The organism is Bacillus sp. 5w2, assembly GCF_054353775.1.
On the sequence record NZ_JBTIWT010000011.1, the window covers coordinates 77776 to 134929 of the forward strand.

Below are 57154 nucleotides of genomic sequence, written 5' to 3' on the forward strand. Positions count from 1 at the left end.
AGAGAAATAGCAAAGGCTAAGGAAGAAGAGAAAGCAAGAGAAATAGCAAAGGCTAAGGAAGAAGAGAAAGCAAGAGAAATAGCAAAGGCTAAGGAAGAAGAGAAAGCAAGAGAAATAGCAAAGGCTAAGGAAGAAGAGAAAGCAAGAGAAATAGCCAAAGCTAAGGAAGAAGCAAAAGCAAAAGAAGAATCTAAAAATAACATACAGTCTGCTAAACGTGAATTAACGGTAGTAGCGACAGCATATACTGCTGATCCAAGTGAGAATGGTACATATGGTGGACGCGTTTTAACTGCGATGGGGCATGATTTAACGTCAAATCCGAATATGAGAATTATCGCAGTAGATCCGAAAGTAATTCCATTAGGATCTAAAGTATGGGTAGAAGGTTATGGAGAAGCTATAGCTGGTGATACTGGAAGCGCAATTAAAGGTAATCGTATTGATGTATTAATGGGTTCAAAAAGTAAAGCGATGAATTGGGGAAGACAAACTGTTAAAGTGAAAATTTTATAGTAACTATAATGATCCAAATAGAAGTCAGTTCTCTTTATTGAGGCTGGCTTTTATTTTTGGATCACAACATCAGTAAGAATCGCATCAAATATATCTTTTTGCGTGAAGTTATCTGTAAAAATAGCTTCTCTGGTAACTTCAATTGTATCGTGCGGATTATACCATTTTTCTAGGGAATCCTCACCAAATTCATTTCGTTTATCCCTTGTGTTATGTCGTCGAATCGTTTCTTTTAACGATAAATCAAAGTAATATGTATAGACGTTTCCTTCGAAAAAATGTATTAATTTTTTCAGCATATCACCGTATCTACGACTGTTTAAAATGCCTTCTAAAATAACAAATTTACATTTTCCTTTTCCGTACTTTGTAATTTCAAATAGTAAATCATGTGATAAATTCCCCATCGTATCGTGTACTCTAAGCATATCTCTACGTACAACATCCTGTGATACTAAAAGTGTACCTTGTCCGAAATGTTCTTGTAATTGCTTTGCGATTGTTGTTTTACCACTTGCGGAGTTGCCTCTAAGAATGATTAAAGTTGATTTAAGTATAGGATTAGACATAATGTATTCCCCCAGCGTGAATGAGTATATAGAAAATTTTAACAAATAAAGTGCGAAAAGTGTATAATTAATAGGATTGAAATAAAAAGGTGGGAGTTAGATGGAACATGAATTAAATAAGGCGCAGCCGATTTGGAAACGGACATGGTTTCGCTATCTAGGGGCATTTATAATTGTTCAATTACTATTTATTATTTGTGAGATTACAGGATGGGCACCAAATTTTAAGCCAAGTGGAGAGTTTTTAAATAGAATTTTACATTCTGAATTTTTCACGGAATGGTTCACTCCATATGAAATTCCTCATTTTAATTTGTTTACAGCATTTTTTGCGATTACATTGTTACCATACGCATTAATTGGTGCAATGAAAGATTTCACAACAAGGAAAAATACAAATAATTAAAAAGAGGTATTATATGCTATTTCAAAAAGATCATGTATCGGTACGGTACGTAAAAGAAGAGGATGCACAGGTCATTTCAAAATGGTTAACAGACCCAGAAGTCTTGCAGTATTACGAAGGAAGAGATAATCCGCAATCTGTAGAAATGGTACTGAATCATTTTATACATAATCCAAATAGTCATGAAAAAAGATGTTTAATAGAGTTTGATGCCGTTCCAATTGGTTACATACAAATGTACCCAATTGATTCTGAGTGGAAAACATTATATGGCTATGAAGAATCACAAAATGTATGGGGAATGGATCAATTTATCGGAGAGCCAATTTATTGGGGAAAAGGAATTGGAACAAAACTCGTTCAGGCCGCAATTACATATATTATGGAGAACGCGGGAGCAGAAGCAATCGCAATGGACCCGAAAGTAAATAATGAACGCGCGATAAAGTGTTATGAAAAATGTGGATTTAAAAAGGTGAAAATTTTAAAGGAACATGAACTACATGAGGGGAAGTTAGAAGATTGTTGGATGGTGGAATATAAACGTATAGAGGATAGGTGATAAAAATGAAGGCGCTACTTGTATTAGATATGCAGAAGGGGATTTTAGAGTGTAAAGATTTTTCTGTTGAAAAAGAGTTAATCGCAAATGTTTTAAAACAATTTAAAGCAGAGAAAGAACCTATTATTTTCTTAAAACACCGAGATGATAATCCAGAAAGTACGTTGTATTTTGAATCAACTGGAAGTGCATTAGTAGAAGAATATATCGAGTTTGCGGATTATATAGCCGAGAAGACAACACCTAGTGCGTTTAAAGATACAGGTGTTGAAGAAATATTAATGAAACATAAAGTTGATCATGTTGTTATCGTTGGATTTAATACGGAATTTTGTTGTTTATTTACAAGTATCGCTGCTTTTGAAAAAGGCTATAAAGTTACGCTCATTGAAGATGCGACAGGAACAGCTAACGATGAAGAAGTATACGAAATGCCTGGATTAGATATAAAGGACTTCATCGGATCAATCTTGAATTGGTCCAACGTAATTGAAGTACTATATTATGATGAATATGTAGAGGCCTATACAAATAAAGGGAGCTGCGCGATATGAAAAAGGCATTACTAGTAATTGATGTGCAAGCAGGTATGTATACAGCAGGAATGCGAGTACATAATGGGGAAAAGTTTTTAGAAATATTGCAAGAGCTTATTGGGGAATGTCGTTCAAATGATGTTCCAGTTATTTATGTACAACATAACGGGCCGAAAGATCATCCTTTGGAAAAAGGTACAGATGGTTGGAAAGTGCATGCGGCGATTGCTCCGCAAGATGGGGACAGTATCGTTGAAAAGACGGCGCCAGATTCATTCCATAAGACAAACTTAAACGAAGTGTTACACGAAAAAGGGATTGAGCATATTATCATTTCAGGTATGCAAACAGAGTACTGTGTGGATACGACAACGCGCAGAGCGTTTAGTGAAGGATATAAAGTAACATTAATAAGTGATGCACATAGCACATTTGATACAGATGTATTACGAGCTGAAGATATTGTAAAGCATCATAATGTTATATTTGGATCATTTGCGGATGTTATTGCGTTAAAAGATTTAAAAATAGAAGCGTAAGTGGGAAAGCGGCTGTCTCTAAAAGAGTGGCCGCTTTTTTTATTTGAAATCAAGTTGTCGAAGTGAGTCGATTAGTATATTTTTATCAGTTGGTGTATATATGTTGTATTTATTATTCTTGGATTTCAAATGAAATTTCTTTAGCTGCTTCTAAAGCTATTTTTTTAGCCTCTGTTTTAAAATAGGATGCTGCTATAACGTATCCATATCGATGTCCCATTGATGTAGGTGGTTTTAGAAAAGTTCCTTTTTTAGGTTTTATATAAACTTTCTCTACACCAGGACATTTAGAACTACGATTTTTCCCTGTAACTCGAATTAGTTTTCCTTTAGATTTAACTGTTAGGTAATGAGCATACACATATTTATGATGTTTTTTATTTAGTGAAGGTTTATTTCCTAACATTAATCGAATAGTTTCTTGTACTAAGTTGATTCCATGCCCAATTTCAATTATGTCATTCATTGCTCCACCTGATATTCTAGGGTTTATCTCAATTAATTTCCAAACATCTTTTATTCTCCGGAGTTCTAGATGACAAGCTCCATTTTTCATATTAAAAGCCTGAATAACAGAATTTACTGCATTGAAAAGACTATTGTATAGTCTTTTGTCTACCTGTCCTAATAAAGAATAACCAGTAACGATAAAGCGTTCAAATAGTGTGATTTCTTGTTCAATTACTGCTATAATATGGACTTTTCCATTTTGAACTAAAATTTCGAATAAGTACTGAGGTCCATCTATATATTCTTCAAGTAGAATTTCTTCATTAGGTAATTTCTTCAAAAGACTTTGTATAGATAAAATTAATTGATCTTTATCTTTTACTAATAATACATCTTTTGATCCTGTTGATTTAGGGGATTTCACAATAAGAGGGAAATTTATCTTATTAGTTTTTTTAAAAAAAGATGATAATGATTCTGTTGGTTTATAAATTAAATAGTTGAGTGAGATTGGTAAATCTTTAAGTACATTACGAGTTAATATTTTGTTTTCCATATGATGGATAGCATTAGTAGATACAATATTTGAGCAAAATTTTTCTGATAAACGTGCAGCCACATAAACATAAGGATCAATAAAACTAAAGATCCCTTTTATGTTTTTTCCTGATTTATTTAACTTTTCAATTGTTGTAATTATATTATCATAATCATTTATATCAGTGAAAATCATCTGATGTACATCAGGGAATATAGTGCGTTCATTAATAAATTTTGTTTTTTTAGTTAATAAAACAGTAAAGAAATTAAGTTTTTCAGCTGCTTTGATTGCTTCCCTACTTGATCCAGATTTATTTGTTTCAATGAAAACGATAGTATCCATTTTATGTCACCTTAACCTTTATCATTTATCATTTTATAAAACTTCAAATTTATTATTTCTATAGGTAGAGTATTAAAATGAGGTTAAGCTTGTTCCGGTTTTTTCGAAAAATGGTTGAATGAGGGAGAACATGAATATATATATAATGAATTGGATGTTTATTTTGAAAAAGACCTTTAGAAAGAAGGGAAGAAGAACTGACATGACTATAATTGGTATGCTTCATCATCGGAAAGATCCGAATGACGTAAAGAAAGCATATACTTACGCTGCTGTAGCTAAAGCTGAAGGTGTGGACTTTTTTTATTTTACTTTAGGGAAGGTAAATATAGAAACGGAGAAGATTTTAGGTAAAACTTATGAAAATGGTAATTGGGTTGAACAAGAATTTTCTTTTCCAGATGTTATTTATAATGCAAGTGTTCATATTAGTGATAAAAATCAGCAAATCTATGATTATCTACATGAAAAAGTTCCTTTTACAAGTCATTCAATTGGAAATAAATTAAGTGTATATAACAGAATAAATAGAGCAAAAAAATTTAAGCAATATATTATTCCTTTTTATGAATTAAATGATGTTAATAAGTTTTTTGACATGATTAATCGTTATGAAAAACTTATTATTAAACCCATTTCTGGACATCAAGGTAGTGGTATTGTTTTCATTGAAAAAAATGGGATGAATTATAGTATGAATGAGTCAGAACAAATTGCATCTATTAATAAAAAACAATTACGGAGCTTTATATCTGATAAGATTCAAGAGCAAGGATACATAGTTCAACAGTTTATTTCATGTCAAATGAAATCTGGTCATGTTTATGATTTTCGATTGCATGTTCAAAGAAATGGGGAAGGCAGGTGGGTTGTTACTTCTATATTCCCCAGAATAGGTCCATTAGGAAGTATTGTATCAAATATGGCTAAGGGTGGTTATAGTACTTATTTAGATGTTTTTTTAAAAGCGGAGTTTGATAACGATTGGTATAATATTAAAAGGTATTTAGAACGATTTGCAGTAACTTTTTCTAACCATTTTAATTCTTTATTTAAGGATGTATTATTTGATGAGTTAGGAATTGATGTAGGGATTGATAAAGATCAAAAATTGTGGTTATTTGAGGTGAATTGGAGACCGGGGGTACCTAATATATTTAATCTTGAATTAGATGTAGCTAGAAATTTAATTCACTATGCTAGATATTTGGCTGATAAATCTAAATAAGAAAAGGAAAGTAGAAAAATAAAATGGAACTTAGCAACCTTTATATACCAATGTTTCTACTAATCTCTCTTTCTATATCTTCTATAAGATTATTCTCTATGCATCCCAAAATTCGGCGGATGCTGGACTGTCGTCAAGTCGACGTACCTCATACGAGTAAAATACCGGAATCTGATAATACATCCTTCATTGTGGGCGGGGGCACATATTTATAAAAAAATACGCTTGTCCAATCCATTATCATTCTCCAGTCATTTAATATTACAAGGGGGGAAAACATGGAAAACAATGAAGAAATCACGTTTCGATTTGTAAAAAAAGATGGAGAAGAAATTAATTTGGGAAATCTTGCTGATAAACGAAAAATTGTCATTGTCATAAATAATCAGATTACATTTGCACCGAATACAACACAAATTGCCAGTGGGGCTGGACAAAACAGTGCGGCAGGAAGTAATGCAGCAATTGATTCATCGAATACCAGACAGCAACAAACAGTGGGCGCTGGAGGCAAAGCCATAAATAAGGGTATTAGTGGAGACCAGATTGAACCGCATAAAATGAAAAAAGAAACTTCGGATGGAGAGGAAGAACTTGTAATTATCATCAATAATCAAATTAATAAAACCCGTAAGGAACAGGCTAGTGCTACTCAAGTAGCAAGTGGTGGTGGAGATGACAGTGCAGCAGGAACCAACGCTGCTATCGAAAGTTCTAATACTAAACAGCAACATGCAGTGGGAGGCGGAACGGATAGTTCGGCAGAAAATGCAGGTGAAGAAGGCGACCAAATAGAAAAATGTGATTAAAGAAAAGGGCAGAATCTGTATCCGAAGATCCAGATTCTGCCCTTTTCTTTAAATGGTTATTACAGTTAAGATCGTTTACTCTTGATAAACACTTTTTACTTTTTTTGACGGGGTAGCACAACATGCTCATCAACTTAAGCGTTTTATTATACCCCAAAACAAAAAATGTACATTTTCTCTTGGAGATGTCAATTTATTCGTTTTGGGGTATTTGCTTTTTTTAGCTTAATGGCGATGGAGTTCCTTTATCAAAACATTACTTCTTCTTATCTTTATCCAATATATTCTGTTCTTCAGCAAATTCAGTACCATATGCAAAGCGGCGATTAATATGAATGTTATCATTGTTGTGCCGTGTGTGCGAGTTAGAAAAGCGATGAACAATTACTTCAGATAATGTAAAGACAGTAGCGGAAAGGAAACTGCCCCATGCAATTTGCATGTAATTGTCTAATAAAATATTACCGAAAATCCATACGCTTAAATAAGTTAGTAAGAAATCCGACATAATGGCACCAGTATTGCCTATTCGGTTTAATATAATTTTATCAACGAACATATAGGATACGATTGTAACAAAAAGACTGAATGAAATAATTTGGACGAACGTTGCAGGGAAAAATAAAGCGAGTCCAATACTAAATGCGATAATGCACGATATAAATTTGATAAGTACTACAGTAAAACCATTCAATATTTACACCTCCGATTTATACATAGTTTTACAATAAATTTAGGAGTTCATACATTGTAACGAATATATTTACATAAAACTTTTTCATGTTCGATATCTGTCTAAATATTAAAAAAACAAAGGAAAAATGTTATAGTAAAATGAGAGTATATGACATTTTTAGGTAAGGGGGAATCCAAGGTGTGGATTACTTCAGAAGTAGAAATTCCAGATGAGTTATTTGATCATCTTGAACAAGGAAAGTTAGTACTATTTGTTGGAGCGGGAGTTTCTATGAAAGGGAAATCAAACTTACCGAATTTTGATGATCTAGTTGATGAAATTGCGAAAACGTTATATGTAGAAACACGTGAAATTACAGAACCGCATGATTATTATCTTGGTAAAATTGCGAAAACAAAGGATGTACATCAAGTTGCAAGAGATTTAGTTCATATTGAAAAGTCAAAGCCAAATCCGCTTCATTATGCGATTCCGAGGTTGTTTCCTTTAGATACGGAAGTCCGCATTGTAACGACGAATTTTGATAGACATTTTACAACTGCGATGAAAGAAATGAATAGAGAATTAAACGTATATTACGCACCTGCTTTACCTACAGGTAGAGCGTTTAAAGGGCTCGCTTACATACATGGCAATATAGAACAGGAGAAAGAAGCATTAATTTTAACAGATGGTGATTTTGGAAGGGCTTACTTGACGGAAGGATGGGCGAGAAGGTTTTTAGTTGATTTATTTTCAAATTACACCGTTTTGTTCGTTGGATATAGTCATAATGACCCAGTAATGAAATATTTAGCAACTGGTTTACCACCAAGTACAAGGCGTTATGCATTTGTTGCACAAGGAGAAAATACGTACCACTGGGAGCATTTAGGAATAAGACCGATTGTGTATCCGAATAAAGGTAATAATCATCAGTCTCTTGTTAAAGCAGTGAAACGATGGGCGGAATTAATGGGTGATAATTATATTACAAAACGAATGCGAATTCGTGACATAGTAACAGTGCCACCGTCAGTAGAACAGGAACAATTATCATACATAAAACAATCAATAAAAAAAATTGAAACAGTCCGCTACTTTGTTGAATTTGCTCATGATTATGAATGGGTGGAATGGCTTGAAGCTGAAGGGAAATTACAAAATTTATTTTTAGTTACACCAAACTATAATGAGGTAGATGAATTACTTGCAGAATGGTTAGTGGAACAATTTCTTTTTACTCATCAAAAAGAATTATTTCAATTAATTTTTAAAAATCACTCTAAAATATCTCCGTTATTTTGGAGAACTATTTGTAGCTACTTAAACGAAACGAAAAGTAAAATGGACCCGTTGTTGTTTGCAAGATGGACACTCCTTTTATTAGAAACAGCTGAAAAAGATAGTAAATCAATTGAAACAATTTCTTACTTACTACAAAAATGTTCTTTTCCTGAGCATAAAGAGATTGCTTTATTGTTACTAACGTTTATTTTGGACGGGAAACTTAAATTGAAGCGGGAAAGAAAATGGGGAAATGATACGCAAGAATCGATAGAACTTGAGGAATCGAGTCGTTTACCAGTGTCTACATTTTCTTATGTGGAGCAAATTTGGAATGAGAAGATGAAACCGCATATTTCCTATTACGCCGTTCCAATTATGATGATAGGAATAGAGAAGATGCGAATGTTATCCCTAAGACAAACGGCACTGAAAAAAAAGGATAAGGGAAATGCGGAAAAAGACTTTCAGCAAAATGATCTTGCATTTTTAATTCAAATTGTAAAAGAGTGTTTAGCCTATTTATGTGAAAACAATGAGAAAAAAGCAAATTATTATATTACAGAAATGATAGAAGCAAACAGCATACTTCAAAATCGAATTGCAATTGATGCGATGAATAAAAATATATTTGTTAGCGCCGATGACAAAATGAAATGGTTGTTACAGGAAGAACTTTTTTTAGATGTCACGTATAAACGTGAAGTTTTTCAACTTATAAAAAATCATTTCGCACTCTCTTTAGAAAAAACGAAGGAAGAAGTCATTCAAATTGTACTGAAGGACCTTGCAGAGGAGCGGGCATTTGATGTTTGTTTCGTGTTAGATTTATTATTCACTTGTGATTCGAATAGTCCATCTACGGCAAAAGGTTATGAGTTAATGAAGCAAAAACATCCTCACTTTCATTCTGATCGATACAGTCTACAAAAGAAAGAGACCACAGAACAAAGTATTACTTGTAATGTAACTGCTGATGGATTATTGCAGCTGAAAGACGAAGAAATTATGAAACAAGTTCGCCAATTTTCTCAAGACGGTGTGTTTGAACAACGTCATTTTTTAGAGATGTTATCGAAAGCATGTAAATTGAATACAGAATGGAGCATTTCATTTGCTTATCAATTAGTTGGCATGCACGAAATAAGTAATGAAGTATGGTTTGTATGTATTAGAGAGTGGCGAAATAACCGAGGACTGACAAATGAACAAATCCAAAAAGTTATTCCGTTATTGCAGAAATTTGTTAGAAATACTGCTTTTCATTGGTTAATTAGTAGTTTTCTATATGAAATTAGTAATCGATTAGAAGAGTTAGAGGAAAATAGTATACGCAATTTGAAACGGTTTGCTTTTTCCGTATTCCCTCAAGTTATGAAAAGTGATACAGATTTTAAGCTGGGAAAACAAGATTTTTACAATGAATCAATCCAGCATCCTGTTGGGAAAATGACAGCTGTATTATTAAAACTGTTATCATATGATCATTTATACGATCGTAATGTGTATGAATATTTATTTTTATTTGAAGAACAAGTAAGAGTTAGTTCAGAACGGACAAATTTTATGCTAGCTCGTTTAGTAGCAGATATTACATTTCTTTATCATATAGAGAAGCAGTGGTGTCGAAAATATTTGTTACCGTATTTAGATTTAAAGAAGGAAAATGAAATTACGAAATATGCATGGGCAGGCTTGTGTTACACGCAAATAAATTTACCTTTATTTACAGAGATGAAGCGATTTATTAAGTATGCGGTAGAACATTTGGAAGTATTACATCCGCATACGAGGGAAGCTTTCTTGAAATGGCTTAGTTTTGTATTTATTAAATGTGTACTGTATTGGGAGCAAAAAACAGAATGGTTATACCCTTTACTTATACGAGAAAATGAAGAAAATAAAATTAAATTTATGCAATTTTTATGCTATTACGTCAAAACATTAAGTGCAAAAGAACAACAAAAATTTTGGACAGCTTGGCTCAGTGTATTTTTGCGAGAGCGACCGAAAATGGGTGAAATCACAGCTAGAGAATATGTAATGCTTTTACGTATTATTTTATTTATGGATGAAATAGTAGAAAGAGGGTTATCTATCATATGTAAAACATTTTTGTACGTGGGTCGAAAAGGAAATCAAACGGAGTTAAAACAGTTATTGAATGAAATACTTGAAAAGACAGAGAGCATAAAAATGTATAAAGAATTGTATGCAAATATATTTTTCACCTTACTGCAAACGCTTCAGGAAGCTGATATACTTGAAACTGAAATCATTCAAATAAAAGAAGTGTTAGTCCGGTATGGAGTAGAAAAATATGTATTAAATGCGATAGATAATGAGATAATTCGCATCGGAATTGTTATGGAGAATTTACAAAAAGAAATGTAGGACGAAAGTGGATTTTTAAAAAAATATATAAAAAGTTGTTGACAGTGTTTTGAAAAGCGTTCTATAATACGAATCATACTTATTCAATTTCAAAAACATTTGAATAAACAAAGTGCAATGAAGAGATCACAGTAGTGGTTAGTCTTACTGTAACAGAGAGCTGGTGGTTGGTGTGAACCAGTACAGGGATAATCATGAATTACAGTCTTGGAGCATCTTTTTCGTAGTAAAGATAGTATTGTCTTTATGAAGGAAAAGCGGTCAATTGATCGTTAACAGTGAAGAGAGGTAGACAGAAATTTAGTCTACAACTAGGGTGGTACCGCGATAAATATCGTCCCTACTGATTTATTCAGTAGGGACTTTTTGTATTTTAGTGGTCCAACTTGAAAATTAAATATTCATGCGTTGAAAGGAAAAGCAGTAGTTGTTGTTTCCCTGTAACAGAGAGCTGGTGGTTGGTGTGAACCAGTACAAAAACAAGAGCGAATTACAGTCCTAGAGCATCTTTTTCGTAGTAAAGATAGTATTGTCTTTATGAAGGGAAAGACGGTCAGATGATCGTTAACAATGAAGAGAGGTAGACGAAAGAAGTCTACAACTAGGGTGGTACCGCGATAAATATCGTCCCTACTGATTGGATCAGTAGGGCTTTTTTGTACAAAAAAAGTGGTTTTTTAGCTAGTAGATAGTGTCTTTGTACTAATTATTAGTTTAAAATAAGAAGAGGTATCGATTCCACTTTAAATTTGTATAATTGACCAGTTCAGAAAATAGAGAATTTTTCATTCTCTTACTATACTTTTAAAACATTAGAGGAGGATTTCCAAATGGCAAATCATGAATTAGATCAATTACGTAAACAGGTAGATGAAATTAACTTACAACTATTACACCTTTTAAACAAACGTGGTGAAATCGTTCAAAAAATTGGGGAACAAAAGCAAGTACAAGGTACGAAACGTTTTGATCCAGTACGTGAGCGTGAAGTGCTTGATATGATCGCAGAGAATAACGAAGGACCATTCGAAACGTCAACGGTTCAACATATTTTCAAAACAATCTTCAAAGCTAGCTTAGAATTACAAGAAGATGATAACCGTAAAGCATTATTAGTATCACGTAAAAAGAAACAAGAAAATACAATCGTTGATGTAAAAGGTGAATTGATTGGTAACGGCACACAAACATTCATCATGGGGCCTTGTGCAGTTGAAAGTTTAGAGCAAGTTCGTCAAGTAGGGCAAGCGATGAAAGACCAAGGCTTAAAATTAATGCGCGGTGGTGCATTCAAACCGAGAACATCTCCATACGATTTCCAAGGTTTAGGAGTAGAAGGACTTCAAATTTTACGTCAAGTAGCAGACGAGTTCGACTTAGCAATTATTAGTGAAATTTTAAATCCGAACGATGTTGAAATGGCATTAGACTACGTTGATGTAATTCAAGTTGGCGCACGTAACATGCAAAACTTCGATTTATTACGAGCTGTAGGTAAAGTTAACAAACCAGTATTATTAAAACGTGGATTAGCAGCAACAATTGATGAGTTTATTAACGCAGCGGAATACATCATTGCGCAAGGTAACGATCAAATTATTCTTTGTGAGCGCGGTATCCGCACATACGAAAGAGCAACACGTAACACATTAGACATTTCTGCAGTACCAATTTTAAAGAAAGAAACACATTTACCAGTTATCGTTGATGTAACACATTCAACTGGACGCAGAGATTTATTATTACCAACAGCGAAAGCGGCACTTGCAATTGGCGCAGATGCAGTAATGGCTGAAGTTCATCCAGATCCAGCAGTTGCATTGTCAGATTCTGCACAACAAATGGACATTCCAGAATTCCATAGATTCATGGATGAGTTAAAAGGATTCAAAAATAAATTATCTTAATTCCATATTATATATGCGCTGAAGAGGAAACAGTAGTGCTTATCTCACTGTTAAAGAGAGCTGATGGTCGGTGTGAATCAGTACAAAGGTAAGCATGAATTACAGCCTTGGAGCATCTTTCTCGCCATTTATGGAGGGGAAGACGGTCAAATGATCGTTAAAGAAGAAGAGAGGTAGACAGAAACTTAGTCTACAACTAGGGTGGTACCGCGATAAACATCGTCCCTACTGAGCGCTCAGTAGGGACTTTTTTGTACAAAAAAATAGTAAAGGGGCAAGAGAAATGAGATACATTACAGCTGGAGAATCACATGGGCCGCAGTTAACAGTTATTTTAGAAGGTGTACCAGCAGGTTTAACATTAACAGCGGAACATATTAATAAAGAATTATTAAGAAGACAAAAAGGGCACGGACGCGGAAGACGTATGCAAATTGAAACTGATACAGTTGAAATTGTAAGTGGTGTTCGTCATGGGATGACACTTGGCTCACCAATAACGTTAATCGTTAAAAATGATGATTTCAAACATTGGACGAAAGTAATGGGTGCAGAGCCAATTTCGGAAAAAGAAAGTAAAGATATGAAACGTACAATTACAAAACCACGTCCAGGACATGCGGATTTAAACGGAGCAATCAAATACGGTCATCGTGATATAAGAAACGTACTAGAACGCTCATCTGCAAGGGAAACGACAGTTCGTGTAGCTGCTGGTGCAGTTGCGAAGCAAATTTTAAAAGAGTTAGGCGTGGAAATTGCAGGACACGTTCTTGAAATTGGTGGTGTGCAAGCGAAGCATATTTCTAACTTATCAATAGAAGAAATTCAAACAATTACTGAAGATTCACCAGTTCGATGTTTAGATAAAGAAGTAGAACAAGAGATGATGGATGCGATAGATAACGCTAAAAGTAGTGGGGATTCAATCGGCGGTATTGTTGAAGTCATTGCAGAAGGTATGCCAATAGGTGTTGGTAGTTACGTTCATTACGATCGTAAATTAGATGCAAAACTTGCTGGTGCGATTATGAGTATTAATGCATTTAAAGGTGCTGAAATCGGCGTTGGTTTTGAAGCAGCAAGACAGCCAGGAAGTAAAGTACACGATGAAATTTTATGGGATGAGGAACAAGGATACACGAGAAAAACGAACAATGCTGGTGGTTTAGAAGGCGGTATGACAACAGGTATGCCGATCGTCGTAAGAGGTGTAATGAAGCCAATTCCTACATTATACAAACCGTTAGCAAGTGTTGACATTGATACGAAAGAAGCATTCCAAGCGAGTATTGAAAGATCTGATAGTTGTGCAGTACCAGCAGCAGGTGTAGTAGCTGAATCTGTTGTAGCATGGGAACTTGCACATGCGCTTGTCGAACAATTCGGAAAAGATCGTATGGATTTAATTCACCAAAATATTACACAACATAACAAATACGCAAAAGAATTTTAATAAAAAGGTGGTTTTAACATGCAAGTAAAAGATCAACTATCATCATTACAACCATATAAACCAGGTAAATCACCTGAACAAATGAAAGAAGTGTACGGAGATCATTCGTTTGTGAAATTAGCATCGAATGAAAATCCATTCGGCTGCTCACCACGTGTTTTAGGTGAGTTGCAAAAATCATGGTTAGAACATGCTTTATATCCTGACGGAGGTGCTACAACACTTCGTCAAACAATTGCAAATAAGTTACATGTACAAATAGAACAAGTACTTTGCGGTAGTGGTTTAGATGAAGTCATTCAAATGATAAGCCGTGCAGTACTTAAAGCAGGAGATAATATCGTAACGGCTGGTGCAACATTCCCGCAGTACCGTCATCATGCAATTATTGAAGGCTGTGAAGTGAAAGAAATTCCTTTAAATAACGGTGTATACGATTTAGACGAAATTTCGTCAGCGGTAAATAATAATACGAAAATCGTATGGATTTGTAATCCGAACAACCCGACAGGCACATATGTGAATGATCAAAAATTGACTCAATTTATTGAAGGTATTAGTGAAAATACGTTAATTGTCATTGATGAAGCGTATTATGAATACGTAACAGCAAAGGATTTCCCAGAGACATTACCGCTTTTAGAAAAACATAAAAATATTCTTGTACTTAGAACATTTTCTAAAGCGTACGGATTAGCTTCTTTCCGCGTTGGATATGCGATTGGACAGAAAGAGCTAATCGAGAAATTAAATGTCGTACGTTTGCCATTTAACGTATCTTCATTAGCGCAAAAAGCAGCGACGATTGCTTTTGGTGATGACGGGTTTATTCAAGAAATAGTTGGTGTGAATACAGAAGGATTACAACAATACGAGAGTTTTTGTAAGGAAAATGAAATACCATTTTATCCATCGCAAACAAATTTCATCTTCTTGCCAGTTGAAAATGCTGGAGAGATTTATGAAGCTTGTGCACATGCAGGGTTTATTATTCGTCCGTTCCCAAATGGTGTCCGTATTACAGTTGGAACAAGGGAGCAAAATGAAGGAGTGATTTCAGTGTTAAAACAACACTTTGAAAATAAAAAAAGAAAGTCTCGAGATGAGGACAATGCGTAAAAAAGTAGTTTTAATTGGAACTGGTTTAATAGGAGGCTCTCTCGCATTAGCAATTAAGAAAGAGCACGATGTAACGATAACAGGTTATGATATATTTCAAGAACAAGTAGAGCGTGCAAAAGAATTACATGTAGTAGATGAAGTAGCAGTAGATTTACAGCGTGCATGTGAAGAAGCGCATTTAATTGTATTTGCTTCTCCAGTTGAAGAAACGAAGAAGCTTTTACACAAATTAGTGTCATTTCGTTTACGAGAAGATGTTATTGTAACCGATGTTGGTAGTACAAAAGGGACGATTATGAATGAAGCGGAAGCTTTATTTTCAAAGGAAGTTTCTTTCATTGGTGGACATCCGATGGCAGGTTCTCATAAAACGGGCGTTGAAAGTGCAAAAGCACATTTATTTGAAAATGCATTCTATATTTTAACGCCGATGAATCATGTGCCAAATGAACATGTGGAAGAACTTAAAATATGGTTACAAGGAACAGGATCACATTTTCTCGTTTTAAATACGGAGGAACATGATTATGTAACAGGGATTGTTAGTCATTTTCCGCATCTTATCGCAGCTGGATTAGTAAAGCAAGTAGAGAAACATGCAGGAGATAATCCGCTCATTCATCAACTAGCTGCTGGAGGGTTTAAAGACATTACACGTATCGCATCAAGTAGCCCAAAAATGTGGAGTGATATTGTTAAGCAAAATCGTGAGCATTTAATGGTATTATTAAAAGAGTGGATCTCTGAAATGGAAGATTTATATGATACAGTTTCTACCGGAGATGCCGGCGAGATTCAAAACTATTTTGCAGACGCGAAAGAATACCGTGACTCTTTACCAGTACGAAAGAGAGGGGCAATTCCCGCCTATCACGACTTATACGTCGATGTTTTAGATAAAGTAGGGGCATTGGCTCATATTACGAGTATTTTAGCGCGCGAAGAAATTAGTATTACGAACTTGCAAATATTAGAAGCACGTGAAGGATTGCTTGGGGTATTACGTATTAGCTTCCAAAGAGAAGAAGATCGTATGAAAGCAAAGCTAGCGCTTGGAGAAGAAAAATACCAAACTTATGAAACAATTTAAATGAGAAGGTGAGAACGTGAAGGAAAGAACGATACAACCTGTTAATAACGGATTAAATGGCAACATTATAATTCCAGGAGATAAATCGATTTCACACCGCGCTGTCATGTTCGGCGCGATTGCAGAGGGAAAAACAAAAATAAAAGGTTTCTTGCCCGGTGCAGATTGTTTAAGTACGATTTCTTGCTTTAAAGAAATGGGAGTAGACATCGTCCAAAACGGTGATGAAGTCACTGTACTTGGTAAAGGATTAGAAGGTTTACAAGAACCGAAAGCTGTATTAGATGTTGGTAATTCTGGTACAACAATACGTTTAATGTCAGGGATTTTGGCAAATACACCATTTTTCTCTTGCGTACAAGGTGATGCATCTATCGCAAAAAGACCGATGAAACGTGTAACAAATCCATTAAAACAAATGGGTGCAAACATTGATGGCCGCGAAGAGGGAACCTTTACACCACTAACAATACGTGGCGGAAATTTAAAAGCAATCGAATATACTTCACCTGTAGCAAGCGCACAAGTAAAGTCAGCTATTTTACTTGCAGGGCTTCGTGCAGAAGGTGTAACAGCTGTTACAGAACCACATATTTCACGCGACCATACAGAAAGAATGCTTGAAGCATTTGGCGTCAAAGTAACTCGCGAAGGGAAAACTGTGAAACTTGCAGGTGGACAGAAGTTAACAGCGACAGAAGTTCAAGTGCCAGGTGACGTATCATCAGCTGCATTTTTCTTAGTGGCAGGTGCAATTATTCCTAATAGTAAACTAGTATTACAAAATGTAGGAATGAATCCAACTCGTACAGGTATTATTGATGTTTTAGAGAAAATGGGTGCTACGTTCACTGTAGAGCCAATTAACGAAGGAGCATCAGAACCAGCTGCAAACATTACAATTGAAACATCTTCATTAAAAGGAATCGAAATCGGCGGAGATATTATTCCTAGATTAATCGATGAAATTCCTGTTATCGCTTTAGCGGCAACGCAAGCAGAAGGAATTACAGTAATTAAAGATGCGCACGAATTAAAAGTTAAAGAAACGAACCGTATTGATACAGTTGTTGCGGAGTTAACGAAACTAGGAGCTCGCATAGAAGCAACTGATGACGGGATGATTATTTATGGGAAATCAGCACTAAAAGGCAACACAGTAAATAGTTACGGTGATCACCGCATCGGAATGATGCTTGCGATCGCAGGATGTATTGCAGAAGGAAAAACAACAATAGAAGACGCAGAAGCAGTAGGGGTATCATACCCTACATTCTTCGAAGAACTTCAAAAGTTAGCTAAATAAAGTAATGAGAAGCAGATACGGAATGTATCTGCTTTATTTGTTAAAACATCCTTATAATTTCACTTACCGAACAATAATAGTAAGAATTATGATACAATTCAAACAGGTAATGAGGGAATGGAGGATAATTATATGAATGTCATACAATTAAAAGAAGATAAGTTCAGAGAAGCATTACGTTTATCAGAATACGCTTTTCAATATAAAGTAGATGAGGAACGATTGCAGCAGCAACTTACAAAGATGAAGGAAAGTCATGAAATATACGGCATTATAGAAGGGGAAGACTTAGCAGCAAAACTACATCTCATTCCGTTTCATATTTACATAGGCAAAGAAAAATTTAAAATGGGTGGCGTTGCAGGGGTAGCGACGTATCCTGAGTATAGAAGAAGTGGGTATGTAAAAGAGCTACTTCAATATTCACTTCAAACGATGAAAAAAGATGGCTATACAGTCTCTATGTTACATCCATTTGCGGTTTCATTTTACCGTAAATACGGTTGGGAACTTTGTGCGAATCTACTCATATGTCATATGAATAAGAGTGATTTAGTGATGAAAAAACAAGTAAATGGAACTGTGAAACGTTTCAATAAAGAAAATCATCCAGAAGAGGTCGAAAAGCTCTATGAAGTATTTGCAGAACGTTTTTCAGGTATGTTAGTTCGAGAGAAGAACTGGTGGTTACAAGCAGTTTATGATGATTTAACATTAGCGATTTACTATGATGAAGATAAAACGGCAGCAGGTTACATGTTATACAAAATAGAAAACTATAAAATGACAGTAGAAGAATTTGTACCACTGCATAATGAAGCACGAAATGGTCTGTGGAACTTTATTTGCCAGCATGATTCTATGATTAAAGAACTTGAAATGACAGTAAGTGAAACCGAACCGTTGCTATATTCATTGCAAGAGCCACGCGTGAAGACAGAAATAAAACCATATTTTATGGGAAGAATTGTAGATGTAGAGCAGTTCTTAAAACAATATGAGTTGAGCTGGAACAATGTACAGCAAGAAGTGATTCTACACATTACAGACGCATTTGCTCCGTGGAATAACGTAACAGTGAGACTTGCAAATCATGAAATAACAATTGTAGAAGAAACAACGGAAAAAGGAATAAAACTGGATATAAATGCACTATCGGCAATAATGTTTGGTTATAAACGCCCATTAGAACTAAATGAACTTGAATTAATTAGTGGAAGTGACGAGGCGATACGGTCATTTGAGAATTTAGTACCAGTGCGTAAGCCATTTATTTATGATTTCTTTTAATTAATACACTGTGCAATGTGTCATTAAAAAAGTACTATAATGAAAAACAGTTATTATAGTACTTTTCAATTAATAGAATGAAAGCATTATTTTAGGAGGGGAAATAGAATGATTAGGCAAGCTGTAGGCGCAATCATATTCCAAAATAGTGAATTTTTATTGGTACATAAGGTAAAAATAAGCGATATAGAAGGAGAATACAATTTGTCAAAGGGGGAGTGGGATTTTCCTAAAGGCGGATTAAAACATACAGATAATGACTTAGAAAGTGCTATATTGAGAGAGCTTGAAGAAGAAACCGGTTCAAAAAAGTTTATAGTTATGAAACAAATGGAAGATAAAATTTGCTTTGAGTTTCCTGAAGAATTAAAAGTGAAAACTGGATTTGAAAAACAAGAAACAACTATGTTTTATGTAGAATATATAGGTGATAGAACAGATTTGAATCCAAAAGATAATGAAATAAGTCAAGTTCAATTTTTTAAGACACAAGATATATTGAGCATTTTAAGTCACGATGATACAAAGAATTTTTTTGAAGTGTTAATTCAAAAAATGCATTGAAATCTAAGTGAGTGTGTTATTTGAAAATGCTACATTTGCGTAGTCACACACTTGACTTTTAATCCATCTAATTTATAATTAAAAAAGGAATGAATTTTCATTCCTTAAAATTGAGGTGAGAAAAATGGCTAAAAATAAACAAGAAGACATTTTTGAAGCAGCTATACAACTATTCGCAGAGCGTGGTTACGATGGTACGACAATTCCGATGATCGCTGAAAAAGCAAATGTCGGCGCTGGTACGATTTATCGCTATTTTGAAAATAAAGAGGCACTCGTTAACTCATTATTTTCAAAAAGTATGTTGCAACTATCTGAAATGATAAAAACAGATTTTCCTGTTGAAGCAAATATTCGTGAACAGTTTAGTCATACATACAACCGTTTATTTGAATTTGCGAGAAACAATGTGGATGCTTTTCTTTTTACAAATTCTCACTGTGATAGTTATTTTCTTGATGAACAGAGTAAGAAAATATTTGACGATTTTATAGGCTTCTTTATGAATATTATAGAAGATGGAATCGCAAAAGGGTTTCTCCGTCCATTGCCTCCAGTTGCATTAATTATCATTGTATACCAACCGCTAGAAAAATTAACTAAAGTAATGGCGACAGGGCAATTAGAATACTCAAAAGAATTAGTAAAAGAATTGGAAGAAAGCTCTTGGAATGCTATTAGAATCATTTGATTCTATAGCTTTATAAGGACAGGAATGAACATTCATTCCGAAATGGATTTTTAAAATGAAATAGGGGATGATATATTTGTAGTACTAAGAGAATGAATATTCATTCCGTGAAAGGTAATTTAAAAGGGTTTTAAAAATAATTTAATAGAGTGATAGGAATGAACGTTCATTCCGAAATGATAGTTTTAAAAGGATAGAAATGAATGTTCATTCCTAGCTTAACATGACAAGCTAAAAATGGGAGATGATTCAAATGAGCAACCTAAAAAGTTGGAGAAGTTTATCTTTTCTATTATGGATCGTTATTACTATTACAATGGTCGTAACAATGCCTAATATGGATAAATTAGTGAAGGAAAAAGGGCACATTACGATTCCTAATACAGAACAAAGTAGTATTGCTGACATGATGATAAAAGAGATGGATAAAGACGGGACGGAAAAGTATGATATTATAGCTGTTTTTAATAGTGGAAGTAAAGCAGCTTTAACAACTGAACAAAAAGAGGAAATAATAAAAACAATCAATGCTTTACAAAATGAAAAAGAGCAATTAGGAATTAAGGAAGTTGTTTCACATTTAGATAATAAAGATTTGGAAAAACAGTTGATATCTAAAGACAATACGACCATTTTAACGCAAATTTCTGTAAATAAAAAAAATGGTGAAATATCAAAAGTTGCAAATGGGCTTCATAAAAAAGTGCAAACGAAAGGGGTAAAAACGTACTTAACAGGAAGTGATTTAATAGCGGGTGATTTTCTTACTTCCTCTCAAGAGGGAGTGAAGAAGACAGAAGTTATTTCTATCATTTTCATTCTAGTTGTATTAATCATTGTATTTCGTTCACCAATTGTTCCGATTGTTTCCCTTCTTACTGTTGGTGTATCATATTTAGTTTCAATGGGGATTATTGCCCATCTTGTAGATCAATTTAATTTTCCGTTTTCAAACTTTACACAAGTCTTCGTAGTAGTCGTTCTGTTTGGAGTGGGAACAGACTATAACATTTTATTATATACAAGATTTAAAGAAGAATTAAGTAAACAAGAAAATGCATTTTTGGCTACGAAAGAAACGTTTAAATCAGCAGGGAAAACCGTTTTATATAGCGGGATAGCAGTACTAATTGGTTTTGCATCTCTTGCTTTAGCGAGTTTTAAATTATATCAATCTACTTCAGCCGTAGCAATTGGTGTAGCAGTATTATTACTCGTATTAACTACGTTAAATCCATTTTTTATGGTGCTTTTAGGAAAAGGAATGTTTTATCCAGTTAAAACATTTAAAGGTCATGAGGATAGTCGCTTATGGGGATTTCTTGCGAAAAACTCAGTAGTAAGACCGTTCGCAGCTTTAATCATCGTATTTGTGATATCGATTCCTTTCGTAATGAAATACTCTAACACACTAAATTACAATGACTTATTTGAAGTAGACAATAAGTACGAATCAAAGATGGGGATTAACGTAATAGAAGATCATTTTCCGCCTGGTTTTTCTTCACCAAGTACGTTAGTGATTCAATCAAACAAAAAATTAGATGAAGGAACGTCTCTACAAACTTTAGACGAACTAACTAATAAGATTTTGAAAGTGAAAGGTGTTTCAGAAGTATATTCACCGACGCGTCCAACCGGTGAAAGGATAAAAGAACTATATATAAATAAACAAGCGGGAGAATTGAATACAGGTTTAGGAGATGCCAATGGTGGCATAAAAGAAATCAATGATGGTTTAACGGATGCTAAAAATAAAATGGGTGGTAATGAGTCAGACGGCCTCGCAAATGTTCAAAAGTTAATTGATGGAACAAACGAAGCAAAAAATGGTGTATCAGCATTAGGAACAGCTTTAAATCAACTATCAAATGGCATAAATGACGGAGCGAAAGGTGCACAGCAAATTGAGAATGGGTTAACGTCAGTAAATGAAAATATAAATGTTTTATCTCATGCAACTTCACAACTGCATGCCGGCTATGCACAGTTAGAAAAAGGTTTAAGTGCTTACGATCAATACTTCGGAAGTATATCTCAAGCGATTGACAGTGCAAAAAAAGGATACGAACAAATTGAAATATTAATGACCAATTTCATCCAAACGAAACCAGAATTAGCAAATGACCCGAACGTACTGCAAACGATAGGAATTGCTAAAGAAGCTCAAAAGCAATTAAGTGTATTATCGAAAGAATTAAATGAATTAGCGACGCAGCATAAAGCAGCAATGGGGTCATTTAATGAAGCGAATCAATCATTATTGAAAGTCGATAACGGCTTAAAAGAAATGAGCAATGGAGTTACTAAATTACAAAAAGGGGCAGCTGATCTTAAAAATGGATTAAATGAAGGGGCTTCAGGTTCAAAACAAATTGCGAACAAGTCATCAGAGTTACAAACCGGATTAACAAAAATAAATGATGGGCAAGGCCAGCTATTAACTGGGCTGAAAGACTTGCAAGAAAAGATGGGGCAATTACAATCAGGCTTATCTAAAAGTACAGAAGGGCTTGGAAAAGTAAGTAACGGCCTAAATGACGCACAGAAATATTTAGGCGAGCTAAATGAATCAAAAAGCTCTGAGAAGTTTTATATTCCAAAAGAGGTTTTAGAGGGAGAAGATTTCCAAAAAGCTTTGAATACGTACATGTCACACGATAGAAAAACTGCTAAAATGACAATCATTTTAGACGCGAATCCGTATTCAAAAGAAGCGATGCCAATTATTCAAGAAATCAATAATACGATAGATGGTACTTTGAAGGGGACTGAATTAAATGATGCGAAAACAGCAATCGGAGGAACAACAGCTAGAAACGTTGATTTAAAAGAAGTAACCGGGCAAGATTTCTTACGTACGGCTACAATTATGTTAATTGGAATTGCGATCGTATTAATCGTGATTACACGTTCATTATTAAACACAATCTTTATTATTGGATCATTAATATTAGCGTACTTTGCATCACTAGGTATAAGTGAGCAAATTAGTACGCATGTATTACATGTAGATTCATTAAGCTGGAATGTTCCATTCTTTAGTTTCATAATGATTGTCGCTTTAGGAGTGGATTATAGCATTTTTGTAATGATGCGTTATAACGAGATAGAAGGGGATTCGGTAACGAAAATTGTAAATGCATCTCGTCACATAGGAGGAGTTGTATTATCAGCGGCACTTATTTTAGGCGGAACATTTGCTGCATTAATCCCTTCAGGTGTATTGACGCTTATACAAGTAGCATCCGTTGTGGGCGTTGCACTATTGCTATTAGCTATCATTGTGATGCCAATATTGTTACCTGCTTTAATAGGGTTAACCAGTAAAATGAAGGATTATACAAAGAAATTAAGCAAAAGAAAATAAAAGAATCCCCTTTTAAAAGTATGCCATTTACCACGAAGGAAGGGAAAAAGTAAACAGTAAAAATACTAGCACAACGATTGGGGATTACTGACAAAGTGTTTGATTTAAAAGATATAATTTACTTTAGATAGTTCACTCAAATAAGGGTGGACTATATTTTTTTAAAAGATAAATGGAAAATTATGTTAAAATAATTATAGACATTGTGAAAAAATGTTCTTAAACTAATGGTCAGGTTGCTTTAAGAATGATTTTTCAAAGGAAATGATGAATATCATATTTTGAAGGGGTGATTGCAGTGGAGTAATTGATTTTTTTAATCTTGGCTAAATACTTTGAAGGAAGGGATTTATAACTATGAATACAAAACTAATAATAGTAGAAGGATTACCTGGATTTGGAAAATCAACCACTGCAAAGCTAATAAATGAAATTCTAAGCCAAAATAAAAGTGAAGTTGAACTATTTTTAGAGGGGAATTTGAACCACCCAGCCGACTATGATGGTGTATCTTGTTTTAATAAATTTGAATTCGATAGATTATTATATAACAGTGGAGATTTTAAAGAAGTGCTTCTTAAAAGAGTTTTAAAAAAAGGAAGCAATTATTTATTACCATACAGAAAGATAAAAAATGAGTTTGGTGACCAATTTTCGGACGAATTATTTCACGATATTTCCAAAAACGATATATATGAATTACCATTCGATAAAAATGTTGAATTAATTGCTGACAAATGGAATGACTTTGCTGAAATTGCTCTAGAAGACAATAAGGTTTATATCTTTGAATGTTGTTTCATACAAAATCCATTAACTATTGGGATGATTAAATATGGTGAACAAAAAGAAAAAATAATAAATTATGTAATGAAAGTTGCAAAAATCATAGAGAATTTAAATCCAATGTTATTGTATGTAGAACAAGATAATCTTGAATTTTCATTTAGGAAGGCATTAAAAGAAAGAACTCCAGAATGGTCCACAGGAATTGTCGACTATTACACTAACCAAGGCTATGGGAAAGAACATAACCATTCAGGTGTAGAAGGAGCAATAAAAGTTCTTGAAGCTAGAAGGAATTTAGAGTTAGAAATATTCGATATGTTAAAAATGAAAAAAGAAAAAATCAATAATACAAAATATGAAATTGACTCATATAGGTCAATGTTAAAAGATAAGTTAACAATACAAATGGTGAAATAGCTTTTTACTTTTTTCTCTTGTTTTGATTCAATAGGTGTTTTTGCATTGTTATTACTACTACATGCAGTTAAGGAAGCAATTGATAAACATAATGCTACAATTATAAATATTTTCTTCAAAATAAATCATCCTTAAAGTGTGAATGTAACTTTAATATAATTAAAAACAAATGTTTTATTCAATTTTGAAAAGGGATGAATAGCAATCAACCGTTGCTATTCATCCCTTTTCTACTATATAATAGCTATAGTCTACAATAATTGAGTCGTAATATGCGATTTTTTAAGACAATCGGTGAGAAAACGCTGAAATAAGCGGTATTAGTAGGAGGACACAAATGATTACAGTAAGTAACGTTAGTTTGCGTTTCGCGGATCGCAAATTGTTTGAAGATGTTAACATAAAATTCACGCCAGGTAACTGCTACGGTTTAATCGGAGCAAACGGTGCGGGTAAATCAACATTTCTAAAGATTTTATCTGGAGAAATCGAACAATCAACAGGTGATATACATATTACGCCAGGTGAGCGTCTAGCAGTATTAAAACAGAATCACTTCGAATATGAAGAGTTCCCAGTATTAGAAACAGTAATTATGGGGCACACGCAACTTTACAAAGTAATGCAAGAGAAAAATGCCATTTACATGAAAGAAGACTTTAGTGATGAAGATGGTATGCGTGCTGCTGAACTTGAAGGTGAGTTCGCTGAGCTTAACGGTTGGGAAGCAGAATCAGAAGCTGCAATCCTTCTTAAAGGTTTAGGTATTGGTGAAGATGTTCATGATAAGAAATTGTCAGAATTAACTGGGGCAGAGAAAGTAAAAGTATTACTTGCTCAAGCATTATTTGGTAAACCTGACATTCTATTACTAGATGAGCCTACCAACCACTTGGACTTAAAAGCGATTCAATGGTTAGAAAACTTCTTAATGAACTTTGAAAATACAGTAATCGTTGTATCCCATGACCGTCACTTCTTAAATAAAGTTTGTACGCACATGGCTGATCTTGATTTCGGTAAAATTCAACTTTATGTTGGTAATTATGACTTCTGGTATGAGTCAAGCCAATTAGCTTTAAAATTAACACAAGATGCTAATAAGAAAAAAGAAGAGAAAGTAAAAGAGTTACAAAACTTCATTGCACGCTTTAGCTCAAACGCATCTAAAGCGAAACAAGCAACTTCTCGTAAAAAATTATTAGATAAAATTACATTAGATGATATTCGACCATCATCACGTCGTTACCCATTTGTTGGCTTTACACCTGAGCGTGAAATAGGAAATGACTTATTAACTGTTGAAGGTCTTTCTAAAACAATTGATGGTGAAAAAGTGTTAGATAATGTGTACTTCACTTTAAATAAAGGTGATAAAGTTGCATTTATCGGTCGTAACGATATTGCGATGACAACATTATTTAAAATCCTTATGGGTGAAATGGAGCCAGATAGCGGTTCATTCAAATGGGGCGTTACAACATCTCAATCTTACTTCCCAAGAGATAACTCTAAATACTTTGAGAACAGTGACTCCAACTTAGTTGATTGGTTACGCCAATTCTCTCCACAAGATGAGTCAGAAAGCTTCTTACGTGGTTTCTTAGGCCGTATGTTATTCTCAGGTGAAGAAGTTAAGAAGAAGGTTTCTGTATTATCTGGAGGCGAAAAAGTTCGTTGTATGCTATCTAAAATGATGTTAAGTGGTGCGAACGTAATCACACTTGACGATCCAACGAACCACTTAGACCTTGAGTCTATTACTGCATTAAACAACGGTTTAATCGCATTTAAAGGTACAATGTTATTCACATCTCATGACCATCAGTTCGTACAAACAATTGCAAACCGCATTATCGAAGTAACGCCAAACGGTGTAATCGATAAAGAGGCTACTTACGATGAGTTCTTAGAAAATGAAGAACTTCAAAAACAAGTAGAAGCAATGTACAAAGGTCAATAATAAATGATGAAAAACCTCGCTCTCGTTATGAGAGCGAGGTTTTTTTATAATCAGTGTTTTTATGAATTGTGAATAATTATACAAAAATAACTTTAGAGGTTGAAAGATATTTTGATGATGCATATAAAGAAATGGCTGCAGCATGAATAAACTTGAATTACATGAAAGGATGTAATATACACCGAAAAAAACTAATGCTTTCTATTGTGAATTTCATTATATTACATTAATGTTCCAGAACTGGAGACATATTTATTTGCGAAGCAGTGAATAAAGGTTTATAGTATGTGGAGTCATAATTAGTGGATGAAACTTGGGAGAAAACAGAAAATGTTACAAAATTATTTTTTAAAATAGAAACCAAGGTCAAAATATTTGAAAAGAAATAGTTGAATAAATAAAAGCTACAAATTATAATTACTAATATTCTTCATATAGTAAAATAAATAAAATCTATTTGAAGATGAAAATTGAATAGAGAGACAGACTTATATCAAAATAAGCCTTGGATGATCAAAAGAGGTGGAGAAATGAAACAATTCTTATTAAAGAGCAAAAGTGTACTAAGTAATCATTTTGGATTCTTTCTGTTTGCCGTTATTTTATTTTGGCTCAAAACATATGCAGCTTATGTAACGGAATTTAATTTAGGAATTTCAAATACAATCCAAAAATTCTTGCTGTTTTTCAACCCGCTTAGTTCAGCAGTTCTATTTTTAGGGCTTGCATTATTCGCAAAGGGGAAACGTGCTTACATTTGGTTAATTGTTATTAATTTGTTAATGTCTATACTTTTATACGCAAACGTAGTATATTATCGTTTTTTCAGCGACTTTATTACGTTCCCGACATTAACACAAACGAATAACTTTGGAGATTTAGGCGGTAGTATTTTTGCATTACTACACGGATATGATCCATTATACTTCTTAGACACAATCATTTTAATTGTTTTAGTTGCAACAAAATTTGTAAATCCTAAACCGATGCGTGTTGCGAAACATAAATTATCACTAGTATTTGTAGCAGGTATTTTATTATTCAGCATTAACTTAGGTCTTGCAGAATCTGATCGTCCTGAATTATTAACAAGAACATTCGACCGTAATTATATTGTGAAATATTTAGGGGCATACAACTATACGATTTATGATGGTATTCAAAGTGCGAAAGCATCAACAGAACGGGCGTTAGCTGACGGAGATAATATGACAGAGGTTAGAAATTATCTCGCATCAACATATGCAAGTCCAAACCCTGAGTACTTTGGTAAAGGAAAAGGAATGAACGTAATTTATATTCATTTAGAGTCATTCCAAAACTTTTTAATTGATTATAAATTAAATGGGCAAGAAGTTACACCGTTCTTAAACTCATTTACAAAAGATGCGAATACGTTATACTTTGATAACTTCTTCCATCAAACAGGACAAGGTAAAACATCTGATGCAGAGTTCATGCTAGAAAACTCAATGTTTGGATTACCGCAAGGATCTGTTTTTACAAATAAAGCTCATAACACGTATCAATCAGCACCAGCTATTTTAGGGCAACAAGGATACACATCAGCAGTGTTCCACGGAAACTATAAAACATTCTGGAACCGTGATGATATTTATAAATCATTTGGTTTTAATAAATTCTTTGATGCGTCATACTACGATATGAACGAAAAAGATGTAGTAAACTATGGATTAAAAGATAAACCGTTCTTTAATGAATCAATTCCGTTATTACAAACATTGAAACAACCGTTCTATACGAAGTTCATTACGCTATCGAACCATTTCCCTTATCCGATTGATAAAGAGGAAGCGACGATTGAACCAGCTAAAACAGGTGATTCATCAGTAGATACGTATTTCCAAACAGCACGCTATTTAGATGAGTCTGTAAAAGGATTCATGGATTATTTGAAACAATCTGGTTTATACGATAACTCAATTATCGTTATGTACGGTGACCATTACGGTATTTCTGATAATCATGGTGCAGCAATGTCTCAAGTAATGGGTAAAGAAATGAACTCATTTGAAAATGCACAACTGCAACGTGTACCATTAATTATTCGTGTCCCAGGAATGAAGGGCGGCGTACAACATCAATACGGCGGAGAAATTGATGTTCTTCCAACGTTATTGCACTTACTAGGTACAGATACGAAAAATTATGTCCAGTTTGGATCAGATTTATTATCACCAGAGCATAAACAAGTTGTTCCATTCCGTAACGGTAACTACGTAAGTCCAACAGTTACTGCACTGAACGGAAAATACTATGATACAGCGACTGGTAACCCTGTTGAATTAACAGACGAAATAAAACAAAATGAACAAATGGTTCAAAAATCACTGAAATACTCTGACCAAGTCGTAAACGGTGACTTATTACGATTCTATACACCGGAAGGGTTTACGCCGGTAGATCGTTCGAAGTACAACTATAACCATCGTGATAAAAATAAAACGAAGGTAAAGACGACTGAAGACGGGGAAACGAAATAAATAATAAAGAGCGCTACTCATAGGAGTAGCGCTTTTGTTTGTACATATAACGTTGTCATTATATAGAAACATCTTTCGTTTTTTGTTTCATCTTACCAAAGAATACTACACCGGCAATGATAATAATGATAAAGGCCCATTTTATGAAAGGGCTACTTTCGAAAAATCCAGCGAACCATTTTTCATCTACAATCATTTTCGCGGCAGTATAAGCTAAAACAGCTGCTCCAATTGTAATGATGATAGGGAATCGGTCCACCCATTTTAAAATTAATGTACTACCCCATACGACTACTGGAATGGACACTAATAGTCCAATGATGACTAAAGAAAAATTGCCATGCGCAGCTCCTGCAACAGCAAGAACATTATCAATACCCATTAACGCATCAGCAATAATAATGGTTTTAATAGCAGACCAAAATCCTTCTTCAGCTTTAATATCATGATTTTTGCCCTCAGCAATTAATTTGTAAGCAATCCATATGAGGAGTACACCACCAATTAGAAGTAATCCTGGTATTTTTAATAACCAAACGACAATTAAGGTAGCGAGGGCTCTAATAGCGATAGCCCCGACAGTTCCCCATATAATAACTTTCTTTTGTTGATCTTTCGGTAATCGCCTTGCTGCTAATCCAATTACAATGGCATTATCTCCAGCTAACACTAAATCAATTACAATGATGGCAAGCAAGGCAGACAAATATTCAGATGAAAGAAAATCCATATACATATCACTCCTTAAGAGTAATATGTGCTAAAGTGTTGATAATATAAAAATAGGAGTGAATTTGTATATTCAATCCTAAATTATTTTTTACTGTATTTAGATAAATATGTTTTAATTTCGTATTAGTCGCTTTTGCAATCTTTTTTGTTTATCGTTTCTCTTTCTTAATTTTCGATTCATCTTTTTAATACGGTTTTCTTTTCTATTGTCCCAGTTATCACTTCTGATTTTATTAATAGATTTATCTTCCTTAGCACGAAAACGTCTTACCTTTTTTACGAAGGAAAGGGGGATTTTGCCGATAACACCTTGTTTTTCTAATGAACTCTCTTTACCTTTATACCAATCAGGATGTGATAATAAATATTCGAAATCAAATATTAACCCATATTCTTTATCCATAAAGGTAAACCATTCATCCAATGTAGGTTTATTTGTTTGATGAAAATACATAGAACTATCAGCCGTGGCACAACACCAGTAACTAATATCACTCCAAAGTACCCATTCAGTCGGTACATCTAGTGTTAAGATTACCATTTTTGAATTTTTTTTACCCCAAGCTTTAGCATTTCGATTTGGATAATTATTTGTTTCCCAGACCCAAATAGGATAGTTACCTTCGTAGTGGGGTAATCTTTTTTTAGCTACACGTACCATCCAATCGTATGAATATATAAAATCGGGATCGATGTTTTCTTTACTTCCTTCTAAATAACCAAGTTTTTTATATTGTTTCCACGCTGCTTCAGTTTGAACTGTATATACGATCATATGACACCTACTTATTTAAACTAGACTATAGTATAACATGTGATGTTTCTAAGTTAAATTAATGTGATTTTACATTTTTATCGATAAAAGGGAAGTGGGAAGTTTGAAACGAATATACGAGGAGCCATTTCCAAAATGAAAAAAGACTCAATAACCTACTAGAGGAAATCAAGTCTTCTTCTTTACATACGATTATCGTGCCAGAAGTTTAATGGGAAATGTTCGTTCTCACTATAGGCTTCTAATTCATATCCTTTTTCTTTCAGCCCTTTAATAATTCCAGGTACTGCTTTAACTGATTGCGGATGAATGTCGTGCATAAGAATAACTTCTGCCGGTTTATTAGCACCATTTAGAACGTTTTCTACAATTTTAGCTGATGCAGCGTCAACAGGCATTTTGTTATATCTCCAGTCTAATGAGTCGATTGTCCAATCCCAAACTTTTAGCCCATTCTCAACAACTTTGTTACGAAGAGCTTCGTTTAATCCTGGCATTGAGCCGTAAGATGGACGAGTTAATACTGGTGATTTACCTAGAACACCAGCAATTAAGCCTTGATCTTCTTTCATTTCATCTACGTAATGACCTTCTGTGTAAAGTTTCTTGTAGTTATGAGTCATACTGTGCATCCCAACGTAGTGGCCTTCAGCATCTTCACGTTTTACAAGATCAGGGAATGCTTTTACGTTTGAACCAATTAGGAAAAATGTTGCTTTTGCATTTTCTCTCTTTAACATATCTAAAAGTTCAGCTGTGTATTTTCCAGGACCATCATCAAATGTTAAGTAAGCTACTTTTCTAACTTGCCCATTATATTGTTTTGGAGCTTCTTTTGGTGCAAGAGATGATTGAATTTCACTTACAAGTTGAACAGATTTTGCTTCATCCTCTGTACTTGCTAGAGCAGTATTTGCTGATCCTAAAGCCGCTTCGTATGTAAATAATACCCCAGCGCAAATTAACATAGCCCTTTTTACTAAAGTTGTCATTCGAATTCCATTGTGCATAATTTTCCTTCTCTCTATAAAAGTTCTACTCTACTATATTAGCAATTATAGGTATGGAAATGCAAAAAAACTTTTTTACAAGTGCAAGAAAGTTTGTCCAAATGTATGCAAGATTTCACTATTTTGCTAGTTGAAAAAAGAATGGACAGTGAAATAGGAAATTTATATATAATTTCACATACCGCATTTAAAAAATACATATAGGAAAACCAAAAAGTAATGTAGAATATATCGTACATACATATATAAAGTCAACATAAAAGATAAAGAGGTGGGTATATGTTACTAGAGGAAGTAATGCAGCAACTAGAGGAATATGGAACAGAACAAAATCGTAAAACGTATAAAAAACACGGAGCGAAAGAGCCATTATTCGGAGTTAGTTTTGCGAATTTAAAATTGTTAAAAAAGAAGATGAAAAAAGATCACGATTTAGCAGCTGAATTGTGGGAAACGAAAAATATGGACGCAATGACATTAGCAACTTATATTTTAGACCCGAAGAAAATAACAACAGAACAGCTTAATAGTTGGGTTCAGGATGTTGATTATTACTGTTTAATGGATGTTCTTATGACATCTATATGCACTTCGCCAATTGCAATAGAAAGAATGGAAGAGTGGACAAAGTCTAATGATGAATGGACTGGAAGAGCTGGCTGGTCTTTATTAGCAAATATAGCGATTAAAAATAAAACGTTACATGATGATTTCTTCGCTCCGTATCTTGAAGAGATTAAAAAAAATATACATAATGAAAAAAATAGAAAAAAAGAAGCGATGAATAGTGCTTTAATCGCCATAGGAATTCGTAATGAAGACTTAGAGCGAAAAGCGATTGAAATTGCACGTGAAATTGGAAAAGTACAGGTTGATCATGGGACAACGTCATGCAAAACACCAGACGCAGAACCGTATATAAAAAAAGCGCGAGAAAGAGCTGAAAAAAAGAAAGTGAAATAAGAAAAGGGGAACGGTTATGAAAGCAATTGAAGCGGCACAAAGCATAATTACATCACAATTTCCGAATTGTGATGTAGCTTTACTTGGAGGAAGCGTTGCAAGAGGAGAAGCGACAAAAACATCTGATCTGGACATTGTAATAGTTGATCAAAGTTTAACATCTTGTTATAGAGAATCTTTCTATAGTAATGGATGGCCTGTTGAGGTGTTTGTACATAATTTTGAAACGTATAAAACCTTTTTTAAAATGGATTGTGATCGCGGAAGGCCTTCGTTACCACAATTAGTTTCAGAGGGGATTGTATTAAAAGGTGAAAATGAAAGTGTTGAGAAATTAAAAAGAGAAGCAAATGATTTACTAAATAAAGGGCCAGCTAAATGGACTGAAGAAATGATGAAGCAGAAGCGGTATTTTATTACGGATACTTTGGATGATTTTATTGGTGCATCAAAAAGAGAAGAAGAATTATTTATCGCGAATCTATTAGCTGATTTATTACATGAATATGTATTAAGAGTAAATGGTAAATGGCTTGGAAATTCAAAATGGTTTATAAGAGCACTTAGAAGATATGATGAACAATACGCAGATGAATTTGTAGCAGCGTTCGATCATTTTTATAAAACGGGAGAGAAAAGAAAATTAATTGCTTTTGTAGAAAGAACGCTAGAACAGTATGGAGGAAGAATGTTCGAAGGATTTTCTATAGGGAAATAAAAAGGGGATAACACAATGAATGTACGATTCGTTCAATTAAGGGAACTGACACTAGATGATGTAGAAGATCGATATCAATGGTCATTAGATACAAAAGTAACAAAACATTTAGTGGTACCAGATCAATATCCACCGTTCACTCGTGAGGATACAAAAAAATGGATTGAAGCATGTATAAAACGAAAAAATGGTTATGAACAAAGAGCTATCACTGCAGAGAACGGCATACATATTGGATGGATAGATCTTAAAAACTTTGATAAGACAAATAAAAATGCAGAACTGGGAATCGCGATTGGTAATAAAGAATATTGGGGTAAAGGGTATGGAATAGCAGCCCTATATAGTATGTTATATCTAGCATTCTTTGAGTTTGAATTAGAAAAAGTTTGGCTACGTGTAGATGAGGATAACTTACAAGCTAGAAAGAGTTATGAAAAAGCAGGATTTGTATGCGAGGGGTTAATGAGAAATGATCGATTACGTAAAGGTCAGTTCATTCATCGTTATCGTTATAGTATGTTAAGAGAAGAATATCAATCTTTAATTAGTGGTTTATAAAAATATTATGTCAACTTAAAGGGGCTGGAGAAATATGATTCGATTACTTACGAAAGAAGATGCGAAAAAATATTGGGACTTACGTTTACAAGCATTACAAGTAAACCCAGAGGCTTTTGTAACAACTTATGAAGAGGCGATTCGCCAGGAGAATCCTATTAAGCGAGTGGAAAGTAATTTAACAGCTACTACTAGTTGTACATTCGGTGCTTTTAATGAGGATCATCAATTAGTTGGCGTTGTCACTTTACTAACAGAAGAGAGAGTGGCGTATAAACATAAAGGTCATATCGTTGCGATGTATGTAGATGCAAGTAATCGAAGAAGTGGTCTTGCACGTGAATTAATACGTAAGGCAATTGAAAGAGCAAGAGAAATGAACTTGGAACAATTGTCTTTAGGTGTTGTATCCACAAACGATCCAGCAAAAAGGTTGTATGAATCAATGGGCTTTAAAACGTATGGGATTGAAAAGAGAGCTATAAAGATGAATGGTGTGTATAGTGATGATGAACATATGGTTTTGTTCCTTTAAAAGAGGAAGTTTATTATGAAAGATCTCCATTTAGAAAAAAATATGAACCCGCAAGTAGCAATTCTATATGCGACAGTTGCTGATACATTTAATCGATTGCAAAAGTTAGTAGAAGGTATTGATGAGAAAGAACTGTCCTTTAAAGGATTAGAAAATAATGAAAATAGCATTGGACAACTACTTCAACATTTAGCAGTTGTGGATTTATACTGGGTGTACCGTTTAAAAGGAGAGACAGTTCCACGGACACTTAATAATATATATGGACCAATGTTAAATGAAGCAGGAGAACTACCGAGTTTAAGAAAACAGGCGTTGCAACAATTAATGCAAGATTATGAAGCTGTGCAACATATGTTTTATGAGGAATGTATGAAACTAACAGAAGCTGATTTAACACGAGAGGTTTTTTATGAAAAGGGAGAAAATGCGACTATAAGGTGGGGGATATGGCATATAGCTGATCATAATCGGTATCATCAAGCTCATATTAGTCAGTTAAGAAAACTATTTAGAGCTAGAATACATGCGAGATAAAGATTTCGAATTTTAATTATATTTAATTTGTTGTATAGTATAAGAAGAAACTAAACAAGGGGTTTTATAATGAAAGCTATTGCAATAGGGATATTGGCATCATTTTTCTTTGCCTTTACCTTCGTTTTAAACCGCGCGATGGACTTAGAAGGCGGAAGCTGGATTTGGAGTGCATCATTACGGTACTACTTTATGGTTCCAATGCTATTACTTATTGTCATGTATAGAGGAAACTTAAAGCAACTCTTTCAATATATGAAAAATAATCCGAAAGAATGGTTAGTGTGGAGTATCGTTGGATTTGGTCTCTTTTATGCACCACTTAGTTTTGCAGGAGCTTTTGGACCTGGTTGGCTCGTTGCATCAACATGGCAAATTACGATCGTCGCAGGGATTTTGTTAACACCATTTTTTGCTGTAGACCCATTACATAAAAAACTTCCAATGAAGGAATTAGTTATGTCGGGTATTATTTTATTTGGTGTTGTACTCATGCAAGTAGAACATGCTTCTTCATTAGGAATTCGTGAAACCGTTTTATGTGTAGTTCCTGTACTTATTGCAGCGTTTGCGTATCCTCTTGGAAATCGAAAAATGATGCAAGTTTGTAAAGGGGAATTAGATGTATTCCAGCGAGTTCTCGGAATGACATTAGCAAGTTTACCATTTTGGTTTTTATTATCTGGTTATGAAGTATCAACTGGTGGATTACCGTCAAGTAGCCAAGTTTTCCAATGTTTTATTGTAGCAGTTAGTTCTGGTTTAATCGCAACGGTATTATTTTTCTTTGCGACAGATCTTGTAAAAGATGATCCACAAAAACTAGCAACAGTAGAAGCAACTCAGTCAGGTGAAGTTTTATTTGCACTAGTAGGAGAACTCATCTTGCTATCTGCGCCAATTCCGTCATCTTTATCTTGGATTGGCATGAGCCTCGTTATTATCGGGATGATCCTACATAGTTATGTAGCGGTCGTTGTGAAGAAAGAAGAAAAAATAACTGCGTGATGAGATTAGCTCTTTATATAAAGAGCTAATCTTTTTTCATAGAAAGGAATGAAGATATGAATTTGCAACACGTTGAACAAATTGAGAAAGATCCCATTTTAAATGTACTACAGTATACAGTTGGTCCAAGTGAAACTAGCTTAAAGAAAGCAGTTTTATTTTATGAAAGGAATAAAGGGACTTTGCATAGATATGAAGAAAAAGCTTGCATAGGTATTGAAATAATCGGAGCAAATAAAGCTAGAATATGCCACATAGCAGTCCTTCCGCAATATCGTCATAAAGGAATTGCGTTGCAAATGATAAAGGACGTATTAAGAATGCATCAATTGACTTATCTCGAGGCAGAGACAGACGATGAGGCAGTAGAATTTTATAAGAAAATTGGTTTTCAGGTTAAAAGTTTAGGAGAAAAATATCCGGGGATTGAAAGGTTTCATTGTTACTTGGAAAAATAGTATAAATATATGCAAATGTACATATAGTGTTTAGTTTGAAAAAAGTAATATTTACATTATATAATAAAGTTATCTGGAAAAATATAGATAATAGAAATTGGGTGTATAACATATGAGAATGGATAAAAGTAAATTTATAAAAATCGCTACTTCAATAGGGATGTCATCTTTTTTATTAACGGGCTGTGGTGATTATGAAGAAGAAACTGCACAGAAAGAAAGTACTGCTGTTAAAACAGATGGTGCAAAGCAAGGGAATGAACAAGAAACTTTAAATTGTGGTGATAAAACTCCAACAATGGAAAATGTAGAAAAAGATGAGTTGTGTAAGGAAATTAATCCTTCATTTTCATCGTATCATGAAAACTCACATTTACCGATACTTCCATTCGTAGCAGGATATTTATTAGCAAGCAGAACCTCAAATATGAATTATACAGCAAAACCAAATGTAATGAAGAAACCGTATGCAAATAATGTTATTTCATATCGTGAAAAAGACGAACGTAGAACTGGTGGCAGCGGTGGTGGAGGGTATTACGGCGGAACTAACAGTAACAATAATAATTCTTCCAATAAAGTGGATTTAAATAAACAACAGCCAAACCCATCAAACAAAGTGACGCCAGATACAAATACGCCGAAATCATCTACGATACAAACGCCGAAAGTGAATTCTGGTTCAAGTGGAATTGGAAACGCAAAAGCGCCAGCGGGATCCTAAAATGAAAGGATAATGGAGTAATGTATACAGAACAAGAGCAGAAAGAGTATATGAAAGTATGGTTTTCACTTGCAGAAGAGGCTGGTAGGAATGGATTTACTTGGCCAAGTCTATTAGAAAATGAAGAATGGAATCAATATATGGCAACTGGTATGTATCGTATGCCGATAAAAACTTATACGGCTATTTCAAAAGCGACAGAAGAAATTATGTATGTGTTATATAGAACGTATCAATATATTGTCAATACGACAGAGGATTTTCAAAAACTAGGATTTCCAGCTGAAACGTGGGAAATTGCGAGAATGAAACATACTGGTTTGTTTTCATATTTTACAAGGTTTGATTTTATCGTAAATGGTGAAGATATTAAATTAATAGAAGTAAATTGTGATACACCAACAGGTTATTTAGAACCATCTGTCGCAAATGAAGTGTTATGTCGTTATCATGATGTAAATCACCCAAACCATATAGAAGAGCATATTGTGCAGGCATGGGAACAAATTAAACATGACTATAATATAGATCCTGAAGAGACGATATATTTTGCTAGTTATGATTGGCACGATGAAGACCATCAAACAGTGCAGTTTTTAAGAAGATATTGCTTAGATCAATCAACGGATTATATAGGTATACAAGATATTGTCGTTGCAGATGATGGTATATATACGCCAAATGGTGAACGAATCCATTATTTATATAGACTATATCCAATTGAATATTTAGTTTCAGATGCTGATAAAAATGGAAAAAGAATTGGACTCCAGTTTTTAGATCATATAGCGCAAGGAAGAGTGAAAATCATTAATCCACCGGCTGCTTTTCTAATGCAAAATAAAAGTATACTCGCATTAATTTGGCAACTTTACGAAGAGGAAGTTTTCTTTGAGGAAGAAGAACGAGGAATCATTCAGAATTACTTCTTGCCGACATATTTTACAAATAAACCATTTATAGAAAAAAATGAATCATATGTTTCTAAACCTTTATACGGCCGTGAAGGCGGAGGGGTATCTATATTGGCAAATGATGAACTATTAGCTGAAGATAAAACAGAATATTACTTTGAACAACGGAAAATATATCAGCAATATATAGAAATGCCTGACTATACAATTGACACATGGGATGGTCCATATACTGGTAAACTATTAATTGGTTCACACTGCATTAGCGGGAGAGCAGCAGGGTTATTTTTACGTGTAGGGGAGAAAATAACAGGAAACTTATCGATGTTTACGGGGGTTACAATTGAAGGGTAAATAAAACAAAGAGCTTATCATTTTTGATGGGCTCTTTGTTTATATATAGTATTTTGATTGTTTTGATGTAACGTCTTCATTTTTCTTCTTTTATTATATAAAATCAATCTATTACCATTTTCTATATAGATAAAAATGATTAAGTTAAAAATTAAGAAAAATATGATAATATATGTATGTAGTAGTTTAAAATAAAATGGGGGAACAATCGTGAAAATGAATGACATAGTGGCAAGTACACAATTGCCAAATACAATCAAAACAATTACAAATGATTTAAGAAAATTAGGGTTAGAAAAAGGAATGACGGTTATTGTGCATTCTTCGCTAAGTTCAATTGGCTGGATATCTGGTGGGGCGGTTGCGGTAGTTGAAGCATTAATGAAAGTTGTTACAAAAGAAGGAACGATCATTATGCCAACGCAATCTTCAGATTTATCCGATCCAAAACATTGGTCAAGACCGCCTGTCCCTGAAGACTGGTGGCCGATTATCCGTGATAATGTCCCAGCTTATGATTCACGAATTACACCAACAAGAGGCATGGGGGAAATAGTTGAATGTTTTCGTACATATCCGAATGTAGTTCGCAGCAATCATCCATTAGGGAGTTTTGCTGCATGGGGAAAACATGCTGAAGAAATAACGATGAATCAATCACTATCAATGAGTTTAGGAGAGGAATCTCCATTAAGAAAAATATATGATTTAGACGGGTACATATTATTAATTGGTGTTGGATATGACTCCAATACGTCTGTACATTTATCTGAAGTACGTTCTGGTGCGTGCGAGTTAATAAAAGTAGGAGCACCTATTATAGAAAATGGGGAAAGAGTATGGAAAGTGTTTGTTGATATGGATTATGATTCTGAAAGGTTTGTAGAAATCGGTGTAGAGTTTGAGCAAAAGGGTACTGTAACAATGGGGAAAATAGGAAACGCAAAGTGTCGTCTTATGAAACAACGAGATATCGTTGACTTTGGAACAGAATGGTTTCGTAAGAAAAATTAGTAAGGGATGGTTACAATGAAGGGGAAAAAGGTATTAATTACAAGTGGTGGTTGTTTAGAAAAATGGGACCAAGTTCGTGGTCATACGAATATGGCAAAAGGAACAATTGGAAGAATAATTGCTGAAGAGCTTATTAATAAAGGGGCACATGTTATATATTTACACGGTTATTTTGCCGAGAAACCAAACGATATAAATAATCAATTAGAATTACACCCATTTGAAGGAATTGTTGATTTACAAGATAAAATGAAAAGTATCATTACGCATGAAAAGGTTGATGCAGTCATTATGGCAGCGGCTGGATCAGATTGGATTGTGGACAAGATTTGTGATCAAGACGGGCATGTTCTTGATATGAATGGAAAAATCTCAAGTGATATAGCGCCAATTATTCATTTTCAAAAGGCACCGAAAGTATTAAAACAAATAAAAAAGTGGGATCCAGAAACAGTACTTGTAGGCTTTAAGCTTGAAAGCGATGTAAATGAAGAAGAACTGTTTGAAAGAGCAAAAAATAGAATGGAAGAAGCAAAGGCGAGTGTAATGATTGCGAATTCACCACATTCTTTATATTCGCGCGGAGCGGTACACTACGTAATTGGACAAGACGGAAAAGGGAAGCAGTGTAATGGGAAAGATGAAACAGCGAAAGAAATTGTCAAAAGGTTAGAAGTACTATGTAATCACATTACTGCTTTTTAATTTTAAGTATTTGGATAAGTGTAAATCCGCATAGTATATATAGGTAAACAAAACGTTAATTTATTGGAATTTTACTTTTACACAAACGTTAACCATTAAAGATGGATACATAGAATAATCGGTGAGGAGTGAATTCTATGGAACATTTATTAAAACAAGCTATTAAACTCCGGAACGAAAAGAAATATGCGCAGTCTAAAGAGATACTCATTGGATTAACAAACTTTACAAGGGATGCAGAAGTACTTTATCAATGCGCCTGGATACATGATGTGATGGGGCTTGAAACGGAAGCTATGCCTTATTATGAACAGGCAATTGCGAACGGTCTTGAAGGGGAGTCACTTTGCGGAGCTTATATTGGCTTAGGCAGTACATATCGTTGTATAGGTGAGTATGACAAAGCAATTATAGTTTTAGAAACAGGTTTACAGCAGTTTCCAGATAATGATGTGATGAAAGTGTTTTTGTCATTAGCAAAATATAATGTAAACGATCATGAATCCGCGATGAAATTATTACTTGAAACAGTCGTAAAAGTAGAAGAAGTTAAAGAATTTGAACGTGCTATTTCATTTTATAAAGACCATTTAAACGAGGTTTTTAAATAGAGGAGTGAACGTATGAGTGTCACACTTTCGCGAAGGCGAAAAGGTATCTGGATTGGACTCGTATCTTTAATCTTGTTATCAAACTATCTATTGTATGCTCTTCCGATTGTACCAGCTGCTCCGAAAGAAGTAGTTCTCGGTTCTTTGTTAGATTGTATGTTTGTAATTCCAATCATTACGTATTTCTTTATTATTCGAAAAAGGTACTCGTTAACGTATATATTTCCTGTTGTAATAGCCGGATATATATTTGCAAGGTTTATTATTCCTAAAGACTATTTACAAGCTTTTTCATACGTTTCTTATATTGTAATAGCGGGAGAGATTGCTTTTGTATGTTTAGAGTTATTCCTTCTATATAAAATTGTTAAAGTGCTTCCTAACATAATAAAAAGATATAAAGAATATAAAAGTGAGTATTCTTCATTTTCTTATGCAATTGATGCAGCATTTGACGCTACTATGAAAAGAAGTAAGTTAGTAGCTGTCATTTTAACAGAGTGTAAGGTAATCTATTATGCATTTTTTTCGTGGCGTGTAAAAGTACCAGAAGGTGAATCTATGTACTCATATCACAAAAAGACTGGTGCAATAGGTGTATATATCATGATTATCCATGCAACCTTAATAGAAAGTATCGGTTTTCATTATTTACTTCATCAATGGAATCCAGTTGTAGCACGGGTGTTACTTATTTTAAACGTATATGCAATGTTTTATTTTTTAGCTGAAATACAAGCAATGCGTAAAAATCCAATTATTGTTATGGAAGAAAAAGTGATTATTCAAATTGGATTAGGAAAGAAAATTGTTATACCATTTACACAAATTGATAAAATTAAGTTTTATAAAGGAGAACCTTTAAAGAAAGAAAAAGAGGTTCTTGACGCAACTGTGCTGGAATTTATAAAGGAACCACCAACATTTGAAATAACACTAAAAGAGCCAGTGAAAGCGCAATTGTTATATGGATTTTCTAAAACAGTAAGTCGTGTTCACTTAAATGTTGATGAGGAGCGGAAATTTTATGATGTGGTAACGGAGAAAGTGAACCATGAATAATGCTACTAATTTTCATCGCGCGTTTGGTGTGTACGGCATTTGTATCGAAAACAATAACATATTAGTAATCGATAAAATTAAAGGTCCATATAGAAGTCGGTATGATCTGCCTGGTGGTAGTTTAGAAGATGGGGAAGCGGGCATTTACAGGCAGTTTCACCTATGTTTTGCTTCATTTTGTTTACTATCTGTTAATACGTGATAAACAAACTCGCGAGTATTTCACTTGCGGGTTTTCATCGTAAACTATTAGAAAATATGGTAAAATTAAATAGTAACTTAAGGTACGGTTGGTTGTTCAATTATCACTTCTCCGAATAGGAGGGGGGTGATAATACGTGAGTGAAATAGCGTTGCTACTGCAGGGTGGACTGTTTCTCGTTGCATTGTTAACGTTCGTCGTCGTTTTAATAGACAAGCTCAAAAAATAACAACCCACCTATGCCAATAGAATGTGGGTTGTTTTGTTTGTAAGAAACAAATAGGATAAATGAACAATCCAATCTGTTAAGTTACGTGGACTAGTGTGTAGCCGCACACTGGTCTTTTTTATTTATATACAATTAATAATCGGTTTATGTGATTGTATTGTTCTTTTCATACTTATTATAACACAGTGTCTTTTCATCAAGAAAGGAGACCGTATGTTCTGATTTCGATTAAATAGAAGGTTTTTTTTCTCTAAATAGCCCATCCATATACTGTTTTAAAGTTTGGACATAAAATTCCTGCCTATTTACATCATTTACGCCGACAATTGGAGATGAAAGTTCATATCTCTTTTCTGATAAATGAACGACAACGTCAAATATATCAAAGAGACGAATGAAACAGAACAGACCATCTTTATCACTTAATAAAATAAAGTAATGGTTCTCGCTATTTGTATTTAATGTATTCCATAAAGAACTTTTACTTAAATCACGAACTATACTTTTTTCTTTTAATTCCATAAAATCGGCATTTGATAGAATGTTAGAAATATCAATCGCATCTGGATCTTCAAAATAGCCATCAACAGCTTGTACAGCGAAAGTATAAGCCATTTTTAATACACTCATTTTGTATTTACGGTTATCTAAAAGTAATTCACGTTGAATAGAGCTAGCTACTTTCGTTACACGTTCTTCCTTCCAAATTTCATTATGTAGTGAAATATCGTGCTTTTTACAAAGTTTCATAATTAATGCATTGGAATAAAGTATTTCATCACTTACTTCAACAACATCTGTCTCAGCAGCTGCAAGTTCCTCACCATGTTCATTCGTATAGAGCGGGGAATCAATTTGTTTTTTCATTTGCTCAATCTTATATTGACTTAATTTATGCCGAATTAAGGGACGGTCAATAGTTGTTGTCATTTGTTCATGACAAGTATCACAAATTGAATTTGTGAAATAATATCCACATAATATTTCTGGAATGACATATTGTTCACTAAGTTCTTTTGTATCTTTCCTGCAAATGATGCATTGTGTCATATTTATCACCTTTACCTGCAAATTTGTATGTATTCTCATTGTAGTTTATTTATTGGTATTTTGGAATATTGTAAAGGAAAATATTATGTGAAATTCTTGCTTATTTTGGTACAATGAAGAGAAGTGCTAGTTTAAAGGAGGACGTTTTTTTGAAATCGAAAGTGCACTTTTGGACATTAGAAGTGCTAATGGTTGTAGGAATCATATTTATTTGCACAAAAATATCGTTTCTATTTCAGCCGATTGGTATCTTCATATCAACGTTGTTTTTCCCCATCTTAATTGCTTTATTTTTATACTTTATTTTTAATCCTCTGTTAGTCTTTTTGGAGAATAAAAAAGTACCTAGAAATTTAGCGATTTTACTGTTATATCTTTTTATCATATCATTAACTGCGGTTGGTATTGGAGTAGTTGTTCCAACGATCTCACAACAGCTAATGGATTTAGTGAAAAATATGCCGGGTTATATTAAAGAGGGAAAAGTATACATACAAGATTTATCCCATCACAGACTATTTGAATGGTTATCTACACAAAATTATGTTTCCATTGAAACAATTGAAAAAAATGCGATTGAATACTTAAAGGATATACCAAACACAATTACGTCGAGTGCAACGGCTTTATTTGGTATTATTACGAACGTTGCATTAGTTATATTTACAGTGCCGTTCATTTTATTTTATATGTTTAAAGATGGACATGCCTTTCCAGGTAAAGCAGTAAGCCTATTACCAGAGTCTTACCGTGAAGAGGGGCTTCGCATTATTAAGGAAACGAATGAAACATTATCTGCATATATTCAAGGGCAAGCGCTCGTTTGTATATTTGTAGGTGCGTTTACTTTTATCGGTTATTTAATTATCGATTTACCGTACGCTTTCGTTTTAGGAATTATAGCAGCATTTACAAATATCATTCCAAACTTAGGTCCATTTATCGGTGCAGCACCAGCTGTTATTGTAGGTCTGTTCGTATCTCCGATGCAAGCGTTGTACGTAATTATTATCGTAACAATTGTACAACAGTTTGAAAGTAACATCATTTCACCGCGTATTATGAGTTCAAAATTAAATATCCACCCGCTAACAATTATTATTTTAATTTTAGGGGTAGGGAACTTTGCGGGAATTATCGGAATGATTTTAGCAGTGCCAGTTTATGCAGTAACAAAAACAGTTGTATCGAATTTAGTGAGATTGTTTAAGACGAAACGAAGTAATCGAAAATAGTATAAGTTGAGAAAGATACACCGCTTTTTTAAGTGGTGTATCTTTGTTTGTTAAAGGATATTAAAAAGTGTTTTAATGTAATTTTATTATATGTTTTTTATATATCAAATTTAGCAGTAAACTTGTGTGATATAAGCTCTATAAAACTATGTGGAATCCCTCTGAACTATCCAAATCATTTCCTTACAACGTACTATCAACATCATAATCGACTCCTTTCAATTTTTATATGTTTAAAGAATTATAGGTGAGAGTAGTATTCGCTTCTACGATCTCGAATTTCGTCCATAATCTTTTTGTATTGTTGTTCTTGTTGTAATTCAGCTTCAGAAAGGCTTTTTTTCTGGACTGTAATTGTTAAAAAGAAAAGGTGAAATTTCATGATACATTCCTCCTTTCGAAAGGAACTATAAATGGCTACAGTAGTGACTTTGACGTTCTTTTACATCTTCCATAGCTTTATTAATTTGATGGTCATGCAATATCTCGCTGTCTGAGAACTTAGTTTTTTGAATGGTAATCGTTAAAAAGAATACTTTAAATTTCATTAGATAATACCCCTTTATAAGTTAATTAGAAAAGACGGCTGTAATAAGAAGCTTGACGCTCTTTTACATCATCCATAATGTTTTGAACGTGTTGTTCATGTAAAATCTCATTCTGTGAAAGCTTACGTTTTTGAATGGTAATTGTTAAAAAGAATGCTTTAAATTTCATTAGATAATACCCCTTTATAAATGATTTAGAAAAGACGTGTGTAATAAGAGGCTTGATGCTCTTTTACTTCGTTCATAATAGTTTGAATGTGTTGCTCACGCAAAATCTCATTCTGTGAAAGCTCACGTTTTTGAATGGTGATGGTTAAAAAGAATGCTTTAAATTTCATGAAGATATTGCTCCTTAAAAATATATTTTTAATACATTTGCGTATAGTAAGAACTTTTAATGTCAGTGATTTTATCAGTCAGTTGTTTTAATTGTTGTTTACGAAAGATTTCATCTTCAGATAAAGTGTTTTTCTGAAGTACAGTCGTAAAAAAGAAAATATGAAAAGTCATAAATGAATTCCTCCTTTCGAAAAGGAATTACAGGTGATCACAATAAAGCGCTTGGCGCTCCTTAACATCATTCATAGCTTTTTCAATTTGCTCATTATGAAGAATTTCACCTTTAGAAATTGTATTTCTTTGAATCGTAATACTTAAAAACAATACGCTAATAGTCATCGAATGTTGCTCCTTTCTTTGAAAAATAATGTAAGTGACTAAAAAATTGCACAAAAAAGCCACAGGAAGATATAGTTCTCCTATGGCAGGGCGTGAAAAAGCCACAGGAAAGTATACGACCTCCTGTGGCGAATTTATGAATTAATAGAAATAATGTACGATTTTCAATTCTCCATTAGGGTGGTCGAATTCATATTTAATTGTCCAGAAAACACAGATGCAGTTAATGCTAAAGTTAAAGCATGTAATTGTAATTTCATCATTTCCTTCGACCTCCTTTTAGAATTTTTTTCTTACGTTAGTAAGTATATACAATTAATGGATAATTGTAAACATGAAAATTGAAAATTTTTAATTTTGATTAAAATGCGTATATTTTAAAGGGTTTTGAGAAGAAGTATTGTAATTAACGAAATGTTGATAAGAATGGGGGCTGCTAAATGAAATATATGCATCGTAATGTGGTTGTTATGCTAACAATTTTTTTATTTGTTACTGCTTGTTCTAGCGGAGAAAGAATAAAAGAAATATCAGATATGGAACCAAGTGATTTTAAAAAATATGCGGGGACATACGTTGGTAATAACTCAGATGTAGTTGCAATTGTTAATCATTTACCCGGTGGTGAAACATTTCAAAGTATAAGTTTAGAGAATGAAAGTATAAAGGTGTACTATGGTGCAAAAGAGAATGGACCACTTACAGAAGACATGGTTGAGACGTATTGGTTTGATGGTAAGGATACGATGAAGAAGAATTTTCTCTTTAACGTTATTTATTTTGCGATTTTAGTACCAAATGCAAAAGGTTACGAGTTTCAATTAGAAAATAAAAACTTCACGATAAAAAGAGAAGAAATACTATCAGTCCTGTATGAAAAATTTGATGATTTTCCAAAAGAAGATAATTTATGGGATAAAAACAAAGTAGTAAAGTTCCTTAATGATAATAACAAAAAAATTAATAGGTTTGTGAATGATAAAGATTTCCGAAAATCTTTATTTGTTAAATATCCAATAAAGTAGTCGAAATAATTGGAGGGACAAAGATGGAGTTAGTATAGAAAATTTCTTATTTTAGAAAGAGAGTCATTCGTTTAAGAATGGCTCTCTTTTTTGTAAAAGAAATTTATGGAAATAAATAATTTAATGTGATATGGTTAATTACATAAGTAATGAACCTATAAACCTAAGGTGGTGAAACTGTGAAACCTACTCTAGAGCAAAATAAATTAATATACTTACAAATTGCAGAAACGATCGAATCTGATATTTTAAAAGACATATTGCTTGAAGAAGAACAAGTTCCATCAACAAATCAATTTGCGAAGATGTTACAAATAAATCCAGCTACTGCAGCTAAAGGGGTAAATGTATTAGTGGATGAAGGGATTTTATATAAAAAGAGAGGGATCGGGATGTTTGTTGCAAAGGGAGCGAAAGAAGTTGTACTAAAAAAAAGACAAAACACTTTTATGACCGAATATTTACCTAAAGTGTGGGAAGAAGCGAAAGTGCTAGAAATATCAAAAGATGAATTGATGGATATGATTCAAAAAATTACGAAGGAGGGGAAAGAGGGATGATTGCACTTGAAACGTTAGAGTTAACAAAAAAATACAAAAAGAAAATAGCTGTAAATGAAGTAACGATTTCATTGGAAGAGCATAAAATATATGGTTTGCTTGGAAGGAACGGAGCAGGGAAAACGACTTTATTAAACTTACTAGCAGGACAAATTATTTCGAGTAGTGGAAGTGTATCTGTATTTGGTGAAAATGTATTTGAAAATAGTAAAGCGATGCAAAATATTTGTTTTGTTAGAGTAAAAGAAGAGGCTCATTTAAGTTATAAAGTAAAAGAATTTTTTAAGATGTGTAGCATGTTTTATAAAAATTGGGATGGAGCTTATGCTGAAGAACTGGCAGATAAATTTCAGCTGAATATGACAGAGAAATACCATAAACTATCCCATGGTATGCAAACAGTCGTAGGAATTATTCAAGGATTAGCAAGTAGAGCGCCAATTACTATTTTTGATGAACCAACTACAGGTTTAGACGCAGCACACCGTGAATTATTTTATAGTCTACTACTAGAAGATTACGGTGAGTATCCACGAACAATTATATTGTCAACACATTTAGTAGAAGAAGTAACTCATGTTATTGAAGATGTGATAATCATAAAAGAAGGAAGATTAGTTGTTCAATCATTGGTAGAAGATTTATTACAACAAGTTCAGATTATTTCAGGGCAAAAAGATAAAGTGGACGAGTTCTCAATCAATAAAAAAGTATTAAATCGAGAAGTTTATGGAAATAAGGGTATTGCTGTTATATGGGGAAAATTGTCTAATGAAGATTATGACTCTATTGAAGAATTAGGATTAGTAGTTGATGGAATAACATTACAAAAATTATTTATTCACATAACTGGTGGTGAAGTAAAATGACGATATTAATGAAGCAGTTAAAGTTACATATAAATTTTCATTATAAAGCACTATTAATATTTTGGATTGTAGCTTTATTAATAAAAGGAGCTTTAAATGTTGCTCATATAAATGCAGTGGAAATTGGTTATTTACCCGAAATTATCAATAATCCTTCGATAGCTATTATGATATTTATAGTAGGAAGTGTTTTCATCATACAAGACGAGCTGTTTCGTTTAGCGGTTTCATTCGGTGTAACGAGAACACAATATTTTATCGGAGCAATTTGTTATATTGTACTTCAATCTGCATTATTTTCATTTCTTCAAGTTATGCTTTTACAAGATTTAAAATATAACGTAGTAAATGTTAACTTTTGGGAGCAATTGGTACAACAATTTATTTTACAATTTTTATTTTATGTTACGACAGCATGTTTCTTTCAACTAGTAGTCGTGTTTAAGCAAAGATTTAAGTGGATCGGTCTTATGATTGGTGGGACACTTTTCTTATCAATGAATAGTGTACTTTATGGAGAAGCGGGGATAAAAGGTTTAATTTTTACAAACGATGCATCTTTAATCGACATTCCTTATTTTACTGTTATTTCAATCGGATTAACTATTCTTTTTATCATAACTAGTAGTATATTTATTCGTAAAGTATCATTTGAACGAACGGTTTAAAATAGTACTAGATTATTATTTTAGAGAGAAGGAAAAGTAAATGGGAGATACTTCTTCATTAATAACAGTCTTTTTATGTATTGCACTACTAATATTTTGGCGTCGTTATCGCTCCATGCATAAGCCAATAAAGGGATCGGGAAAACGTATTTTATGGCCATTACTATTTTTAACACCAGGTATTGTATGGTTTTTAGGTCCCGTACATCCAGCTATATTACAAGTAGTTATAGCGGTATTCATTGGTGTACTTTTCGCTGTGCCGCTTATAGTATTAACAAATTATGAGCGGAGAGATGATGGGAATATTTATACGAAAAAAAGTGCAGCTTTTTTAATTACTTTTATTGCACTTGTCGTTTTGAGATATGGTTCAAGACAATATATTGTTGACTTAGATCAGCAAACGATTGGTTTATTATTTTATGTTGTTGCAGTATCGTATATTATTCCGTGGAGAATTGCTTGTTATATAAAGTTTAGGAAAGTTTGGCGGGAAAATAGTAATCATGTTATATGAAAACTTCTCATTTGAGAAGTTTTTTATTTTTACATGTAAGCAAAACTATTTGTTGAAGTGCAAGGCTGTCATAGAATATGATACAAATTAAGATGAGGGAAAGTAGAGGGTATAAAAATGCGTACAATTTTAGTTTTTCTAAATAACATGTCCATCAATAAAATAGAGAACATTAGACAAAAACATGATCCTTTATTTGGATTAATTCCACCACATATAACAATCGTATTTCCATTTAAGAGTAATATTTCAAATGATGAATTAAAATCTCATATTTTTAATGTATCAAAAGGGGTAGGCAAAATTGAAATTGAGTTTGCAAATCGTATCACTAATGTAGGAAACTATTTGTTTTTAGAAGTTGAGGGAGGGAAAGAACAAATAGAAGAACTACATGATATGCTGTATACAGGACCTTTAATACAATTTTTGAAAGAAGATATTCCGTACATACCGCATGTAACAGTCGGGAGAAAAGAAAGTGCTGAGTTAGCTGCTGAAGTAGCTAAGGATATTCATAGTTTCCCTGAAAAGTTACAATGTGTAATTGATAGAATTAGTGTAGAGCGAATTGGGAAGAACGGAGAATCAATTATTGAATTTGAAGTGCCGTTGAAAAAAGGCTGACAAAAGTCAGCCTTTTTTATTTGTAACATGGAGTAAAGCACCAATCGCACCGCTATTACCACCATCTTGTAAAAGAATAGGTGTTTTATTTTGATATTTTGTGTAGCTACTAATAATATTTTGAAGGTGTACGTTATTACATAGAGTCGAACCAATATAAATAATATGGTTAATGTTTTTTGTTTCGGCGAATTGAAGGCTTAATGCAGTAACGACTTCACCGACAAGTCCTTGTACAGTAGCAAGTATATCTGAGCTATTATAATTTGATTCTGTAATAGCGGCTTTACCAAAATTGCTTGCAGTTAAGCTATTATCAATAGGTGAGAGAATTCCACCATAAATATCTCCAACCGTAATATCTAGTTCTTTTCTAGAACCTATTTTTGTTAAAGGGATCACATCTTCAAAATGATCTATACTTGTTAACAATTTTGAAAGTCCCATAATAGTACCACCGCCAACACCAGTTCCACCAGCTCGAATATATTTGTCATTATAAACGTAATGAATAGAAGTACCTGTACCGATATTTGTTAAAATAAAGTTGTTTATATCATATTTCTCTTCTTTTAAAATGTATCGGACACCTATAAGAGTAGCTTCAAATTCGTTTAGTTCTACTATTTTATATGAGTCTGAAAGTAGTTGCTGTAATTGTTTTGCTTTACCACCTGTAATACATATTTGTTTTTTACCAGTGTTTTTCTTAAGCCAATTTATTATTTTATCTTGTTCATTTGAATAAAATTTTTCAAAAGCTAATTGCTTTTTTTCGTTCAAGTAAGCAATTTTCGTTAATGTTCCTCCAGCATCAATACCGATAGTACTTTCCATCTTCCTGCTCCTAACCAAGTAATTTGTTTACTCTGTTCATGTTGGTGAGACGAATTTGTAGGAGATAGATACCCGGGTGAATTACATCGTCTCTATTCTGCTTGATATATTAATAGCTTTTCTATCGTTACAATCGGCTGGTTATTAACAGTTGCGGTGCCTTTACCGAGAACAAAACCTCGGCGATTGCGAGTTAGCTCATAATGTAAATCAAGTTTATCACCGGGATGTGCTTTTCCGTGGAATTCAACCCCATCTAATGAGGAGAGGAAGCCTAATCCTTGAGAGTCACTTGTATGTACAAATGCACTAAGTTGAGCAAGTGCTTCTACGATTAACATATGAGGCATATGTTTTTGACTATCATTTAAAAACCACTCATTATTTGTAATGAGTTTATATCCCGTAACGGATTCACCATGTTTTACATTTGTCACTTTATCAATCATTAAAAATGGATAACGATGGGGAAGAGTGTCTTTAATATGCATATGAAAATACCTCCAATGAATAATACCCCTGCTACAGTTAAGCAGGGGAGCTATCATTAATTTTTAACTAATTCATTTGCTTTTTCAAGAGAAAAAATACCGCTATTTCTAATGTTTTCCACAACTTGTTGTAACACCTCTTTATCTTGAACTAGTGCAATACGTACAAAGCCTTCCCCGTGAGGTCCAAATGCATGACCTGGTGTAACAACGACATTCGCATGATCCATTAATGCATAAGCGAAGTCTAGAGAAGTCCAGCCTTGTGGAATTTCAGCCCAAACGAACATACTACCAGCTGGCTTATCGACGTTCCAACCAAATGTTCGGAAACCGTCGACTAAAGTATCTCTACGCTCTTGATAAATACCGCGATTTTTCTCACAAAAAGCAGCCCCATTTCTCAGTGCAGCACATGCGGCTTTTTGAATGGGTAAAAACACTCCGTAATCTGTATTTGATTTAAACTGAGTAAGCGCACGAACTATTTCTTCGTTTCCGATCATATATCCAATGCGGCTACCCGCTAAACTATAACTTTTTGACAAAGAGTTGATTTCTACGCCAACTTCTTTAGCACCAGGTACAGAGAGGAAGCTAATTGGTTTATTACCATCAAAATAAAATTCAGCATAAGCGAAATCATGAACAACGATAATATTGTGTTTTTTCGCGAATGAGATTACCTCTTTAAAGAAATCTTCATGAGCCATTGCCGGAACGGGATTCCCTGGGAAGTTCAAAATCATCATCTTCGCTTTATCGGCAATTTCTTCAGGGATGGCTTCTAAGTTAGGTAAGAAATCATTTTCTTTCCTTAAAGGCATGTAGTGGGATGTTGCACCAGCCATTTGAATTCCTGTTTCATAAGCTGTATATCCTGGATCAGGAACTAATATAATATCTCCCGGATTCGCATAAACCATAGGTAAATGAACGAGTCCATCTTGTGAACCCATTAATAATAAAACTTCTTTATCAGCATTTAATTTAACATTATGAGTGTTATTATAATATTCAGTTACAGCTTCGTGAAATTCTTTAATACCACTTAATGTGTATCCATAGCTTTCTTTTTCACTTGCTGTATGTACCATTTCTTCTCTTACGAAGTCAGCAGGCGGCATATCAGGATTCCCGATACTTAAATCAATCATTTTGTGACCTGCTGCAATTTTTTCTTTTTTATAGGCCCCTAATTCACTAAATATAGAAGATTGGAATGCTTTCATTCTAGTTGCTAACGTGTAAGTCATCAAAACCCCTCCTAAAAACAGTGTTTTCTTTCCGCGTTTTTAATTATTCTGAAAACACATGGTTACATTTTATCATTTTTTTATGAAAATTAAAACGATTGACAAATTTAGAGGGAGGATTAGTCTATTTTGAAAGGGGTGGTGTAAATAAGGTAGATCGGTTAACTGAACTGTCTATTATGTTTAGGAAGTTTTGTAGTTTTTGTGAAGTATATCCCGCATATTTTGGATAAAAAAGAACACGAAAACGAGGCCTAATATACCACTAAGCCAATAGTATGAATCTCCTGTCGTGAATTTTTCATAAAATGAAAATGTATTCCATAGGATTAGGATAATGGAACAGATTGTTGACACAATTAATGAACTTAAACTTCTCAAAAAAAGCACCTCACAGTAAAAATATTGTTATTGTATAATATTACATTTAAATTAAAAGATTTAAAAGAGGGAAACCTTTTGAGAAAGCTTTGTGAAATAAAATAACGCAGAAAATATTTTCTGCGTTTCATATGAGGTGTAATCATTTCTTTTTATATGTACATAATCTTTCCACTGCATAAAAGTATACATTTAATGTACCATCGACAACTTTTATAGTTTGATCTGATGTAAATGAGTTACCATAATCAATGTGATATACATTAGAATCTTTTATAAATGAACCTTTGTATAAATCTTCTTTTTTCTTCGTTGTTTGCATTTCCACTAAGTTTTGAACAATTTTTTCTTTCTTTTCTTCTTTTACAACTGTTTCAAATTTATAAGATGCAGGGCAAAGACCGTTTTTGTCGTCAATGATCTCCCAAGAACCGTATATATCATTATTGCTACATCCACTAAGTAGAACGATGAATATTGGAATAATTAATAGAACCTTTTTCATTTTGTACTCCTTTCTTTTCTTTATCAATAAACGTGCGAATACGATACGAACATTGTAATAAATAAAGTTTAAATTTTTATAAAGAATTATTTAATTTCATATAAAAATTTAGGGGGAATTGAAAAAGCATGAATCTAGTGTAAAGTCAGATTCATGCCTAGTGTACTATCTTATGTTTTGTTTTTTGTGGATAAATGAAGCGGAAAGAAGAATGACAATGCCATTTAAAATATATACATTTACAATAGAAAAGGTTAGGTTGACTGCTCCAAAACTAGCTTTATTGAATATAGAAGTTAAAGCTGAAGTAGTCAAAAAGATAATGGGAGTTAACAGTAAAAATATGAAACCTGCCACAATTCTTCTTTTAAAGTTATGTTGAGAAAGGGAAATAGCTAAAAAGTTTATGATGCTAAACAGAGCTAATACAAAAATAAAGATAATAAATAACTGCATACCATCAGACAATTTCGCAACTCCTGTATATATCATGTTAGTATACTGTATTCGAAAGTGAAAGAGGGTACTCCTTTAAATAATTACAATAAGCGTAATAAATAAGGTTTTATATAACAAAGACACATGGATTAATCTAATATGATTCATGCGTCTTTGTTTATGTTATAAATTCGCAGATTGCGAAGGTTGTTTTTCATATTGTTTCTGTTTAGATAATGAAATGAAAATAATTAATAATGAAATGACGCCGAAAATTAAGACCATGTACTGCAATCCAATCGTATCTAAGAAGAAGCCTGTGCCGAGTAAGACAATTTGGAACATCACTCTCTCAAACATATTACGGAATGAGAAGAGACGGCCGTGATAGCTTTTTTCCACTTTTGTTTGGAAGATTGTCGACATAATAGGGAAGAAGCAGCCGACACTAAAGCCAAACAAGCCAAACGATGTAAGAGACATCCATTTTATATCACTAAAGAACAATGATAGATGTGCAAAAGCAGTACAAACTGCGAAGAAATATAGTAACTTTTCAGGTTTGAAATGATCAGATAGACGTTTAATAACGAAGGCACCTAACATAAATGCGACGCCTTCAATTGTATATATAAATCCTTTAATTGTCGGATCATGTTGCATTTCACTAATGTTAATTACCATTAAATTAAATCCAGCTATAAATAATAGAGGGATAATACTTAATATAAGTGCTGTAAAAGCAATTGGAATTCCTTTTAAAATACGAAATACTTCCATAAAACTATTATCTTTTGCAGCTTGTTTACTTGGTGTTGTTGATTTTTTATCTTCAAATTGTAGGAAGAATGTTGAGAGGAATAATAAAGCGTATGCTGCCATTGAGAAGGCATACATATACTGTAAACTCATTACAACTAAAAGAATTCCACCTAGTGAAGTACCTGCAATACGAGCGATTGTACCTACATTCATATGTACACCGTTCATCTGTAATAATTCATGCTCACGTACGATAAGTGGAATTACAGATTGTAATGCAGGAAAATAAAATGCTGCTGAAATTTGAAGAGCAACCATAAATGCAATCATAAAGGCGATACTTTCAAATTGGATAGCGAAAAACATGAAAATAACACTAATAACACGACCGAATCCGGCATAAAGAAGAACTTTTTTCTTTTCATACTGATCAATAATGCGACCAGCCATAGGACCAACTAGAACACCTGCTAATAGTCCGATAAATAATATAACTGATTTCATGAAATCAGAAGGGACATATTTTTGCATAAATTCAAGGTTACCAAGAATACCAAGCCATAACCCTAAACCAGCAATAAACTCCCCAATTAATACAATCCAAACATTTTTATTACGCCACATAATATAAAACCTCTCCGTCTTTTAAAATGAAAAACTCGTATATAAAACCTCCTTATTTTATGTATAATTTATAACGAATTTTTTTAGAGTCAGAGTCTATATTACGTGTTTCATGAATGGATTTCAATCTTTTTGATTTGTTAAAAAATTGATTTATTAGTTGGTGAAATAAGCAATAAAAACGTGAAAAATTAATGATGAAGTGTCTATTGAAAGTAAGGATACATATAAAAAAGCAAGAACGTACATAGTACGTCTCGCTTTTCTCAAGTACAAAATTAAATATTAGATTGGCTTAGCAGCATTTACGTTCTTGTCCAATAGCTAATGCGCTAAAAGATAGAGGACCAATAACTTCTGCACTTGCACCACTAGTTAGGTTTTCTACAGTTAATGAATATTGGTGTGTTCCACTGCCAACGTTTTGATCTATAGCTTGAAATGTTTGAGCATAGAATTGTTCAGAATCTGTAGATTCAATACCTACTTGTGTATTAAAAATTTCAATGTTATCACGGAAAATTCGGAATAAAATTTGTGAAATCTCAGTTATACCTTTTACGCCAACTGTAGCGATTAATTCTACTCGATTATTACGTGAATCTCTACTTGAAATTCTCAATTTCAAATTTGCTAGAATTGCTTTATTTGGAGAAGCTGGGATTGCAAAAGTTGTTTCACCAGTTTTACTTATAGGTTGAGTAGCCTGGTAATCAATGATATGAGTCATATTCGTCACCTCCTCATATACTAAAATATGAAAGTAGCAATGAAATAGCTTGGACAAATAATAGAATGTATTAAGAGAATGGAGCACAATTGTTGAAAAGAGGGAAATCGAATAAAGGCATCAAGAATATACCACAATTAGGTGATATTTTTCTTGATGCTTTTTGTAATTAAGCAGAATATTCTTCTTTACGCACTTCGAAAAATTCATTACGACGTAAGTAATTATAAACTTTCTCGGAAACCTCTTCTTCTTCAGACATTAAGAAACGATGATCAAAAGCATAGAATGATTGACCTTTAATTAATTTTACGTAGTATATTTTACACGCCTCCTCTAGCATAATTGGAACTTACCTAAACTTATGATGGCCTATATGCTTGTTAATCATACTTGGAGTTTCAAAGGATAGAAGCTAAACAAATTGAAAAAGCTTACAAAACTGTAATGCTGTTGTCACGTTTTCTGATAGTAAAAAATAACTAATTTCATCTATACTACAAATAAGTTACATAAAATAAGGGGGTAAAAAAGATGGATGAAGTGATTGGAGAAGTAGTAGCAGGTATTTGTGAATTTGTAGTTGAAGTAACGGCTGATGCTATTGGAAATTTAGTTTCCGGGAATGATGAGGAAAAAGAAACATTATAATAGTTGCTAAAAGTATACAGATGATCAAAATATAAAGGCTGATTTCTAAAGGGGAGTCAGTTTTTATATTTTTTTTACAATACATTAATTTTATTTGAATATTCATTTGTTATTATGTTTGTGAAACTCATAAAGGAGGTGAATAAATTAAGATGTCGAATTTAGGGATGGATTTATCTGATTCTCGTTTGATTGTGGCGAATGTGGAGGAAAAGGAATATCACTTTATTGTGCGTGAACATCCGATTGTAGGGAAAATTATA

At 33.5% G+C, this 57154-nt stretch carries 65 protein-coding genes and 3 other annotated features (1 of these 68 cut by a window edge); of the genes, 43 read left to right on the forward strand and 22 right to left on the reverse strand.

Annotated elements, in window-relative coordinates:
• Positions 1-516, forward strand: a 516-nt coding sequence (locus tag ACXY7N_RS18495) for a 3D domain-containing protein (protein ID WP_488592550.1), incomplete at its 5' end; no start/stop codon positions are given.
• 50 nt (positions 517-566) lie between these two features.
• Here ACXY7N_RS18495 and ACXY7N_RS18500 read toward each other — a convergent pair.
• The gene (locus ACXY7N_RS18500) at positions 567-1085 is read right to left on the reverse strand and encodes a kinase (RefSeq protein ID WP_353811186.1); all 519 of its coding nucleotides are present in this window, start codon (positions 1083-1085) and stop codon (positions 567-569) included.
• Between the two features lie 100 nt (positions 1086-1185).
• Here ACXY7N_RS18500 and ACXY7N_RS18505 point away from each other — a divergent pair, with 100 nt between their 5' ends.
• Genes ACXY7N_RS18505 through ACXY7N_RS18520 form a run of 4 tightly spaced genes read left to right on the forward strand, consistent with a single transcriptional unit; the run spans position 1186 to position 3128 of the window.
• Complete coding sequence (locus ACXY7N_RS18505) at positions 1186-1491, forward strand: YfzA family protein (RefSeq protein WP_016087417.1); 306 nt, start codon at positions 1186-1188, stop codon at positions 1489-1491.
• Positions 1492-1504: 13 nt separating this feature from the next.
• Positions 1505-2053: a GNAT family N-acetyltransferase gene (locus ACXY7N_RS18510; protein ID WP_033659851.1), complete on the forward strand. Its 549-nt coding sequence runs from the start codon at positions 1505-1507 to the stop codon at positions 2051-2053.
• Between the two features lie 5 nt (positions 2054-2058).
• On the forward strand, positions 2059-2607 hold the full coding sequence (locus tag ACXY7N_RS18515) for an isochorismatase family protein (protein WP_016134753.1): 549 nt from the start codon (positions 2059-2061) through the stop codon (positions 2605-2607).
• Complete coding sequence (locus ACXY7N_RS18520) at positions 2604-3128, forward strand: cysteine hydrolase family protein (RefSeq protein WP_353811187.1); 525 nt, start codon at positions 2604-2606, stop codon at positions 3126-3128. Before ACXY7N_RS18515 ends, ACXY7N_RS18520 begins: the two co-directional genes overlap by 4 nt.
• A gap of 112 nt (positions 3129-3240) precedes the next feature.
• Here ACXY7N_RS18520 and ACXY7N_RS18525 read toward each other — a convergent pair whose 3' ends face one another.
• The gene (locus ACXY7N_RS18525) at positions 3241-4461 is read right to left on the reverse strand and encodes an ATP-grasp domain-containing protein (protein ID WP_488592551.1); all 1221 of its coding nucleotides are present in this window, start codon (positions 4459-4461) and stop codon (positions 3241-3243) included.
• A gap of 130 nt (positions 4462-4591) precedes the next feature.
• Between ACXY7N_RS18525 and ACXY7N_RS18530 the strand changes: the two genes are divergently transcribed.
• Both ACXY7N_RS18530 and ACXY7N_RS18535 read left to right on the forward strand, forming a co-directional pair.
• Positions 4592-5689: a YheC/YheD family endospore coat-associated protein gene (locus ACXY7N_RS18530; protein ID WP_001028917.1), complete on the forward strand. Its 1098-nt coding sequence runs from the start codon at positions 4592-4594 to the stop codon at positions 5687-5689.
• A 278-nt stretch (positions 5690-5967) separates the two neighbouring features.
• Positions 5968-6498 carry a hypothetical protein gene (locus tag ACXY7N_RS18535; protein WP_000429648.1) on the forward strand — a complete coding sequence of 177 codons (531 nt, stop codon included), beginning with the start codon at positions 5968-5970 and terminating at the stop codon, positions 6496-6498.
• Positions 6499-6754: 256 nt separating this feature from the next.
• Here ACXY7N_RS18535 and ACXY7N_RS18540 read toward each other — a convergent pair whose 3' ends face one another.
• Entirely contained in the window at positions 6755-7192 is a 438-nt protein-coding gene (locus ACXY7N_RS18540) for a YndM family protein (RefSeq protein WP_001013095.1), read from the reverse strand.
• A gap of 150 nt (positions 7193-7342) precedes the next feature.
• On the opposite strand from ACXY7N_RS18540, the gene ACXY7N_RS18545 reads away from it, so the two are divergent.
• From ACXY7N_RS18545 to ltaS, 13 genes are all read left to right on the forward strand, one after another.
• Positions 7343-10855 carry a DUF4020 domain-containing protein gene (locus ACXY7N_RS18545; RefSeq protein ID WP_016134748.1) on the forward strand — a complete coding sequence of 1171 codons (3513 nt, stop codon included), beginning with the start codon at positions 7343-7345 and terminating at the stop codon, positions 10853-10855.
• Positions 10856-10963: 108 nt separating this feature from the next.
• Positions 10964-11200: a binding site (T-box leader), on the forward strand.
• 54 nt (positions 11201-11254) lie between these two features.
• Positions 11255-11490: a binding site (T-box leader), on the forward strand.
• A gap of 195 nt (positions 11491-11685) precedes the next feature.
• Complete coding sequence (locus ACXY7N_RS18550; RefSeq protein ID WP_001273580.1) at positions 11686-12762, forward strand: bifunctional 3-deoxy-7-phosphoheptulonate synthase/chorismate mutase; 1077 nt, start codon at positions 11686-11688, stop codon at positions 12760-12762.
• Positions 12763-12771: 9 nt separating this feature from the next.
• Positions 12772-12992: a binding site (T-box leader), on the forward strand.
• A 53-nt stretch (positions 12993-13045) separates the two neighbouring features.
• The gene (gene aroC / locus ACXY7N_RS18555; protein WP_016087421.1) at positions 13046-14218 is read left to right on the forward strand and encodes a chorismate synthase; all 1173 of its coding nucleotides are present in this window, start codon (positions 13046-13048) and stop codon (positions 14216-14218) included.
• Between the two features lie 18 nt (positions 14219-14236).
• On the forward strand, positions 14237-15337 hold the full coding sequence (hisC, locus tag ACXY7N_RS18560; protein WP_016087422.1) for a histidinol-phosphate transaminase: 1101 nt from the start codon (positions 14237-14239) through the stop codon (positions 15335-15337).
• Entirely contained in the window at positions 15330-16430 is a 1101-nt protein-coding gene (gene tyrA / locus ACXY7N_RS18565) for a prephenate dehydrogenase (protein WP_016087423.1), read from the forward strand. The genes hisC and tyrA overlap by 8 nt, the downstream gene beginning before the upstream one ends.
• Positions 16431-16446: 16 nt before the next feature.
• Positions 16447-17736: a 3-phosphoshikimate 1-carboxyvinyltransferase gene (gene aroA, locus ACXY7N_RS18570; protein ID WP_353811189.1), complete on the forward strand. Its 1290-nt coding sequence runs from the start codon at positions 16447-16449 to the stop codon at positions 17734-17736.
• Between the two features lie 132 nt (positions 17737-17868).
• Positions 17869-19026, forward strand: a complete 1158-nt coding sequence (locus ACXY7N_RS18575; RefSeq protein WP_353811190.1) for a GNAT family N-acetyltransferase — start codon at positions 17869-17871, stop codon at positions 19024-19026.
• A gap of 108 nt (positions 19027-19134) precedes the next feature.
• Entirely contained in the window at positions 19135-19590 is a 456-nt protein-coding gene (locus tag ACXY7N_RS18580; protein WP_000620963.1) for an NUDIX domain-containing protein, read from the forward strand.
• A 124-nt stretch (positions 19591-19714) separates the two neighbouring features.
• Positions 19715-20281, forward strand: coding sequence for a TetR/AcrR family transcriptional regulator (locus tag ACXY7N_RS18585; protein WP_001107311.1), 567 nt, complete (start codon positions 19715-19717; stop codon positions 20279-20281).
• Between the two features lie 253 nt (positions 20282-20534).
• Positions 20535-23651 carry an MMPL family transporter gene (locus tag ACXY7N_RS18590; protein WP_353811191.1) on the forward strand — a complete coding sequence of 1039 codons (3117 nt, stop codon included), beginning with the start codon at positions 20535-20537 and terminating at the stop codon, positions 23649-23651.
• 357 nt (positions 23652-24008) lie between these two features.
• Entirely contained in the window at positions 24009-24857 is an 849-nt protein-coding gene (locus ACXY7N_RS18595) for a P-loop NTPase family protein (RefSeq protein WP_016087428.1), read from the forward strand.
• A 337-nt stretch (positions 24858-25194) separates the two neighbouring features.
• Positions 25195-26820: an ABC-F family ATP-binding cassette domain-containing protein gene (locus ACXY7N_RS18600; RefSeq protein ID WP_000633870.1), complete on the forward strand. Its 1626-nt coding sequence runs from the start codon at positions 25195-25197 to the stop codon at positions 26818-26820.
• Positions 26821-27350: 530 nt separating this feature from the next.
• Positions 27351-29324 carry a lipoteichoic acid synthase gene (gene ltaS, locus ACXY7N_RS18605; protein WP_016087429.1) on the forward strand — a complete coding sequence of 658 codons (1974 nt, stop codon included), beginning with the start codon at positions 27351-27353 and terminating at the stop codon, positions 29322-29324.
• A gap of 58 nt (positions 29325-29382) precedes the next feature.
• Here ltaS and ACXY7N_RS18610 read toward each other — a convergent pair whose 3' ends face one another.
• From ACXY7N_RS18610 to ACXY7N_RS18620, 3 genes are all read right to left on the reverse strand, one after another.
• Positions 29383-30054, reverse strand: coding sequence for a TerC family protein (locus ACXY7N_RS18610; protein ID WP_016087430.1), 672 nt, complete (start codon positions 30052-30054; stop codon positions 29383-29385).
• A 114-nt stretch (positions 30055-30168) separates the two neighbouring features.
• Positions 30169-30831, reverse strand: coding sequence for a DUF3841 domain-containing protein (locus ACXY7N_RS18615; protein WP_016136719.1), 663 nt, complete (start codon positions 30829-30831; stop codon positions 30169-30171).
• 182 nt (positions 30832-31013) lie between these two features.
• Positions 31014-31841 (reverse strand): peptidoglycan-N-acetylglucosamine deacetylase, encoded by an 828-nt coding sequence (locus ACXY7N_RS18620; RefSeq protein ID WP_353811192.1) that lies wholly within the window; start codon positions 31839-31841, stop codon positions 31014-31016.
• A gap of 279 nt (positions 31842-32120) precedes the next feature.
• On the opposite strand from ACXY7N_RS18620, the gene ACXY7N_RS18625 reads away from it, so the two are divergent.
• The 15 genes from ACXY7N_RS18625 (at position 32121) to ACXY7N_RS18695 (ending at position 42436) form a co-directional block, all read left to right on the forward strand.
• Positions 32121-32804, forward strand: coding sequence for a DNA alkylation repair protein (locus ACXY7N_RS18625; protein WP_353811193.1), 684 nt, complete (start codon positions 32121-32123; stop codon positions 32802-32804).
• 16 nt (positions 32805-32820) lie between these two features.
• Positions 32821-33522, forward strand: a complete 702-nt coding sequence (locus ACXY7N_RS18630; RefSeq protein WP_016087435.1) for a nucleotidyltransferase domain-containing protein — start codon at positions 32821-32823, stop codon at positions 33520-33522.
• A 15-nt stretch (positions 33523-33537) separates the two neighbouring features.
• The gene (locus tag ACXY7N_RS18635; RefSeq protein ID WP_016087436.1) at positions 33538-34083 is read left to right on the forward strand and encodes a GNAT family N-acetyltransferase; all 546 of its coding nucleotides are present in this window, start codon (positions 33538-33540) and stop codon (positions 34081-34083) included.
• A 34-nt stretch (positions 34084-34117) separates the two neighbouring features.
• Positions 34118-34618, forward strand: coding sequence for a GNAT family N-acetyltransferase (locus tag ACXY7N_RS18640; RefSeq protein WP_016087437.1), 501 nt, complete (start codon positions 34118-34120; stop codon positions 34616-34618).
• 15 nt (positions 34619-34633) lie between these two features.
• Positions 34634-35155 carry a DinB family protein gene (locus ACXY7N_RS18645; protein ID WP_353811194.1) on the forward strand — a complete coding sequence of 174 codons (522 nt, stop codon included), beginning with the start codon at positions 34634-34636 and terminating at the stop codon, positions 35153-35155.
• A gap of 69 nt (positions 35156-35224) precedes the next feature.
• Positions 35225-36163, forward strand: a complete 939-nt coding sequence (locus tag ACXY7N_RS18650) for a DMT family transporter (RefSeq protein WP_088083854.1) — start codon at positions 35225-35227, stop codon at positions 36161-36163.
• A gap of 56 nt (positions 36164-36219) precedes the next feature.
• Complete coding sequence (locus ACXY7N_RS18655) at positions 36220-36621, forward strand: GNAT family N-acetyltransferase (RefSeq protein WP_016087440.1); 402 nt, start codon at positions 36220-36222, stop codon at positions 36619-36621.
• 112 nt (positions 36622-36733) lie between these two features.
• Entirely contained in the window at positions 36734-37345 is a 612-nt protein-coding gene (locus ACXY7N_RS18660) for a hypothetical protein (protein ID WP_353811195.1), read from the forward strand.
• Between the two features lie 20 nt (positions 37346-37365).
• Entirely contained in the window at positions 37366-38613 is a 1248-nt protein-coding gene (locus tag ACXY7N_RS18665; RefSeq protein ID WP_016087442.1) for a glutathionylspermidine synthase family protein, read from the forward strand.
• A 216-nt stretch (positions 38614-38829) separates the two neighbouring features.
• Positions 38830-39627 carry an AAC(3) family N-acetyltransferase gene (locus ACXY7N_RS18670; protein WP_353811526.1) on the forward strand — a complete coding sequence of 266 codons (798 nt, stop codon included), beginning with the start codon at positions 38830-38832 and terminating at the stop codon, positions 39625-39627.
• Between the two features lie 15 nt (positions 39628-39642).
• Positions 39643-40332, forward strand: a complete 690-nt coding sequence (locus ACXY7N_RS18675) for a phosphopantothenoylcysteine decarboxylase domain-containing protein (protein ID WP_088083851.1) — start codon at positions 39643-39645, stop codon at positions 40330-40332.
• Between the two features lie 137 nt (positions 40333-40469).
• Positions 40470-40943 (forward strand): tetratricopeptide repeat protein, encoded by a 474-nt coding sequence (locus ACXY7N_RS18680; protein WP_016087445.1) that lies wholly within the window; start codon positions 40470-40472, stop codon positions 40941-40943.
• 12 nt (positions 40944-40955) lie between these two features.
• The gene (locus tag ACXY7N_RS18685) at positions 40956-42005 is read left to right on the forward strand and encodes a hypothetical protein (protein ID WP_353811196.1); all 1050 of its coding nucleotides are present in this window, start codon (positions 40956-40958) and stop codon (positions 42003-42005) included.
• Positions 41998-42207, forward strand: coding sequence for an NUDIX hydrolase (locus ACXY7N_RS18690; protein WP_016087447.1), 210 nt, complete (start codon positions 41998-42000; stop codon positions 42205-42207). The genes ACXY7N_RS18685 and ACXY7N_RS18690 overlap by 8 nt, the downstream gene beginning before the upstream one ends.
• A gap of 136 nt (positions 42208-42343) precedes the next feature.
• The gene (locus ACXY7N_RS18695) at positions 42344-42436 is read left to right on the forward strand and encodes a putative holin-like toxin (RefSeq protein ID WP_001289320.1); all 93 of its coding nucleotides are present in this window, start codon (positions 42344-42346) and stop codon (positions 42434-42436) included.
• Positions 42437-42664: 228 nt separating this feature from the next.
• Here the strand turns inward: ACXY7N_RS18695 and ACXY7N_RS18700 are convergent, their stop codons facing one another.
• A complete protein-coding gene (locus ACXY7N_RS18700; RefSeq protein ID WP_016087448.1) occupies positions 42665-43486 on the reverse strand; it encodes an HNH endonuclease in 822 nt (273 codons plus the stop codon).
• Between the two features lie 149 nt (positions 43487-43635).
• Here ACXY7N_RS18700 and ACXY7N_RS18705 point away from each other — a divergent pair, with 149 nt between their 5' ends.
• The gene (locus ACXY7N_RS18705; protein WP_016087449.1) at positions 43636-44721 is read left to right on the forward strand and encodes an AI-2E family transporter; all 1086 of its coding nucleotides are present in this window, start codon (positions 43636-43638) and stop codon (positions 44719-44721) included.
• Between the two features lie 241 nt (positions 44722-44962).
• Here ACXY7N_RS18705 and ACXY7N_RS18710 read toward each other — a convergent pair whose 3' ends face one another.
• From ACXY7N_RS18710 to ACXY7N_RS18735, 6 genes are read right to left on the reverse strand one after another with little or no spacing between them, the layout of a single operon-like run.
• Entirely contained in the window at positions 44963-45103 is a 141-nt protein-coding gene (locus ACXY7N_RS18710) for a YrzI family small protein (RefSeq protein ID WP_000668506.1), read from the reverse strand.
• 25 nt (positions 45104-45128) lie between these two features.
• On the reverse strand, positions 45129-45269 hold the full coding sequence (locus ACXY7N_RS18715) for a YrzI family small protein (protein WP_000669812.1): 141 nt from the start codon (positions 45267-45269) through the stop codon (positions 45129-45131).
• A gap of 25 nt (positions 45270-45294) precedes the next feature.
• The gene (locus tag ACXY7N_RS18720; protein WP_000668971.1) at positions 45295-45438 is read right to left on the reverse strand and encodes a YrzI family small protein; all 144 of its coding nucleotides are present in this window, start codon (positions 45436-45438) and stop codon (positions 45295-45297) included.
• A 25-nt stretch (positions 45439-45463) separates the two neighbouring features.
• Entirely contained in the window at positions 45464-45607 is a 144-nt protein-coding gene (locus ACXY7N_RS18725; protein ID WP_016087450.1) for a YrzI family small protein, read from the reverse strand.
• A 28-nt stretch (positions 45608-45635) separates the two neighbouring features.
• On the reverse strand, positions 45636-45779 hold the full coding sequence (locus ACXY7N_RS18730) for a YrzI family small protein (RefSeq protein WP_488592552.1): 144 nt from the start codon (positions 45777-45779) through the stop codon (positions 45636-45638).
• 27 nt (positions 45780-45806) lie between these two features.
• On the reverse strand, positions 45807-45947 hold the full coding sequence (locus ACXY7N_RS18735) for a YrzI family small protein (protein ID WP_000156197.1): 141 nt from the start codon (positions 45945-45947) through the stop codon (positions 45807-45809).
• Positions 45948-46387: 440 nt separating this feature from the next.
• On the opposite strand from ACXY7N_RS18735, the gene ACXY7N_RS18740 reads away from it, so the two are divergent.
• The 6 genes from ACXY7N_RS18740 to ACXY7N_RS18765 all read left to right on the forward strand — a co-directional run bounded on the left by ACXY7N_RS18740 (position 46388) and on the right by ACXY7N_RS18765 (position 50216).
• Positions 46388-46972, forward strand: a complete 585-nt coding sequence (locus tag ACXY7N_RS18740; RefSeq protein WP_016087451.1) for a DUF4825 domain-containing protein — start codon at positions 46388-46390, stop codon at positions 46970-46972.
• A 179-nt stretch (positions 46973-47151) separates the two neighbouring features.
• On the forward strand, positions 47152-47532 hold the full coding sequence (locus ACXY7N_RS18745; RefSeq protein ID WP_000805194.1) for a GntR family transcriptional regulator: 381 nt from the start codon (positions 47152-47154) through the stop codon (positions 47530-47532).
• Entirely contained in the window at positions 47529-48401 is an 873-nt protein-coding gene (locus tag ACXY7N_RS18750) for an ATP-binding cassette domain-containing protein (RefSeq protein ID WP_064460346.1), read from the forward strand. The genes ACXY7N_RS18745 and ACXY7N_RS18750 overlap by 4 nt, the downstream gene beginning before the upstream one ends.
• Positions 48398-49069, forward strand: a complete 672-nt coding sequence (locus ACXY7N_RS18755) for a DUF4052 family protein (protein WP_353811197.1) — start codon at positions 48398-48400, stop codon at positions 49067-49069. The genes ACXY7N_RS18750 and ACXY7N_RS18755 overlap by 4 nt, the downstream gene beginning before the upstream one ends.
• 40 nt (positions 49070-49109) lie before the next feature.
• Positions 49110-49589 (forward strand): CcdC family protein, encoded by a 480-nt coding sequence (locus ACXY7N_RS18760; RefSeq protein WP_353811198.1) that lies wholly within the window; start codon positions 49110-49112, stop codon positions 49587-49589.
• A gap of 117 nt (positions 49590-49706) precedes the next feature.
• Complete coding sequence (locus ACXY7N_RS18765) at positions 49707-50216, forward strand: 2'-5' RNA ligase family protein (protein ID WP_098506095.1); 510 nt, start codon at positions 49707-49709, stop codon at positions 50214-50216.
• Between the two features lie 6 nt (positions 50217-50222).
• On the opposite strand, the gene coaW is transcribed toward ACXY7N_RS18765, so the two are convergent.
• From coaW to ACXY7N_RS18810, 9 genes are all read right to left on the reverse strand, one after another.
• Positions 50223-51053 carry a type II pantothenate kinase gene (gene coaW, locus ACXY7N_RS18770; RefSeq protein WP_098506096.1) on the reverse strand — a complete coding sequence of 277 codons (831 nt, stop codon included), beginning with the start codon at positions 51051-51053 and terminating at the stop codon, positions 50223-50225.
• Between the two features lie 92 nt (positions 51054-51145).
• Positions 51146-51544 (reverse strand): 3-hydroxyacyl-ACP dehydratase FabZ family protein, encoded by a 399-nt coding sequence (locus tag ACXY7N_RS18775; RefSeq protein ID WP_000547647.1) that lies wholly within the window; start codon positions 51542-51544, stop codon positions 51146-51148.
• A gap of 56 nt (positions 51545-51600) precedes the next feature.
• Positions 51601-52800: an LL-diaminopimelate aminotransferase gene (locus ACXY7N_RS18780; protein WP_016087456.1), complete on the reverse strand. Its 1200-nt coding sequence runs from the start codon at positions 52798-52800 to the stop codon at positions 51601-51603.
• Positions 52801-52983: 183 nt separating this feature from the next.
• Positions 52984-53190, reverse strand: coding sequence for a DMT family transporter (locus ACXY7N_RS18785; RefSeq protein WP_445423398.1), 207 nt, complete (start codon positions 53188-53190; stop codon positions 52984-52986).
• Between the two features lie 133 nt (positions 53191-53323).
• On the reverse strand, positions 53324-53686 hold the full coding sequence (locus tag ACXY7N_RS18790; RefSeq protein ID WP_000756858.1) for a hypothetical protein: 363 nt from the start codon (positions 53684-53686) through the stop codon (positions 53324-53326).
• 165 nt (positions 53687-53851) lie between these two features.
• Complete coding sequence (locus ACXY7N_RS18795) at positions 53852-54154, reverse strand: hypothetical protein (RefSeq protein ID WP_071742405.1); 303 nt, start codon at positions 54152-54154, stop codon at positions 53852-53854.
• 153 nt (positions 54155-54307) lie between these two features.
• Positions 54308-55510, reverse strand: a complete 1203-nt coding sequence (locus tag ACXY7N_RS18800; RefSeq protein ID WP_000269247.1) for an MFS transporter — start codon at positions 55508-55510, stop codon at positions 54308-54310.
• Between the two features lie 295 nt (positions 55511-55805).
• On the reverse strand, positions 55806-56240 hold the full coding sequence (exsC, locus tag ACXY7N_RS18805) for an exosporium protein ExsC (protein ID WP_000148801.1): 435 nt from the start codon (positions 56238-56240) through the stop codon (positions 55806-55808).
• A 169-nt stretch (positions 56241-56409) separates the two neighbouring features.
• Positions 56410-56562, reverse strand: a complete 153-nt coding sequence (locus ACXY7N_RS18810) for a YqbF domain-containing protein (RefSeq protein ID WP_071680000.1) — start codon at positions 56560-56562, stop codon at positions 56410-56412.
• A gap of 481 nt (positions 56563-57043) precedes the next feature.
• Between ACXY7N_RS18810 and ACXY7N_RS18815 the strand changes: the two genes are divergently transcribed.
• Positions 57044-57154: the beginning of a hypothetical protein gene (locus ACXY7N_RS18815; protein ID WP_064470057.1), read on the forward strand. The gene runs 258 nt beyond the window's last position; only the first 111 of its 369 coding nucleotides appear in the window; its start codon is at positions 57044-57046; the stop codon falls past the right edge of the window.

What these genes read in the sequence shown, in the direction of transcription:
- tyrA (WP_016087423.1), top strand. Translation starts at nt 15,330, where the DNA reads ATGCGTAAAAAAGTAGTTTTAATTGGAACTGGTTTAATAGGAGGCTCT.
- ACXY7N_RS18610 (WP_016087430.1), bottom strand. Translation starts at nt 30,054, where the DNA reads ATGGATTTTCTTTCATCTGAATATTTGTCTGCCTTGCTTGCCATCATT.
- ACXY7N_RS18635 (WP_016087436.1), top strand. Translation starts at nt 33,538, where the DNA reads ATGAATGTACGATTCGTTCAATTAAGGGAACTGACACTAGATGATGTA.
- ACXY7N_RS18530 (WP_001028917.1), top strand. Translation starts at nt 4,592, where the DNA reads ATGAATATATATATAATGAATTGGATGTTTATTTTGAAAAAGACCTTT.
- ACXY7N_RS18595 (WP_016087428.1), top strand. Translation starts at nt 24,009, where the DNA reads ATGAATACAAAACTAATAATAGTAGAAGGATTACCTGGATTTGGAAAA.
- ACXY7N_RS18780 (WP_016087456.1), bottom strand. Translation starts at nt 52,800, where the DNA reads ATGACTTACACGTTAGCAACTAGAATGAAAGCATTCCAATCTTCTATA.
- ACXY7N_RS18545 (WP_016134748.1), top strand. Translation starts at nt 7,343, where the DNA reads ATGACATTTTTAGGTAAGGGGGAATCCAAGGTGTGGATTACTTCAGAA.
- ACXY7N_RS18505 (WP_016087417.1), top strand. Translation starts at nt 1,186, where the DNA reads ATGGAACATGAATTAAATAAGGCGCAGCCGATTTGGAAACGGACATGG.
- coaW (WP_098506096.1), bottom strand. Translation starts at nt 51,053, where the DNA reads ATGGAAAGTACTATCGGTATTGATGCTGGAGGAACATTAACGAAAATT.
- ACXY7N_RS18580 (WP_000620963.1), top strand. Translation starts at nt 19,135, where the DNA reads ATGATTAGGCAAGCTGTAGGCGCAATCATATTCCAAAATAGTGAATTT.
- ACXY7N_RS18755 (WP_353811197.1), top strand. Translation starts at nt 48,398, where the DNA reads ATGACGATATTAATGAAGCAGTTAAAGTTACATATAAATTTTCATTAT.
- ACXY7N_RS18655 (WP_016087440.1), top strand. Translation starts at nt 36,220, where the DNA reads ATGAATTTGCAACACGTTGAACAAATTGAGAAAGATCCCATTTTAAAT.
- hisC (WP_016087422.1), top strand. Translation starts at nt 14,237, where the DNA reads ATGCAAGTAAAAGATCAACTATCATCATTACAACCATATAAACCAGGT.
- ACXY7N_RS18520 (WP_353811187.1), top strand. Translation starts at nt 2,604, where the DNA reads ATGAAAAAGGCATTACTAGTAATTGATGTGCAAGCAGGTATGTATACA.
- ACXY7N_RS18675 (WP_088083851.1), top strand. Translation starts at nt 39,643, where the DNA reads ATGAAGGGGAAAAAGGTATTAATTACAAGTGGTGGTTGTTTAGAAAAA.
- aroC (WP_016087421.1), top strand. Translation starts at nt 13,046, where the DNA reads ATGAGATACATTACAGCTGGAGAATCACATGGGCCGCAGTTAACAGTT.
- ACXY7N_RS18615 (WP_016136719.1), bottom strand. Translation starts at nt 30,831, where the DNA reads ATGATCGTATATACAGTTCAAACTGAAGCAGCGTGGAAACAATATAAA.
- ACXY7N_RS18715 (WP_000669812.1), bottom strand. Translation starts at nt 45,269, where the DNA reads ATGAAATTTAAAGTATTCTTTTTAACGATTACCATTCAAAAAACTAAG.
- ACXY7N_RS18765 (WP_098506095.1), top strand. Translation starts at nt 49,707, where the DNA reads ATGCGTACAATTTTAGTTTTTCTAAATAACATGTCCATCAATAAAATA.
- ACXY7N_RS18740 (WP_016087451.1), top strand. Translation starts at nt 46,388, where the DNA reads ATGAAATATATGCATCGTAATGTGGTTGTTATGCTAACAATTTTTTTA.
- ACXY7N_RS18665 (WP_016087442.1), top strand. Translation starts at nt 37,366, where the DNA reads ATGTATACAGAACAAGAGCAGAAAGAGTATATGAAAGTATGGTTTTCA.
- ACXY7N_RS18585 (WP_001107311.1), top strand. Translation starts at nt 19,715, where the DNA reads ATGGCTAAAAATAAACAAGAAGACATTTTTGAAGCAGCTATACAACTA.
- ACXY7N_RS18600 (WP_000633870.1), top strand. Translation starts at nt 25,195, where the DNA reads ATGATTACAGTAAGTAACGTTAGTTTGCGTTTCGCGGATCGCAAATTG.
- ACXY7N_RS18690 (WP_016087447.1), top strand. Translation starts at nt 41,998, where the DNA reads ATGAATAATGCTACTAATTTTCATCGCGCGTTTGGTGTGTACGGCATT.
- ACXY7N_RS18575 (WP_353811190.1), top strand. Translation starts at nt 17,869, where the DNA reads ATGAATGTCATACAATTAAAAGAAGATAAGTTCAGAGAAGCATTACGT.
- ACXY7N_RS18535 (WP_000429648.1), top strand. Translation starts at nt 5,968, where the DNA reads ATGGAAAACAATGAAGAAATCACGTTTCGATTTGTAAAAAAAGATGGA.
- ACXY7N_RS18725 (WP_016087450.1), bottom strand. Translation starts at nt 45,607, where the DNA reads ATGAAATTTAAAGCATTCTTTTTAACCATCACCATTCAAAAACGTGAG.
- ACXY7N_RS18750 (WP_064460346.1), top strand. Translation starts at nt 47,529, where the DNA reads ATGATTGCACTTGAAACGTTAGAGTTAACAAAAAAATACAAAAAGAAA.
- ACXY7N_RS18700 (WP_016087448.1), bottom strand. Translation starts at nt 43,486, where the DNA reads ATGACACAATGCATCATTTGCAGGAAAGATACAAAAGAACTTAGTGAA.
- ltaS (WP_016087429.1), top strand. Translation starts at nt 27,351, where the DNA reads ATGAAACAATTCTTATTAAAGAGCAAAAGTGTACTAAGTAATCATTTT.
- ACXY7N_RS18660 (WP_353811195.1), top strand. Translation starts at nt 36,734, where the DNA reads ATGAGAATGGATAAAAGTAAATTTATAAAAATCGCTACTTCAATAGGG.
- ACXY7N_RS18680 (WP_016087445.1), top strand. Translation starts at nt 40,470, where the DNA reads ATGGAACATTTATTAAAACAAGCTATTAAACTCCGGAACGAAAAGAAA.
- ACXY7N_RS18720 (WP_000668971.1), bottom strand. Translation starts at nt 45,438, where the DNA reads ATGAAATTTAAAGCATTCTTTTTAACAATTACCATTCAAAAACGTAAG.
- ACXY7N_RS18510 (WP_033659851.1), top strand. Translation starts at nt 1,505, where the DNA reads ATGCTATTTCAAAAAGATCATGTATCGGTACGGTACGTAAAAGAAGAG.
- ACXY7N_RS18670 (WP_353811526.1), top strand. Translation starts at nt 38,830, where the DNA reads ATGAATGACATAGTGGCAAGTACACAATTGCCAAATACAATCAAAACA.
- ACXY7N_RS18515 (WP_016134753.1), top strand. Translation starts at nt 2,059, where the DNA reads ATGAAGGCGCTACTTGTATTAGATATGCAGAAGGGGATTTTAGAGTGT.
- ACXY7N_RS18710 (WP_000668506.1), bottom strand. Translation starts at nt 45,103, where the DNA reads ATGAAATTTCACCTTTTCTTTTTAACAATTACAGTCCAGAAAAAAAGC.
- ACXY7N_RS18775 (WP_000547647.1), bottom strand. Translation starts at nt 51,544, where the DNA reads ATGCATATTAAAGACACTCTTCCCCATCGTTATCCATTTTTAATGATT.
- ACXY7N_RS18525 (WP_488592551.1), bottom strand. Translation starts at nt 4,461, where the DNA reads ATGGATACTATCGTTTTCATTGAAACAAATAAATCTGGATCAAGTAGG.
- ACXY7N_RS18650 (WP_088083854.1), top strand. Translation starts at nt 35,225, where the DNA reads ATGAAAGCTATTGCAATAGGGATATTGGCATCATTTTTCTTTGCCTTT.
- ACXY7N_RS18500 (WP_353811186.1), bottom strand. Translation starts at nt 1,085, where the DNA reads ATGTCTAATCCTATACTTAAATCAACTTTAATCATTCTTAGAGGCAAC.
- ACXY7N_RS18625 (WP_353811193.1), top strand. Translation starts at nt 32,121, where the DNA reads ATGTTACTAGAGGAAGTAATGCAGCAACTAGAGGAATATGGAACAGAA.
- ACXY7N_RS18800 (WP_000269247.1), bottom strand. Translation starts at nt 55,510, where the DNA reads ATGTGGCGTAATAAAAATGTTTGGATTGTATTAATTGGGGAGTTTATT.
- ACXY7N_RS18590 (WP_353811191.1), top strand. Translation starts at nt 20,535, where the DNA reads ATGAGCAACCTAAAAAGTTGGAGAAGTTTATCTTTTCTATTATGGATC.
- ACXY7N_RS18645 (WP_353811194.1), top strand. Translation starts at nt 34,634, where the DNA reads ATGAAAGATCTCCATTTAGAAAAAAATATGAACCCGCAAGTAGCAATT.
- ACXY7N_RS18790 (WP_000756858.1), bottom strand. Translation starts at nt 53,686, where the DNA reads ATGAAAAAGGTTCTATTAATTATTCCAATATTCATCGTTCTACTTAGT.
- ACXY7N_RS18620 (WP_353811192.1), bottom strand. Translation starts at nt 31,841, where the DNA reads ATGCACAATGGAATTCGAATGACAACTTTAGTAAAAAGGGCTATGTTA.
- ACXY7N_RS18550 (WP_001273580.1), top strand. Translation starts at nt 11,686, where the DNA reads ATGGCAAATCATGAATTAGATCAATTACGTAAACAGGTAGATGAAATT.
- ACXY7N_RS18640 (WP_016087437.1), top strand. Translation starts at nt 34,118, where the DNA reads ATGATTCGATTACTTACGAAAGAAGATGCGAAAAAATATTGGGACTTA.
- ACXY7N_RS18685 (WP_353811196.1), top strand. Translation starts at nt 40,956, where the DNA reads ATGAGTGTCACACTTTCGCGAAGGCGAAAAGGTATCTGGATTGGACTC.
- exsC (WP_000148801.1), bottom strand. Translation starts at nt 56,240, where the DNA reads ATGACTCATATCATTGATTACCAGGCTACTCAACCTATAAGTAAAACT.
- ACXY7N_RS18760 (WP_353811198.1), top strand. Translation starts at nt 49,110, where the DNA reads ATGGGAGATACTTCTTCATTAATAACAGTCTTTTTATGTATTGCACTA.
- ACXY7N_RS18630 (WP_016087435.1), top strand. Translation starts at nt 32,821, where the DNA reads ATGAAAGCAATTGAAGCGGCACAAAGCATAATTACATCACAATTTCCG.
- ACXY7N_RS18730 (WP_488592552.1), bottom strand. Translation starts at nt 45,779, where the DNA reads ATGACTTTTCATATTTTCTTTTTTACGACTGTACTTCAGAAAAACACT.
- ACXY7N_RS18735 (WP_000156197.1), bottom strand. Translation starts at nt 45,947, where the DNA reads ATGACTATTAGCGTATTGTTTTTAAGTATTACGATTCAAAGAAATACA.